Here is a 57,053-nt window from a genome sequence, read left to right as displayed (position 1 = left end):
TTGGTCTGGAGATAGAGTTCGGCACGGGTCAGCCCCGCCTTCAAACACGCCGCGACGCCGGCACCGACGCCCGGCTCGTCGTAATGCTTCGGCTGGGCGGCGGTATCGATGCCGCGAAATCCCAAGGTGATGGCCTGCTGCACCAGAGCCGCCGTGCGGTCCTTCTTCCATGCCGTCCCGTACAGAATCTTGGGTATCCGCACCCCGTAGGCGGATCTCACGAAGTCGGTGTCTTTCATCGATGGTCTCCGAGCGAGAGGACGTTAACTTTAATTGTTCGACTAAGTACATTCAGGGAAGTCTTGCGGCATAGGCAACCTGCAGGACAACCCCGCCAATCAAGCCAAACAGTCGAGATTCCGCAAGTATTTGCGGAATGTACTTAGAGCATTTTCATCTCGCTCGTACGGCAAAACAGGCCTGGCAGGAGTCGTTGGCGCCTTCGGCGACGGTAAATTGATTCAAGCATTCGTAGGTCGGCAATCCTTTGCCGACGAACCCGTTGGCCCAACTGCACCGTCGGGAAGGGCGGCTTCGGCGCTCCCGAAGACGCCGTTTGCGATTGGAAAGGATTCCCGACCTACTCGCGAGTGCCCGTACAGTAGGTATGAAAATGCTCTAATGCCGCATGACTAATGCATTTGTTTCAGAGCGTCGGCGACAATCGTACAAGAACCGAACTCTATAGGACTAATTACGGAGACGCGTCCGGCGACGGACAGATCGGCCGGTATGCGGGTAAACCGGCAGTGGGTCCAGGGGGAATGCAAACCGCATGTTTTCGGCTTCGCCAAACTCGAAAGTACGCTATCCGGCATTGAAGTTGACGCCCCTTCGAAATTTCGGAACAAACTGAAATGTAGTCACCTCGGTGGCGTGAGCGACTGCTTTCGGGCAATGTTGAAGCCGAAAGGTAAGATATGGCGAACGGGGCGAAGTGTGCAGCATATCGGCAGGCATCGATTCGGGGCGGCGTCCCTGTTCGCACCAGGTCATAAGTACGATTTCGGCCGTCGAGGACACCTCAGGATAAGCCTTACGATGTCTCATTTTTGCCACGCGTATACCTTCGATCCAACTTACGGCTACACCCTGGATAGGCTCCTGCAAGTCGGAGCTCCGGTCATACCGGATGATTTCGCGGCTTTTTGGGAGGCCCGCTACCGGCGAACCTTGACGGTATCCCCCCAACCGCGTCTGAGCCGATGGCCCGAAGGTCGGGAGGGCTTCTCCGTGTACGACCTCGAATACCGTTCCACGGACGATTTCATCATCGGCGGCTGGTTGCTTCTGCCGCAAGACCGGCCGGTGCGGCGCGGCATGGTGGTGGGGCACGGCTATGGCGGCCGGGATGCGCCGGATTTTGACCTTCCCGTCGCGGATACCGCCTATCTGTTTCCCTGTTTTCGTGGCCTTTCCCGAAGCCGCCGGCCGCCGATTTCCGAGGAGCCGTACTGGCACGTCCTGCACGACATCGACAAGCGCGACCGTTACATTCTCGGCGGTTGCGTGGAGGACTTGTGGCTCGCGGTGTCGGCTCTGCTCGAGCTGTACCCCGAGACGGTCGGTCATATCGGCTATATGGGCATCAGCTTCGGCGGCGGCATCGGCGCCTTGGCGTTGCCCTGGGACGCCCGCATCCGGAGGGCGCACCTGAACATGCCCACCTTCGGCCATCATCCCCTGCGTCTCGAACTCCCGACCGTAGGCAGCGGGCGCGCGATCAGGGATTACCAGCAGAAGCACGGTAACGTTCTGGACACATTGCGCTATTACGATGCCGCGAGTGCGGCGGCGTATACCGGGATCCCCGTTCAGGTGGCGGCCGCCCTGTTCGATCCGGTGGTGGCACCGCCCGGACAGTTCGCGGTCCATAACGCCCTAGCAGGGCCGAAGAGCCTTTATGTCCTGGAAGCGGGGCATGTCGATTATCCGGCCAGGGCGCGGCAGGACGCGGAACTGCGGGACATCCTCGCGGATTTTTTCGAAGCGCTGTAGTTGCATGAAGCCCGAACCCTTCGATCGCTGCTTACGACACTTGGTAATTCAGCATGAACCGTGAATATCATCGTTGGTATAGCCCGCGGCTGAATCGCGACATGGAACTGCTGGTGTTCGGCCATGCCGGAGCGAAAGTGTTGGTGTTTCCGACGCGCGACGGGCGATTTTACGAATACGAGGACTTGCGTATCGTGCAAGCACTGGCCCACAAGATCGAGGCGGGACAATTGCAACTCTATTGCGTCGACGGCTTGGCGCACGAGACGTTTTATTGTGGCTGGCGGCACCCGGCGGATCGAATCCGACACTATATCGAGTTTGAGGACTATATCCTCAATGAAGTCTTGCCGTTCATGGCCGCGAAAAACCCGCATCCTTGTGTCATTGCTCATGGCTGTAGCCTGGGCGCCTTCTATGCCGCCAACATCGCGTTTCGTCACCCGCACCTGTTTCGGAAGCTCAGCGCATTTTCCGGGCGCTACGATCTGACCCTCAGTGTCGAGCATTTCGGCAATCTGTACGACGGCTATTACGACGACAACATCTATTACAACACCCCCTGCCATTTCCTGCCCAATCTCGGGCAAGGCGACCAACTGAACGCCTTGCGCGCCATGGACATCATCCTCGTCGTCGGTCGGGAGGATCCCTTTCTCGAAAACAACCGTTATCTGAGCCGCATGCTCTGGGAAAAAGGCGTGTGGAACCACCTCAGCGAGTGGGACGGCCGCGCCCATCAAGCCCACTACTGGCGCAAGATGGCGCCGCTATATGTGTGATTTGGATGTCCGTTTTCAGACTAAAGTACCTGTGCGGAAATGTCGCATGAGGCATGTACGACAGGCCGAAAAGTTTTTGCTATCGTCGAAATCGCCTTGTTCCATAAGCCATCGCTTTCGTCGCAGCAACCCATACAGGTATCACTATGGCCAAGAAAACATCCTCCGATTCAAATGACACTGGGGAAAAAATCCTTCGGGAAACCATCGTACAGATGACTTCCGAAACGCACCAAGAAACCGTGATGGAAGCAACCGCCCTGGAAACGCCGGCACGAGCAGCCGTTCAAGGTTTAAGGGAAGGTGCGGGCGATGCGCGCGAAGCGGTTTCCGGAGGCGTGTCGGCCGTAAGTCAGACCTTGTCCGAGGTTGTCTATAAAGGCTTTTATTATCTATCGTACGGGGTCGTTTACAGCGCTCTGGTCGTCGCGAGCCTGATACCCACCGATAATGCCATGGGCGAAGGAATCCAGGCCGGCGCGGATGCTGCCAAGAAATCCTTTGACGAGTACCAGAAGGAGCGGGCGGCTCATCGGGATTCGGCCGCTACCGTTGAAGCTCCCGCGGATGCGGGCTTAGCCACTTCCTGAGCCATTATCCTAGAAACGGCAGTTGACCGCTTAGATGCGGTAGAAACGCCGCGAGGATTCCGACCGTCGTCCCTTCTGCCGATTTCACCGTTTGGGTGAAGCCGCTACGTGCCCGATTGCACGGCGGGCGGGCCACCTGGCGGCGTTGCTCCTTCTTGCGGGAGACTACCCCGCGGCGGCGTCGCGCCTTGCCAGCCGACCCGCCCGCCGCACACTCGAGCACGTCCAACTGCCGTTTCTAGGATTATCCGCCTACTTCGAAAAAACCCCGCCTCGTTTCGCGGGGTTTTTGTTTGTCTTTTCGTTAATCGATCGGACGATAACACTCCGGCAACCGGATGTTCTCCCTTGGCACCTGGCAAACTTGCATGCGCCGGCGGGGGGATCGAATGTCGTCCATCATCGACAGCGGGTGAGAGATCAATGTGAACGCGCCTAGTTCATCTCCGCCAACAGCGAAGTCCGGAGACTTTCGAGAGCCGGAGTTTGTTTGCGCGCCTCGGGTAGTCCGTCGATTTCCTTGAGCGCGGCGGCGAAAGTCCGCTTGGATTCGTCCATGCGCGCCAGCGCCTTGAGAATCATTCCCTTTTTGTAGAGCAAGAAAGGCATACGCTGGTGGGTTGCGAGCATTTGATCGACCCGCCGCAACGCCGACTCGTAGCGTTGTTGCTCCATCTCCAGCGTCAGCGCCCGCTCGCTCAGCACGTGCAGAGGGCCGAGTCGCGCGATTCCGTCGTTCAGCACTTCTATGGCCTTGTCCGTTTTGCCCGCCGAGTGAAAGGCGTCGGCGGCGTAGAGCACGTGATCGGGTTTTATGTCCTTGGAGAGTCTGACGGCTGTCAGGTACGCCTCGGCCGCGGCTAGCGGTTTGCCCGATACCGACAGGATATCGCCGGTGAGCACGTGGCCGCGCGCCTTGGCGGCATTGTTCGTTGCCTGCCGGAGAAATTGCCGCGCGGATTCCAACGCGGCATCCGGCTGTTTCAGCACGAGTTGCGCCCGGGCCAGATGGAAGAGTGCGTCGATCCGTCCAGGAGCGAGTTTGATCGCTTTGGCGAGGTCGTCGTGCGCATGGTCGGCGTGACCCTCGTCGAGAAACAATTGGCCGCGTTTTATGAGCAGATCGGCGTTCTTGGGGTGATGAGCGATTTCGCGGTTGAGATCGTGGATGCGTTCGTGCACGTCGCCGTGAGCCAGCGTGAAGCCAGAATATCCCAGCAGTGCGGCAATAAGCAGTGTTCGTGTAGACATGAACTTTTCCTAGGTGCAAGAACGTGCCGGGACCCGAGCATTGAGCACGGGTGCCCGGCGTCGGAAGTTTATTGATAGGTGACAGTGAGTTTCGGTCGTTGCGACTGCGTACCGTACTCGGACGAACGCAGATCGACGCCGTCGCTGGTGCCGCCGTCCACGATCATGAGGCCGTTGTTCGCGGCCGCTCCGTTGACCCAGCCCTGTACCAGCGAGATGCCGGCGCCGTTGAGCTGGATGGTGTGGGTGCCGGTCGCCGAGGGCTGGAAGGAGCCGATCAGTACGCCCTGATTGTTCAGCGGATCGACGCTGTTCCAGGTGGCGCCGCCTTCGGTCCAGGCCGTGTTCACCGCATACAGGTTGTAGGTGCCGTTGCTGAGGTTGGAAACCCGCAGCGTGACGGTGGCATTGGTCACGGTGGCCATTGCCGGGATTGATGAAACATTCCACTTCATCAAACCGATGAGGCGGCCGTTGGTGCCGTCGGCGCCATCGGCGAGTACGGTCGTGGCATTGCCGTAGTTGGTGGTGGCCTTGCCGCTTGCGACATAGGTGTCTTGCGTGCCGGCGTAAGCGTTTAGGCCGTCCTGCAACTGTACCGTTTGCGGCGCGCCGCCGGCCGTGTACATGCCGGCGTCCACGTTGGCGACGCTGCTGCCCGCAACCGCGCTGAACACGGCGGTCTTGCCATCGAGCGGACTCGCATCGCTGTCGATGCTGTCGTTCCCGCCCTGATCCTGCGGCGAGAGGGTGCGCGTCCCTGGAATGAACCGCACGTAGTAGCTGCCGGCCGCAACACTGTCGAACTGGTAGGCTCCGCTCGTGTTGGTGGACTGGGTGGCGACCAGCGTATTGGTATCGGTATAGAGCCGCACCTCGATGCCTTGCAGGAAGCTCTCGCCCGTTTCGCGAATGCCGTCCGCGTCCACGTCCTGCCACACCACGCCGCTCACGTTGGCCAACTGCGGCGGCGGTGTTCCGCCCTTGGTCATGGTGAAGTAGTCGCGCACCGTGCCGTTGTTGTTGAGGAATTTGGCGTCGAGCGTCAAACCGTTCACATCCAGCACCATCGAGCCCAGTTCGTTCAGCGAGATGTACATGGCCGGATGATTGAGCGTGCCGCCGCTTGTTTTACCCGAGCTGCCCGCCACCGCGTAGACCGCGCCTGCGTGCGATGCGCCGACGCCCGATTTGGTGTAGGCCCCGGTGCCGTCGATGCGGCCGCTGCCGGACTGCACGACGTGGCTTGCGTCGCTGAAGGTCGAGGACGAGCCGTAATGGCCGTCGATGAACTTCGAGCGTTCATAGGAATGGCTGTGGCCGGTCAGTACCAGGTCGATGCCATAGCTCTCCAGTATCGGCAATACGTTCTGGCGCATTTCGACCAACTGGGTCTCGGTGTCGGAATTATGCGAACCCTTGGAGTAGGGCGGGTGATGCCAGAAGGCGATATTCCAGTCGGCGGTGGAAGCCTGCAGATCGGCTTCCAGCCAGTTCAACATCGGGCTGCCCACGGCGCGGCTCGAATCGTGGGAATCGAGCACGATGAAGTGGATGTTGCCGTAGTCGAAGGAGTAATACGCCTCCGTACCCGATGCCACACCGCCCGCTTCGCCATTGCGCGGCAGCGAGAAGATGTCGTAATAGGGGCCAGTCTCGGTGCCCGAATCGGCCGAGGCGCCGTCGTGGTTGCCCAGCGTCGACCAGGTCACGGACTGCCGTAGCATGTCCGGATACATGTTGAACATCTTCGATTGATATTCGGCATCGGTACCGCTGCTGTAGGCATTGTCGCCGAGTTGCAGCCACAAATGGGTGGGATTGGTGCCGGTGAAGTTGCGATAGGCGTTGTACACGGCGGCCTGGCCGGAAGTGCCGGTGCCGGCATCGCCGATCACCCAGATGCGCGTCGGCTGCTGTGTGCCCGTGGTCGGCGCGGTGTGGAAATAGGTATTGCTGTCGCCGCCCGAGAGTGTCTGCGTGGTGGAGCCGATCGAGTAATAGTACTTGGTCTGCGGATTGAGTCCACTCACCTGCACGCTGTGCTCGGTGGTCGACGCGGCATCATCGAAGGTGAGCGTCAAGTTCGTAGGGCTGGTGCCGACGCGCACCCGGCTGTTCGAGGCCACGTCCGAGCGCCAGCGCACGATGAGCCCGCTAGATGTGCCCATCTGCAAATAAGGGCCGCGGGTGACCGAAAGCGCGGCGGCATCGCGGGCCAGCGTCGTCGCCATCAAGGCGGCAAGAGTCAATGAAAAAACGCGGAAAAAGTTCGACGGCTTCATAGAAACTCCCTGGTGTTGGTTGTGGAGCCGCCGGAATACTACGCAGCACAAGTGACGAACTAGTGACAGGGATACGACGAAAACGAAGCTCAGCGCATCGAAGACTTCCAGGTGAGCCGAACCTGTAAAGGTCATGAATCGGTCATCGAACCGTCATCAGGCTGACCCGAAGCGATTTATAGAATCCGGGCCTCCAGAAACTCCATGAGGTGTTCCATGCAGGCCTTCGATCGACAAACACGCAATATTCTGTCTCCCATCGGCAAAGCTGCCGCGTCCGCGCTCCTGTTGGCCTTGAGCATGTCCGCTCAAGTCTTGGCGGAGGGCGGCGACATTCAGCTTTCCGCCGGCGGTGAAATCGCAGGCGCTACCATTCAAGTCCCAGGAGCGCCCGACCGCATTCGAATCCCCGTCGGTCAAATCACAGCGGACGGAGGCCGTCTTCCCCTATTTCGCCCGAGTGACCCGCTCCGGCTTCTTCACGATCTGCCGCAAATGGAACAGGGCATCCAGTTCGGCGATGTCGGCGAGGGACGCGCCATCGTGTGGAGCCGCTGCGACCGCCCGGCCCGTATGTGGGTGGAATACGCGTTCAACGAACAATTCACGGATTCCAAGGTCATCCGCGGTCCTCATGCGCTCGAAGTCTCCGACTTCACCGCGCGTCAGGACCTGGTCGGGCTGCCGTCCGGAAAGGACGTCTACGTGAAGGTCTGGTTCGAGGATCTGACCAACGCCCGCAACAAGAGCGAGCCGGTCATCGGTCGTTTCCACACCGTGGGCAAGCACGAAGACATACGCTTCGTGTGGGGCGGCGATACCGCGGGACAGGGCTGGGGCATCAACGAGGCGTTCGGCGGCATGAGGATCTATGAAGCCATGCGTCAAGTGAAGCCGCAGTTCTTCATTCAGAGCGGCGACAGCGTCTACTCCGACGGTCCCATCGAAGCGAGCAAACCGGCCGAAAACGGCCAGATCTGGACTAACCTCGTAACGCCCGAAGTCTCCAAGGTCGCCGAAACCCTGGACGAGTTCCGGGGCCGCTACAAGTACAACCTGCTGGACGCCAACCTCCGCCGCTTCAACGCCGAAGTGCCGCAGATCTGGCAATGGGACGACCATGAAGTGGTCAACAACTGGTCCGATGCCAAGGACCTGGCCAACGATCCCCGCTACACGCTCAAGGAGATTCCGGTGCTGATCGCTCACGCCACGCGCGCTTTCCACGAATATGCGCCCCTGCGCCCGCATACGGCGGAAGAGTCCGAGCGTCTCTACCGCAAGATTTCCTACGGCCCGCTGCTGGACGTGTTCGTCATCGATATGCGCAGCTACCGGGGCCCGAACACGGCCAACTTGCAGACGCAGGAGGGACCGGAAACGGCGTTTCTGGGCGAAGCGCAGTTGAAGTGGCTGAAAAAGGAACTGAAGAAATCGCGGGCCACCTGGAAAGTCATTTCCGCCGACATGCCCATCGGCCTCAACATCGGCGACGGCGTCGATGCGAACGGCCAGCCCCGCTGGGAAGCCATCGCCAACGGCGACAACGGCCCCGCCGTCGGCCGCGAGCTGGAAATCGCCCGCCTCTTACGCTTCATCAAGCACGAGCGAATCAAGAACATCGTGTGGCTGACCGCCGACGTCCATTATGCCGCCGCGCATTTCTACGATCCCTCGGAGGCGCAATTCAAGGACTTCTCGCCGTTCTGGGAATTCGTCGCCGGCCCGCTCAACGCCGGTTCCTTCGGTCCCAATACCACCGACGGCACCTTCGGGCCGCAGGTCGTGTTCGCCAAGGCGCCGCCGGCGGGTCAGGCCAACCTCTCGCCCTACGCGGGCTTGCAGTTCTTCGGCGAGGTCAACATCAACCGCAAGACCCACGAGTTGACGGTGGATCTAAAGGATCTTTACGGCGCGTCGGTATTCAGCAAGACACTCAAGGCTGAACACGGACGAGATCCCGACTGAGCAGACAACCGAGCCAGGCCCCGAATTGGTGAAAACGCATGTCGACGCCATCGGCCCATGGAAGCGTTCCTTCGTTCGACATTCAAGCGAACATTAATCGTAAGGGTGGGTTAGCGCAGCGTAACCCACCGACTCGGGCAAATTGGGGGCCATACGGCTTAAAACTGATAAGCAGCCTCGATTGCAAACAAATCCCAATCACGTTCGAGTTCTCTGACGTTCCGGTTCTCGGCAAGAGATACCCAGCCCGCACCATGGACCCGATGATATTCGGCACGAATCATAAAGTTATCGATTATGTTGAATCGAAGTCCCGCCATCCAATCTTTGGCAAAGAAAAAGGAGCCAGGAATGCCGGTACGCACTTCGTACTTTTTCCCATAGCGATCACTGACGTCTGTATAAAATACATCGTAACGCCCGATCAATTCGATATAGTGGTTGATCTTATAACCCGCCTGAAAGTAATACCCTTCACCGTTGTATTCATTATCTGGGAGAAATCGCCCGAAGTTCTCAAAGCGTATGTTGCGAATTGAATATTCAGAAGCAAGCGATAGCGACTCGCCGTTGTACTGGATGCCTAAACCGTAGGGTTGATATTCAAATTCACCCGAATCGATTATCGGATCCGATTGCTTATCATAATCGCTGATTAACCACGCAGCGCTAAATACGACCCGGATTAGCCCACCCGAATAGTCATACGCCAGCTGAGTTGCCGCCGAAAAATCTCCGATAAACTTTCCTGGACGGTTGCTGCCCCCGAATACATTAAATTCAAGGCTATTATCCGGTATGGATGCTCCAAGATTTGCCTTGAATGAAAAATTGCCGAAAGGGGAACTGAAGTCCGTGTAAAACTGGGCGCCATCGGTCGCCATGCCGACATTTCGAGTACGGTCGAAGTAAAGACTTTGGGGCAGAAATATGGAAGGTCGAGTAAAAGGAGCATCCCGTGATTCGTTATACAAACCCAGCGGTAATTTGACTCGCCCCAGGCGAACTCCGGATCGAAAGCCGGGATGATCGAGCGCCGTGACGTCCATAAGACCGTAATCGAGCCGTAGCTCTTCGGGAATTTGCTCGCCAGCTCGGCGATATAGGCCTTGGACCGCGAAGCGGACATTATTGAAGGGACGCGCCGCCGCATTTAATCCGACCTGCGTCAAGTCGAAGCTTCCGTGCCTACTGTTGCCGTAAAACTGATTTCCGGATGTGGCTACAAAACCTTGTTCGAGAAATCCGTGGACCTGAAAGCTCTCTGACCAGTTGCCAAAAGCTCCACCGGCATGTGAGCTTAACGGGCAAATCATTACTAGCAAAAAAGCTAAAAAATAGGTTCCTTTTTGCATCATTCGGAAACAATGTAGTGGCAACCGAGACTCGTGGCCTAAAGCTCCCGCTTGGGTGCTTGCTTCAACGCCAATGCGATTTAGTTTAGACGCAAAAAAGCCGCGCACAGGGCAGGGCGAGAAGGTGTCGGCTTTTCATTGTTTGATGGGATTTTGAGGGGAATCCGAAAAAGGGGCGGATATCCCAAGCTTTCTTTATGATCAAGTGTTGCCTTAACTGGCTATGTGTCAACCGAGTGTCAACGCAGTTATAACGTTTTACGGCTTTTTGTGATGCTTTGAATTGTAAGTGTTTGTATTTGGTTGTTTTTCGTGTCCTTGCGTCACGTTGCAACGGACTCTGACTCCGTAAACCCTGGTTCGAATCCAGGTCCCCCAGCCACTCCGAGCATTGTCACGTGACCAAATCGTGACATTGCTCGAAAATGCCGGGGGTATTCATATCTGCCAGCGGCATGTTGGAAAGCCCTTGCGCTGTGCAGCCGCCGCGAGCCTCCAGCGCTCTGGCCGTCAAGATCGGCCAATCGGGTAGTTGCCACAGATTCCGTTGACTCTATCCAGCGCTTCGTTTCCCGGTCTCCCATGGGCTGTGGCGGAGATTGAAACTACTGCTCTGATTTTTCGAGCCTTTCCGTCCCAAAGAGCGGGCAGGGCAACTTTCTAGGTGACATCCGGCAACTGATTCTAAACGTGTGTCTGCTCGTCGCGTCCTCCGACTCGCCGGTATTGCCTACGTCTACTAGAGCCGAGACTTCACCTGCCGACTGAGCAAACGTTCAAGCTACATGAACTGATTCTTCTTTCTCGTCGTCTTGGACGACGCCCCTCTGGCCGAAATCTTGCCGAGGAAGAGTCGTTCACCGATCCGGCGCAGCAATTCCGTGAGCGGTCATACAAAAGCCTTGGGCCGGTACTCCGAGGGCCGCGTTGAACTTGGCGGACAGGTTCTGATGCGCGGCGAGCGCCGCCAGTTCCACGATGCCATCGTCGCCGAAGGCTTGCCGTAATCGGTCGATCAAATCCTGATCTATCTCGATTCCGGTGCCCGTGATGGCCTCCACGTAGGCTAGAGCGGCTCTTTCCGCCTCGCTGAATCGAGGCGAATCCCTAAACCCGATCAGATCGTGCAATTGCTCTGGCGATACGCCCCGGTCAAGAGCATGGGAGGCGTTGAGATCGATGCAGAAATGGCATGAGTTGAGCTGGGCGATGCGAGTGCGGATCAGGGCGCGCAGCGCACCGCTCAAGGGTGAAGATTTACGTTCCAGGGCCAAATTCATCAACTGAAAGCCGACGAACGCCAGCGGCAGGCGTGCCCACAGGCGCACAGGTTCCGGCAGAACCCGCAAACGCCGGCGCATCAGGGCTAATACCGGGCGCAGGTACCAGGCATAGCTGTAGTTCTCGGGGGTGTCGACAAAGCTCATAGGGCTTCCGGTTTTCTGTGTGTAACGGTGGAGTCAGGGTTTAGACCATTTTCCGGTTTGGTGTAGCGCCCGAAGTAGGTCGGCAAGGGATTGCCGACCTACGATTGCTTCAGGTTTTCGGTATGTGGCGGTGGGCGCGATCTTCAGTCCGCGAGTCGTCGCAGTCTGAAGATCGTCCCTGGGAAAATTATGGTCTCAGCTCAACTTCAGCAGCATTTTTCCCCGCCGCATTCGGCGATTTGTCGCCCGCCCTTGGTTTCCGCTGCCGGACGGCGGGTTCCCGGTGGCGCGCACCAAGCCACCGGTTCGGCGAGAATCTTTGGTTCGATGCCGATGAAGTGCTTCTGATAAGGGCCTTCGGTGAGGGTGCGGAAGGTTCGCTCGCATACGGCAATGCGCTCGCCGCGCGGGAAGATATGGCCCTCCTCGTCGCGCACTTCCGCGTAAGGGCCGCGATAGATCACCGCATGGCCCCGGTCCAGGCATTCCCGGCCGTAGCCTTTGACGGCGACCAGGGTGACGGCGCGGAATTCGATGTTCTCGAGCACCTGCCAGGGTTCGGCTTCCCATTTGTCCAGACACACGGCGCCGAAGCCGGCTTGCTCGAAGGCTCGGACGAACTCCCGTTCCTCGAAGGCGCCGGAGATGCAGCCGCTCCACAGCGCGGGATCGTCCTTCAGATGTTGGGGCACGGGCTCGTCGGCGACGATGTCGGAGATGGCAACCCGTCCGCCCGGTTTGAGCACCCGGAAAATTTCCCGCACCAGTTGCGTTTTTTCGTCATCGCCCACCAGGTTCAGCACGCAGTTGGAAATGACCAAATCCACCGAAGCGTCGGCAATCAGCGGCTGGGTTTTGCGCTGCCTGGCCTGCCAGGATTTCAGCGCCGCCAGGGACGCCGCGTCGGTGATCGGCCGCTCGGCCAGATAGCGTTCCATTGCGGCGACGTCCAAGGCCAAATCCTGGATATAACCCTTGTGGAAACGCACCCGGTCGCCGCCCAGTTTCTCGGCCATTTCCGACTGGTATTTGCGAGCCAGGGCCAGCATGTCGTCGTTCATGTCGACGCCGATGATCAGCCCTTGAGGGCCGACCACTTGTGCCGCCATATAACAAATCTTGCCGCCGCCCGAGCCCAGGTCGAGCACGGTATCACCTTCACGTACATAGCGGGAGGGATCCCCGCAGCCGTAATCCTTGTCGATGATTTCCCGAGGCAGCAATTTCAATAGCTCGCGGTCGTAATCCACCGGGCAACACAAGGCTGCCTGCCTCTCGCGAGCACCTTCGGAATAGCGTTCTCGTACCGACTCTTCTACAAACATCATGGGCTCTCCAGATTCACTGTTCTCTTTCTACGTGTTCAATGCGCCACCGCAGGAGCTGCCGCAGCCGGCGGTGCAGCCATAGCAATGATCGGCCGTGGCGATGGCCTGGCCTTGCAATGCGGTTGCATCGATTTCCGTGATATGACGCTGTCGCCCGCCCAGCGGCAAGCCCAGCATCTGGTTGAAATCGCAGTCGTGGACGTAACCTTGCCAATCGATGCTGATCAGGCTGCGGCACATGATGCCTTCCAGGTTTTCATCGCGATGGGCGCTTTTCAGCAAGCGCATGTAGGGTTCGAACTGGCCTTTCGACACCAGGGTGCTGCCGAAGCGCTGGATGGGCATGTTGGCGAGGGCATAAAGCCGGTTGAAGACGAGGTCGTAGCGGGCCTTCAGCTCTCGATGGTAGGCGGCTTCCAGTTCCTCCTGGGCCGGCGGCAATGTCGGCCCCTGGGGGTTGTAGACCAGGTTCAGGATCAACCCCGTGCCGGGTCGGCCGTAGCCGAGTCCGTTGAGCCTTTTCAAGGCGCGAAGGCTCGCTTCGAATACCCCGTTGCCGCGTTGCCGGTCCACGTTATCTTCGAGGTAACAGGGGAGGGAAGCCGTGATTTCCACCTTTTGCGCGGCCAGAAAATCGGCGAGGCTCTCGTAACCGGGTTCTTCCAGAATGGTGAGGTTGCAGCGGTCGATCACTTGTAGACCTAAGTCCCGCGCGCTCTCCACCAGATGGCGGAAATGCGGGTTCATCTCAGGGGCGCCTCCGGTCAAATCCAAGGTGGCGACTCCGGCCCGCCGCAGCAGATCGAGCACCTGGTCCACGGTTTCCCTGTCCATCATCTCCTTGCGTTTCGGTCCGGCATTGACGTGGCAATGCAGGCAGGTCTGATTGCAGCGGTAACCCAGGTTCACTTGCACCGTGTCCAGCTCTCCGCGGACGATGACGGGAAAATTGCTGGATCGTACCAAGGGCAATATTGCATGCATGCGCGGCTTAGACTCCGTCGGGAAGTGGAAAATTTAAATCATTAGTCGCCTGCCGAGACGAAATCTTACAGCGTCGCGAAGAAAATCATCCCGGTGCGGCTGTAAGTTTTCTATCTCATTGTCCGACCAATTAATAGCATTATTCGACCATTGCCTTTAGGGAAATCCGTCATGAACCCTTACCGTATCGGTCTTGTCATCGTCCTCCTGTCGCTTGCTTGGGCTTTTTTCGCCTTCGACCTGCAACGCTTTTTCACTTTGGAGACGTTGAAAGCCCAGCAGGAAGCCATCGCCGCTTATCGAACCGCCCATCCTTTCCTCGCCATCACGATTTACGGCCTCCTCTATGTAGCGGTCACGGGGCTGTCCCTGCCCGGCGCGGCGGTGCTGACTCTGGCCGGCGGCGCCGTCTTCGGTCTGCTGTGGGGCACGGTGATTGTATCTTTCGCTTCGACCATCGGGGCAACCTTGGCCTTTCTCGCATCCCGCTTTTTGTTTCGCGACGCGGTCAAAGCCCGGTTCGGCGAGCGTCTGAAAGCCATCGATTCCGGCATCGTCCGTGACGGCGCTTTTTACCTGTTTACCTTGCGGCTGGTGCCGGCGTTTCCGTTCTTCGTCATCAATCTTCTAATGGGCCTGACCGCCATACCCACTCGCACATTTTATTGGGTGAGCCAAGTGGGCATGTTGCCTGGAACCCTGGTTTACGTGAATGCCGGCACGCAGTTGGCCAAGATCGAATCCCTGTCGGACATCCTCTCGCCCGGCCTGCTTTTGTCATTCGCCCTATTGGGGCTGTTCCCGCTGCTGGCCCGCAGGCTGGTGGATACGATCAAGGCCCGCAAGGTATATGAGCCCTGGGAAAAACCCAAACGCTTCGACCGTAACCTGGTGGTGATCGGTGCGGGTTCTGCAGGTCTGGTCACCGCCTATATCGCGGCCGCCGTGAAGGCAAAGGTGACGCTGATCGAGAAACACCGCATGGGCGGAGATTGCCTCAACACCGGCTGTGTCCCTTCGAAAGCCCTGATACGCACGGCGAAACTGCTGAGCCAGATCGGTCGGGCACCCGAGTTCGGCATCCGGAGGGCCTCTGCGGAGTTCGATTTCGCCGATGCGATGGAACGGGTGCAAAAGGTGGTCCGGACTGTGGCGCCGCACGATTCGGCGGAACGGTACACCGAATTGGGCGTTGAAGTGATCGAGGGCGAAGCGAGGATTGTCTCGCCCTGGTCGGTGGAGGTTCGCACGGAAGCGGGCACTCGCACGCTCAGCACCCGCGCCATCGTCATCGCTGCCGGTGCGAGGCCTTTCGTGCCGCCTATCCACGGATTGGAGGAGGTGGGCTATCTCACTTCGGACAACGTCTGGGATATCCGCGAATTGCCGAAGCGTCTGGTCGTCCTCGGTGGTGGTCCGATCGGTTGTGAGCTGGCGCAGGCGTTCGTCCGATTCGGCAGTCGGGTTACTCAGGTGGAGATGTTGTCCCGACTGCTGATCCGGGAGGATCCGGAAGTCTCCGAAATCATTGCGCGGCGTTTCCGCGACGAGGGCGTAGACCTTCGGTTGGAGCATCAAGCCAAACGGATCATCGTCGAGAACGGCGAGAAAATCCTGATCGTCGAACACCAGGGGCAAGAGATACGGATAGTCTTCGACCAAATACTGGTGGCTGTCGGCCGCGTCGCCAACACTAAGGGCTACGGGCTGGAAGAACTCGGCATCGAAACGACGAAAGCGCGCACCGTCGAAACCGACGAGTTTCTTCAGACGCTTTATCCAAATATCTACGCCTGCGGAGATGTGGCCGGGCCGTTCCAGTTCACGCATACGGCTTCCCATCAGGCCTGGTACGCGGCGGTCAACGCGCTCTTCGGCGATTTCAGGAAATTCCGGGCCGATTACCGGGTCATTCCTTGGGCAACCTTTACCGATCCGGAAGTGGCGCGGGTAGGCCTTAACGAACAGGAAGCCAAGGAACGGGGCATTCCTTATGAAATCAGCCGCTATGGCCTCGACGATCTGGACCGCGCCATTACGGACGGCGAAGCGCACGGTTTCGTCAAGGTGCTCACCGTACCGGGCAAGGACAGGATACTCGGCGTTACCCTCGTCGGCGAACATGCCGGCGACCTGATCGCCGAGTTCATCCTGGCCATGAAACACGGGCTGGGACTTAACAAATTACTCGCCACCATTCACATCTACCCGACTCTGGCCGAAGCCAATAAATACGCCGCCGGTGTCTGGAAACGCGCGCATGCGCCGGAAGCGCTGCTTCGATGGGTGGAGCGGTATCATGCCTGGCGGCGGGGGTGATGGCCAAATAGGGCGTTTTCATTACGGTGTACGGATTCGTGTCGGGCAGGAAGAGCGTAGGTCGGCAATCCCTTGCCGAGCCGGTACGTCGGCAAAGGGTTGCCGACCTACACATCAGGCTCCGTCACGCCGAATCGGAAAACTCTTAGCTTCTTCGCAAACCCTTACGTGCACGGAACCGTGCATTCCAGAACCGGCTCGCGACGTCCGGAGGATGAATATTTCGATAGCCCCGCATGGCCGTCTCAACGACCGGAAAATCACCGCCAAGCCGCGACGGCAGAGCGCGGGTGATTGTTGACACGCTATATTACGTGTATATACTCCTTAATGTCTTTCGTTTAAATTGTAGGTATCCCGAACTTGTCCCAAGCATGTGCCCCCTCGAGTGAAATGCCGGATTACCGGTGCTGTATGGATTGCACCGGCTTCAATCTCCGTAAGGCGACCCGTGCGGTGAGTCAGCTTTACGACGAGATGCTGCGCCCGGCCGGCATCCGGGGTACGCAGTATTCGCTTCTGGTCGCCGTCCATATGAGCGGACCCATCACGGTGACCCAGCTTGCCGAGAACGCCGTCATGGACCGAACGACTTTGAGCCGTAATCTGGAGCTTCTTGAGAATCAAGGGCTTATTGATGTCGCCTCCGGCGAAGATCGCCGCACCCGGATGGTGACGATTACCGACGAAGGACGGGTCGTGCTGCTTAAAGCGTATCCTCTGTGGGAACAGGCACAGTCCAGAATCAGGGAGGCTATGGGCGAAGACCGATTGCAAATCCTGATGAGAAGCCTGTCGGACTTGATTGAGGCATCACAGGCGCAATAATTTTTTTCGTCATTTACGTGTATATACACTAAAAGGAGATATACATGATGAATCTCGATGAACACCCCACCGTCAGGCATTTCCGCGAGACCGATCCAGCAGCGGAAGAGGCGATTGGCGGGCGAGTACTGGAAGCATCTTGGTTACGCCAACTGGCTTTGGAAGCCGGCGCGGACGACGCCGGTTGCATCGGGATTGGCCGGTCCGAGCTCGACGCACAGCGAGCGGACATCCTGCGCGTCTTCCCGTGGGCAAAGACCCTCTTGAGCTTCGTCTGCCGCATGAACCGGGAGAACATCCGCAGTCCTGCCCGTTCCGTCGCCAATCTGGAGTTCCACAATACGGGCGACGAGATCAACGAGGTCGCCCGGCGAATGGTCAGGGTTTTGGAGCAAAAAGGCATCCGTGCGATCAATGGTGCGATGGGATTTCCGATGGAGGCGGATCGCTGGCCCGGCAAGATGTGGGTGGTGTCGCACAAGCCGGTAGCCGAGGCGGCAGGTCTTGGGCGCATGGGTATCCATCGCAATGTCATCCATCCCCGGTTCGGCAACTTCGTTCTTCTCGGCACGATCATTCTGGATGCCGAGATCGACGAGGAGTCGCATCCCATTGACTACAACCCCTGCCTCGAATGCAAGCTCTGCGTTGCCGCCTGTCCCGTGGGTGCGATCGGAGCCGACGGGCATTTCGACTTTTCGGCCTGTTACACCCACAACTATCGGGAGTTCATGGGCGGATTCACCGACTGGGTCGAGGCCATCGCCTCGAGCGCAAACGCCAGAAGTTACCGACAGAAAGTCTCTGATGCCGAGTCCGTTTCCATGTGGCAAAGCCTTTCTTTCGGGGCGAATTACAAGGCTGCCTATTGTCTGGCGGTGTGTCCGGCGGGCGATGACGTCATCGGACCGTTTCTCAATGACCGGAAGGGCTTTGTCAAAGACGTTGTGCGCCCCTTGCAGGACAAGCAGGAAACCGTCTACGTCATAGCCGGCTCCGATGCGGAAGGCCATGTGGCCCGCCGTTTTCCGCATAAAACCGCCAAACGCGCCAACAACAGCCTAAGGCCAACCTCGGTGCCGGCCTTCCTGAAGGGACTTCCTAATGTATTCCAAAGAGGGAAATCAAAAGGCCTCAACGCCACCTATCACTTTACTTTCACTGGCGGCGAGAAAATCGAGGCCACTATCATCATTCGTGACGAAAAACTCCAGGTGCTGGAAGGGCATAGCGGCCGTCCGGATTTTCAGCTGAAGGCCGATAGCCGCACTTGGCTTAAATTCCTGGCAAAGGAGAAGTACCTCGCCTGGGCGCTGATTCGTCGAAAAATTCGGTTCAAGGGACCACCGGGGCTGCTGTTGGCGTTCGGCCGTTGTTTTCCTGCGTAAACCCAAGCCGATTACGGCGACAACCGGCTCGCGGCGCTGGCGTACAACGCCTCGCGGAAGGACAATCGGTACGCCTGCCGGAGAATATTGTGTCGCTCCGGAAAGGCGATGGCGCCGAAGTCGCTCGCCGCTTTCAAGTATTTGGTCGAAAACGGACATTCTTATGAAGGCAAACATTCCAAGCCTAAGAGAACTCCGGTCACGTGCTAGCCGGTGAGTGCAATCCGGCAGTAGTGTGCCATGAATGCATGATTCTGCGGCGGCCAAGTGGTGCTGGCCGAAACGGCTGCGGATGGAGGCGTTTGCTGATCGAACAGCTTGTAAGGAAGTGGAATTTGTCTCGACTAAATGTCACGCGTAAACAGCAAGCTCACGAGAACCGCTGCGGCGGAAACTCCTATCGCAGAAAGAAGTTCGTGCGCTTGCCACGAACCTGATTCCCCTTGCCGCGCTTCATCGGACAAGTCGATGATGCGGTAAGTTTGTGATTACATCCTTTTCACAGGACCCGACACTTATGCCGCTCCTATCCTTGAATCGCTACCTGAGCGCTCTCTCCGTCATGCTGCTCGTCGCGACAACGGCCTCGATTCCGCAGGCGGCCGAGCGGAAGCTGGTGTTGACCGGCTCCAGCACCGTCGCGCCCTTGGCGGCGGAGATCGGCAAGCGCTTCGAGCGGGAAAATCCCGGCGTTCGAGTGGATGTGCAGTCGGGCGGTTCGTCGCGGGGCATCGCCGATGCCCGCTCGGGGCTGGCCGATATCGGCCTGGTGTCGCGGGCGCTCAAGCCCGACGAGCAGGACCTCAAAAGCTTCACCATCGCGCTGGACGGCATCACTCTCATCGTGCATAAGGACAATCCGGTGCAGACCCTGACCGACCCGCAGATCGTCGACATCTACACCGGCAAGATTACCCGCTGGCGTGCCGTGGGCGGGGCCGACCGGCCCATTACCGTGGTCAACAAGGCCGAAGGCCGCTCGACTCTGGAGTTGTTCCTGCATCACTTTCAGCTCAAGAGCGGCGACATCAAGGCCCACGTGGTCATCGGCGAAAACCAGCAGGGCATCAAGACCGTCGCCGGCAACACGAGTGCCATCGGCTACGTTTCGATCGGCACCGCCGAATACGAGGCCTCTCAGGGCGTGCCCATCAAGTTGCTGCTCATGGCCGGGGTCGATGCATCGGTGGAGAATGTGCGCAATGGCCGGTTTCCGCTGGCCCGGCCTTTGAATTTGGTGACCAAGGCCGAATCTGAAGGGCTGGTCCGGCAGTTCATCGACTTCAGCCGCTCGGAACGTGTTCATGATTTGGTCGAAGCACAGTATTTCGTCCCCCTCGCGCACTGACGCGCGCCTCGCCGGGTGGCTCTCGGTCGCGGCCGGACTGGCAGCCGCGGTTCTGGTGCTGATCGTGCTGTTTCTGCTGCACGAATCCTGGCCGGTACTCAAGCGGATCGGTTGGCTGCGCTTTTTCACCGATGCGGCCTGGCATCCTTCCGAAGGGCTGTTCGGCCTCGCCCCCATGCTCTGGGCGACATTGGCGTCCAGCGCCGGGGCGCTGGTGCTGGCGGGGGGCTTGGGTGTGGCCTCGGCACTGTTCTGCCGGTTTTACGCCCCGCCATCCGCCGCCCGCCCTTATCGGCGAATGGTGGCCTTGCTCGCCGGCATTCCCTCCGTCGTGTTCGGGCTCTGGGGCTTGACCGTGATGGTGCCGCTGATCGCCCGCTGGCAACCGCCGGGGGCCAGCCTTTTGGCGGGCATCCTCATTCTGACACTGATGATCTTGCCCACTATGGCCCTTACCGCCGATGCCGCGCTGGCGGCGGTGCCCAAGGCTTACCTGCACGGCGCGGCGGCGTTGGGGATATCGCGTTCGGGAACGGTTCTTCGCGTGGTGCTGCCGGCGGCGCGGAGCGGCATTATCGCGGGTCTGCTGCTGGCGGCCGGGCGTGCCCTCGGCGAAACCATGGCCGTACTGATGGTTGCCGGCAATGTGGTGCAAACCCCTCATAGCCTGTTCGACCCGGTGCGTACGCTGACCGCCAATATCGCTCTGGAGATGGCTTATGCCACCGGCGAGCACCGTGCGGGACTTTTCGTGTCCGGGTTGGTTCTGACTGGGATGATCATCCTGCTGGCGGTTGCCGCGTTGCGCTTGGGCGGAGCGCGTTCACATGTCTGAAGCGGGCAGGTTCGCAATGGCTCGCAGCCGGACACTGGAGCCGCTGATGACCTTGGCCGTCTGGGGTTCGGCGCTTCTGGTGGCGGGCGCTTTCCTGTGGCTGGTGGGCGATTTGCTATGGCATGGTGCCGAGCGGCTGTCCTGGGCTTTCCTGTCGTCATCGCCGCTGAACGCCGGCAGGACCGGGGGTATCGGCCCTATCCTGGTTTCCACGCTGCTGATCCTGGGCGTGGCCGTCGCCGCCGCGGTGCCGCTGGGACTGGCGACGGCGGTGCTGCTGACGGAATTTCTTCGTCCCCGCAGTCGGTTCGGGCGACTCGTCGGCCTGAGCCTGGATGTGCTCGCCGGGGTGCCTTCCATCGTTTTCGGGCTGTTCGGCAATGCTTTCTTCAGCGTCTTTCTGGGGCTGGGCTTTTCCATCCTGTCCGGCGGCCTGACCCTCGCCTGTATGGTGCTGCCCATCCTCATCCGCACCGCGGAAGGAGCCTTACGCGCCGTGCCCGACGATTGGCGGCTGGGCAGTGCCGCGCTCGGATTGTCGCGCACCGCGGCGCTTCGCCATATCCTGCTGCCGGCGGCGTCATCGGGCCTCGTGGCCGGACTGCTGCTGGGCGTCGGCCGAGCGATGGCGGAAACGGCGGCGCTGATTTTCACCAGCGGCTATGTGGATCGTATGCCGTCCTCGCTCCTCGATTCCGGCCGCGCGCTGTCCGTCCATATTTACGACCTGTCGATGAACGTCGCCGGCGGCGACGGCAATGCCTACGCCTCAGCGCTGGTGTTGATCGGCCTGCTCATCCTGATCAACGGCACGGCCTTGTATCTGGCGGAACGTTGGCTAAACCGAAGGATCATAGCTCCATGACGCAAACTCTCGACCGACACAGCGGCTGTTCGCCCAATATAAATGCCGGTGCTTATACCGTTGGCCCATTGCAATCCGGTCCGCCCTGCTGCGTGCCCGAGCCCCTGATCCGGGTGACGAGTCTCTCCGTAAGCTACGGCGATCACCCAGCCCTGAAGGATGTAACGCTGGATATCTACAAGGGCTGTATCACAGCGTTGATCGGTCCATCCGGGTGCGGGAAGACGAGTTTTCTGTCTGCGCTCAACCGGCTGACCGACATGATTCCGGGCTGCCGAGTCGAGGGCGGCATCCGTATCGGCGGCCAGGATATACTCGCCCCCCGCCTAGATGTGTCGGCGCTGCGCCGGGAGGTGGGTATGATCTTCCAGAAACCGAATCCCTTTCCGCTGTCCATCCGCCGCAACATCGAGATGCCGCTGCGTGAACACGGCATGAAAAAGCGCGCCGATCTGGACGAAACGCTGGAACGGGTGCTCACCGATGTGGGCCTGTGGGCCGAGGTCAAGGATCGGCTCGACAAGCCGGCCTTGGCTCTGTCCGGCGGTCAGCAGCAGCGCCTGTGCATCGCCCGTGCGCTCGCTCTCGCGCCTTCCGTGCTGCTCATGGACGAGCCCTGCAGCGCCCTCGATCCCATCGCTTCCGGCATTGTAGAAGATATGATCGCCCAGTTGAGGGGACGCTATACCGTGGTCATCGTTACCCACAACCTGGCTCAGGCAAAACGAATCGCCAACTACGCCGCTTTCTTCTGGTTGCGGGAGCGGGTCGGGACTCTCGTCGAATTCGGCCAGTGCCGACAGATCTTCGAGGCTCCGGCGCATGATCTAACGGCGGCCTATGTGAGCGGGATGCGGGGGTGATGTCGATTCGTCACGGCGGTGCGCCATGCATCCACCGTTCGCGCACCTTGGCGATGAAACCCTCCCGGTTCTCCGTCATTTCGCGAATGACCCCGACCGGGGTCAATGCCGTTGAGTTAAGGCGAAGGACGTCACCCCGGCAGGGAAGGGGCCGACTAAAGGCCCGTTTGCGATTGGAATGCCGGGGTCCAGAAGCCATGGATGGCAGAGGCGTGTCACTTCCCTGTGCTCTGGATTCCGGCACAAATTCGCAAGGAGCGAATTTGGACGTGCTAAGCACGGTCCGAAGGACGAGCCCCAGGGAAGGGGCGAGCAATCCCTGCCGGAATGACGCCTTAACGTAACGGCATTGCGACCGGGGCGAGGTCCGTGCCTTTCTCCGTCAGGCAGTAGAGGTATCGCCTGGCATCGGAGGGATCGCGCTGCTTCGCGACGATCCCGGAGGATTCGAGTCGTTGCAGCCTATCCGACAGGATATTGGTTGCAATTTTTTCACCCGCGTTCGGAAACTCGTTGTAGGTCTTGCGTCCGAAGAACATCAGATCACGCACGATCAGCAGCGACCAGGTGTCTCCCACAGCTTCGAGCAGGATGTTGATCGGGCAGCCCGAACGCCGCCCGGCAGGCGCTTTTTCTCTCATGAATCGAGCGTACGCAAAACGCTTGCACGTCACAAGCCAAATGCAGATACTTGCAACGTGCAAGCGATTGTCAATCACAGCGCCGGTCGCCAGCTCATGGGAGCAGGAGCACAAAGCCCACTACATCGAAAGTTGGGGCCAAGAATCCATCCCTTGGTCATTCGTCGAAAGGAGATATTAAATGCATGCCGTTTTACCGCTTCGTTTGGCTTTGGCGGCGAACGCCGTCTTTTCACTTTCCTCCGCGCTGCTCATGCTCCTTCGCCCAGCGCTGGTGGGCGAGTGGCTTGGGATACATGCGCCAGCTGTGCTTCAAGTAGTCAGCATCGTCTTGGTCATCTTTGCTGCCGACCTGATCCATCAGGCAACGCGTCAGAGGATCGCAACGTGGCGCGCGCTTTATGCAAGTGCCGCCGATTTCTCGTGGGTAGTAGGCTCCATCGTTTTGTTGCTTGCCTTTCCTAAGCTGTTTTCACCTCTGGGCATTATTCTTGTTCTTGCCGTCGCTGGCGCGGTATTTGTCTTCGGCGCTTGGCAGCTTTGGGCCGTTGGCCGGGCTCACAGGACAGGAAAAAATGGCGATTATCGCCATTGCATTATCGTTGAAACCAATGTACCCGTTGCACAAATGTGGCCGATTGTGGGCAATATTGGCGACATCAAGAAGTACATGCCGTCATTGAAGCGCTCCGTTGTCCTGGAAGGAAAAGCACCTGCTGTCGGGGCTGTCCGATCTTGTGAAGATCACGCGGGCAAACGATGGTCCGAGGAATGTACTGAGTTCAATCCCGGCCACAGTTTCGCCGTGCGCTTTCTTTCAGAAGCTCCGGATTTTCCATTCCCGGCAAAAACAATGTGCGGCGGATGGAAAATCACACCATCGGACGCCGGTTCGCAAGTCATGGTGTGGTGGGAATTGATGCCGAAGAACAGGTTGCTTGCACCGGTCATCCTTCCTCTGTTGGCCTTTCAGGCCGACCGCGATTTCCCAAAGATCATACAGCGCATGGCTGCAAGCGCTTTAGGAAAGAGTAACGAAGTTCACTTGCAATCGATCCCCAAAGTAATGGCGCGTCTTCTGCCGAATTTTTGTTAATCTGGGCTATCCATCTGAAATGACGCCCGACCCATCATTTCACCGGACCTGCGCGAAAAGCGGCGCAGGTCCGGTGAATTCAGGCATTGGTCGTCAACCATTCCCGATCGCAAAAGGAGGTTACATGATTAAGCTGTCCACTTCTGTATGCATCAACGCTCCTGCCTCGGTCGTGTGGGAGAGGCTCGCAGCTTTGGAGGACATACAGCTATGGTCAGAGCCTGTACTCCGTGCCACATGTGATGGACCGGTCGCCCGCGGTGTTGGCGCGGAGCGCACCTGCGAATTGGCGGGAAAGTTAACGATCAAGGAGCGTTGGATCGCATGGGACGAAGGGCGGGCCTTCAAGTACGAAGGGTTTGGAATACCGTTCGTTAAGCGAGCAAGCAATGTTTGGTCGGTACATCCGGACGGCGCGCAACAGGCTTTGCTGGTGTCGGAAGCCGAAATTGAGCTGAAGGGCGGTCTAATTGGAACGCTCCTTGAGCCAGCTATGCTTGCCAGAATGCGAAGAATGGGGGCGCAGTCACTCGCATCCTTCAAGTATTTGGTTGAAAACGGACACCCTTACAAGGGCCATCATGCGGACCTTCCGCCTGCTCCCACCGGGTGTTAGCGGTGCACGAACGCCGCAAGAAACACCCAACCCGGCGTTCGAGAGGGGCGCTACGCTAGAGGGCTTCCTGCGAATGGGAGCCACAGCGAGGCACAGCGGCTTGGTCCAGGAATTCCCGGTGTGTTGCGGGAAGGGAGAACATCGGCCAGTTTTTCTGGACCGAGAACCTGTACTGTTCGAGGCCAACAGTGGAGTAGGTCGGCAATCCTTTGCCGACGAACTCGTTGGCCCAACTGCACCTCGGGAAGGGCGGCTTCGGCGCTCCAATCGCAAACGGTCATCCCAGGAGCGCTGGGATGACCCTTCCAATCGCAAACGGCCTAGCCGGGAGCGCCGGCCAGCCCCTTCCCCGGATGACCGTTTGCGATTGGAGGGGTCGCGGCTAAAGCGACCGTTTGCGATTGGGAGGGATTCCCGACCTACTCGCGAGTGCCCGTACAGTAGGTATGAAAATGCTCTAATGTTTATACCGATATAGTGAAAGATGGTCGGTAGCCGACTGGCTGGACTGATCCGGCACTATTGGGGCGAACTGCTGTTTGCCGGAGACTTGTGATGTCTGCCGTCGTGGCCAAATAAATGCTGAGGCAGGGGGCGTTCGACAGAACAGATGAATCCATTCCATGTCGTTTCAATCAAAGAGAACACTGATGACACTCGAGACTCTGACACGGACCCTCTCCGCAGCGTTCTCGTTTTCGCGCTGCTGGACAATGATCTCAACTCCGCTGTTTGGGCGTCATTCGCCGTTCAGCGTCCAGTCATAGGGCAGATTGGCCTTGATTTCCAAGCCTTGCGGCAAGTCCGGGCGATAAGTCCGGATGAATGCCTCGACGCCGCCCTTCTGTTCGAAATCCTCGCCGAACCAGTCGAAGATTTTTGATACCCTTACCGCCGTTCCCTCTACCCGCAGGCCCTTGGTGGGATTATTCAAATAGCTGGCGCTGGCGGAGTCGAGCTGCATATTCAGCTTTGCCGCGGTATAGGGTTCCGGATGTAAATCGGGGCAGCTTTTCGAGGCGCAGACGATGGCCATGTGGATGCGCGGCTCGCCCAGTCTGCGCAGGATGTCGTTCTCGATCTCGTCGAGGCTCAGGGCATTGCCGCCCACATTGCCGACCGGGCGCTTCCACACCGGATTGAGGAGATTGCCGACATCCTTGATGCTCTCAACCGGCCAGTGATCCAGCACGGTCTTGATGGCCAGAATGTTGTAAGCGTTGATGTAGAAGGCCAGCTTTTCCTCGCGGGACTTGAGATTGTCCACGGGAAAGGCAGCGATTTGTGCGATCGCCAGCGTGAACGCCGGATCGCTTTTCAACCCGGTGTAATTCAGCCATGCCAAACGAGTTCCGGCGACGGTGCGCTCGCTGAGGTGTCGCGCGAGAATCTGGCCGTAGTTGCTCCAGTCCGGTTCGGCCGCATACCCAATTCGGAAGGCCAGCGCCATGCTAAGGCCGAATAGGAAAAGCAAGTGCCTCGTCATAGATCGAGTCCTCTTACAATTGAAAGTTTGTCCCTTAGAGCCTATCCCAGTAGACCCGTTGCCCGCCAAGTAATGATGCCGCAGGCCAAGTGCAGCATGGCAAGATAGGTGTCGGTTCGTTTTTCCCAGCGGATCAAAATCCGGCGGAATCGGTTGAGCCAGCTGTGGGTCCGTTCGACCACCCAGCGCCGCGCCTTGAAACCGGCTTCCTTCTTGATCGCTTCGGCCTCCTCACCGCGCGCTCGAATGTGAGCGGTAAACTGAAAGGCCTTGGCCAAGTCCCTCACCTCGTCATAGTCATAGCCTTTGTCCAGGCACAAGCCTTGCGGCTGCTCCGGCGTGGGTACAGGGCGCGGGACGCCGATGGCCGCCAAGGTGGACCGCGCCAGCTTCAGGTCGTGCCGATTGGCGCCGGCAATCACCACACTCAGCGGCAGGCCCGCGCCATCGGTTAACAGGCTTCGCTTCGCACCTTGTTTGCCCCGGTCGGTCGGATTCGGTCCCGTTTTTTTGAACCCGCCAACGGCGCTTTCGTCATGGCCCCATCCATGGCCAACCACGACCAGTCCAAGCCCTTCAACGCATCATAAGTCAGCAGTCCTTCGCGCCAGAACGCCTGGAACACCCCGGCTTCGGTCCACTCGACAAAGCGGCGATGGGCCGAACTGCTGGAGCAAATCCCGGTGGCGTTCAGCGCATTCCACTGACACCCGGTCCGGAGCACAAACAAGATCGCATTCATCGCCTGTCGGTCCGGCACCCGCGGGTTATGGCACCCGAGCGGATGCGGTTTACGCGGCGGCAAGAGCGGTTCCATCCGTTCCCACAGCTCATCCGGAATGCGCCAGCCATCATCTTTCGTCACCAGTCCCATAAGAGCCCCTCTTGACTCGAAATTTCGGCATTAGAGGTCGCTCATCACGCTTTTGTTCCTACTGGGATAGGCTCTTAGTCGCTGGCCGGGGCCGAACCTTACGACTGATTTGGCCGAAGAGTTCAAAAGTGCGTGAAATATACGTTTCCTTGCGAGGCGCGCATCGAGAAATTCCAGCCGGCTTGTTGCCCGCAAAGTGCAAAGGTTAAAGTGAAAAGGCACCAGAACAATGGCCCGAAGCGAACAAGAAAACCGAAGGGGCATGCCTTGACCGATGACACGCTGATACAACACCGCCCGATATTGTTCCGCTATGCGCTGCTGCATCTGCGTGATGCCGACTTGGCGGAAGACGTGGTGCAGGAAACCTTGCTGGCGGCCTTGCAGTCCGATGCCGGTTTTGCCGAACGCTCATCGTTGCGTACCTGGCTGATTGGGATCCTGAAGCACAAGATCGCCGACCAACAGCGTCGTGACGCACGAGAAACCCGTTTGTTCGAGCCGGACCGGGTTGGGGCGGACGAGGACATTGAGGAGCACTTGTTCAACGCCGAAGGGAGTTGGCACTCACCGCCCAAGGTCTGGTCGCATCCTGAAAATGCTCTGGAACAGGAGGAGTTCTGGCGTATCTACGAGTGGTGCCAGCAGAATCTGCCGGCGCGTCAGGCCGAAGTATTCATGCTCAGGGAACTGGTCGGATTGGAGCCGGAAGAAATCTGTAAGGAAGCTAACCTCAGTTCGACCAATTATTGGGTTACGTTGCATCGTGCCCGCATGAGATTGCGGGCATGTCTGGAAGCGCGGTGGTTCGGCAAACAGCAGACCGGAGATAAATAACATGCGTTCCTGCCGGGAAGTCAGTGAGCTGGTGTCCAAGTCATTGGACGTTCACTTGAGTCTGAGAGAGCGAATGGCAGTGCGGCTGCACCTGATGATGTGCAGGCACTGCAGCAACTTCAAGAAACAGATGTTGTTCCTGCGCCGGGCGGGTGCGAGTTATGTGGAGTATCTGGAAAAAACAGGCCGTAAAGAATCGGTCAAGCGTTAAAGGCCGGCAATGCCGGCCTTAAAACGGGGAGCGATCAATTCATGGTTCATTGAACCGTACAAATCGCATGAATCATCAAAATGTCCCCCGGAACGACAGCGCTGTAGAACACCGTCCAACCGTCCCCTTCCGGCGTGGGCCTGCTGGCAACGGCGCTGACCGTGCCGCCTTCGTAGTAGCCGCCGCCTGTAACGACCGGGTGAGAGGCAGGGCATTTCAGGACCTCATTGAGGTATACGCCGGGCAGGACGTTAAAGGTCTCTTTCACGAACTTAAAACCGTTGCCGCCGTCGCGAGCGCAGATTGTGGTTCCGTCCGACAGAATCTCCTGGATGGCATAGCCTTCTTCGCAAGCGCCGTTGATACGGTCCTGCTTGGTCTGTTCCAGAGTGGCCAACTGGTTTTGTAACAGGTTAAGTTGAGTATTCAGCGTGCTCAGCTCGGTTTCGTGTTCACTGGCTGTTTGGCTCAGCATGACTATCTTGGCACTTGCCTCGTCGATTTGCGCTTGCAGGGAGGCTTTCACCTGGTCCAGCTGGCTCTGCAAATCGTTTACCTGCCCCTGCAAAGCTTGAAACGGTTTGCCATTGGCGCCGGGATAGGCGTTATTGGTCTCGGCATTCACTGCGGTAGCCAGACATGCGGCTGCAACGAGGCTGGAAAGGGAAAAAGCGGTTTTCTTGATCATGGAACTGTGTCCTTTTTGTTTTGTTTATTGAATTCGTTTTATCTGGATCTGCCGGTTTGCATATCCATGACCGATGTATTGAATAAACCGTGCCAAACATGAATAACCATGAAAAATCAGATGCTTATCAGGGTTGCTGAACCGAAGAGCTTCGGATTTCACTGTTGGGGCAGCCCAACGGCTTTACGCTTTAAGTTATTCATGTCGATGATTTATATGGGATCTTGTACTGTTAGCTAAAACCAACAGCGCTCGAACTCTACCGGTTCCTCGTATTTCGTCCGGATATCGGAATAAAAGAAAGTGCATTGACTTTGTCGAAAATCGCTCTTCGTGCCGAAGCAATGAACCGATAAGAAAAGGGATATCAGGCATTCGTTGCCGGGCGTGCGGCGCCCGCATTGCAACGTCAATGGGCCCTTGCCTGCCCCACGTGACTGAATCTAACCACCCGTCCCGGTGAAGAGGCGAAGCGCCACCAGTCGATCGACGATCAAGCCGCCGATGCCGATGCAGGCAGCGGTGAGCAGGAGGGCGGCGAGAACGATGTGGGTCTCGGTTCGGGCCAGAAACCTTGAGAAACGGGGGAGGCTCATCGGGCGTTCGCCGGCGTGGTTGTCGGATGTTTTCATCTTCTGGGTAGAGGGACTATTCGCCCGGATTGCGCCGGCTTGTCAAGCGCCGGTACTCGGCGTCCAGGGCGTTTTGCGCATGTTTGACGATCGACTCTCCCGCAGTTCCGGCAGTGAAGAGGAGAAAGCCTTGAAGCTGATTCCGGTACATCAAATAGCCGAGCTCGACACTGCCGCCGCGGCGGACATAGTCGACCAGCCGGGTCACAATCGACTGACAGGCAGCGTGGAGATCGCCGAGGGGCATCTTGGTTTGATAGATAGACATCGGTGCTTTCCCTGTGGCTTGGCTAGAAATACGCCTCCTGCTCGAGGCAGCGCAGGGTGAGCTTGACCATGTTGATCAACCGATGCTTGCCGATGACGATGCTGTCCACCTGACCCCGATCGACCCACCCCTCCACCACACCCGGCGATACCCCCACCAGTTCCGCGAACTTCTCCCGGTGCATCACCTGCACGTGCGGCAGCAACAGAACTTGACGGATGGCCTGTTCGTCCATAATGTCCCCTCATTGCGTTACATTGGGAAATAACATGCTATTTGAACATGTATTTTATACATTACGGTAAATAGTACAAGTATGAGATCTATGCTTGACGAATTTGCCGCGAACGACCGAATTAAGCAGCTACGGAAGACATTAGGCCTGACGAGGGACGAATTCGCCCAGAAGACAGGGATAGGAACGAACCAGCTCAGCAATTTGGAACACAAAAAGCAGAAGGTTTACGCCTGGCATATCGAGGCGATTTCCAACGAATGGCCACAGTACGGTTATTGGCTTTGTACGGGAAAGGTCCTGCCCGATGCCGGGCAAATCAGCCCCGAAATCAAGGAATCGCAGAGATATTTGAAAGTGGCCGAGCCACCGCCGGAGAAGCGCTGACGAGAGGGAGGACAATAGCCGACCGGCGTATTTTTGGGGACATCAACTTCACCCAAATCCCCGTACAGTTCCGTGTCGATAATGTAACTCGCCGGGAAGCCATCGATTTCTGTTAGCTATGGACGACGTAAGAATCAAGGGATGCTTACGGAGCTTCTCATAACGTTTCGGAAACAGTGTCGCGTCGATCCTCCCCCTGTTCGTACCAGTAAGCAATTTTTAAGACGTTTCTCTACCTCTCACTCTTTTACTGTCCATTTCGGGTTTGTCCTGGCTGAATTTGAGAAAACGGAAAAGATAAGAGATTGTTCGAGAGTTCGGCCAACATCGGGTGAATAGAAAACAGCCTCTAACTCGAAAGGAAAAGCGAGATTCGTCCGCTGTTTCCGACGTTGTCCTACGAACCAATTGTTGGATGCCGGCTAGCCATTGCCGATGCTCGATTTCTCTTCACTGCGCAGGAGGAGAACGCGGCCGGCTCGGCGGATCAGCGTATCTTTGGAGTGCCCGCGATATTGCATGACGGAGCCGGCGACTGTGAGGGCGAAGTGAACGGACGCAATGGCGGATTTCCGATTCGACGAGACCTCGACTTCGTCAATGTGATGCTCGTAGCCGAGCGTGGCTATACCGCCTAGGCGCGCTCCGATGTCAGCTATCCCCTGGTACATCTGTTTGTAGGCCGCGCAGGTTTCCTCTTTGTTCTGCGTGACCTCCACTCGTTGGCCGTAAACGACTGATATGCCGCGACTCTCAAAGTCGTTATCCAATAAATTGCAGAGCGCTTCTGGATTGCGGCTCAACGTCGCGTGGGTCTGCATTTGGTAGAAGGCCCTGACCTGATCGTCCGAGATCTTGCGCCCGCCGATGAAGTAATACCAGCTGACTCCGGCCAGGATTGCGACCAATAGCAACATGCGCATCTAAATCTCCGAAAAGTTGTTGATGATCCGCCTGCGGCGGTGCCAAATTAGGTTGGAAGAATGAATAAGATTGGCCCAATTTACGCCGATCAATCCAGGAACCTGGCCAAGAGCCGACTAAAGAAACTCACATGGCGCTCACCTTTAGGGCTCAGGCGACCGGCGGACAAATAGTTGCTAACGGCGAAAAAACCGCAGATCAAGGCAAAGGCGATGCCCAACCATTGAAGCCAATGAATCCGCCGAGTGAAGATCGCCTCAACCGCAGGGAAAAACATGCTGCTGCGACGGCTTTCAAGGAGATGATTCATCCACGCCGGCAGCAACCAATAGAACATCACAAACAGTACAAGGCCAAAGAGCACTGCACCTTTCCATGACAAACGGTTTGCAATGTGAGTCGTGTCACTCAACACCCCCTGACCGCGAGCGTTTGCGACGATATCGGCGACGGTAACCCATGTTTAAACGTCGTTTCGAATAATCCCAGCAGATAAGTCTAGTGACTTCGCGGCTCAAAAAAGCCAGGTTTGAGTCGGAAAAGGCTGAAAATCGTGTAAGCCAGAACTTACGAATAGATAGAAAAAGGATTGGAGGCGGCGTTACGGCCTTTCGGAAAGCTTCACTCTGCTCGGTAAAGTCTTCCAGCGGCAAAGGGGTAAAAGCGAACCAAGCTCAAAACTACCGCCCTGTTGTCTTATGATGCGCTCGCGCCTAGAGAATTTTCCGATCCGGTATCAGGGAGCCCGATATGTAGGTCGGCAATCCCTTCCCAATCGCAAACGGCCGCCCTGGGAAGGGCCTGGCCGGCGCTCCCGGCCAGGCCGTTTGCGATTGGAAGGGTCATCCCGGCGCTCCTGGGATGACCGTTTGCGATTGGAAGGGTCATCCCGGCGCTCCTGGGATGACCGTTTGCGATTGGAGCGCCAGGACGCCCCTTCCCACAAAGTCCTTTGTCGAGCCGATAAGTCGGCAAGGGATTGCCGACCTACGTGCTTCCCGCCCGACATGAATCCGTACACCGGGATGAAAAACGCTCTAATCGTACGGCAGCCAGGCCGCGGAACCGGCGGGTTACGGCGCGCGGAAACACCCACAGGAACCTGGCAGGTTCGATGCGATGCGCGCCTAACCCACCTTACTGCGAAATCGTTTTCAAGTAGACGGGGATGTAATTGGCAGCCAGTCCTAAGGCCTGTCGTTTCGGCATTCGCCGCTAGCATGACGCTTATTAACCCGGCCTATAAATATAGGCCGGGTTAATCCAGGGCAGGGATGCCCCGGCGCGGCGACAAGCCGCGTGAGCCCAGGCCGGGCGTGTACCGGCCTGGGCGGCGGCCCGAAATACCAGGAGGGTATTTACGGGCCTGATTAATAACTGACCGGCATTGGGTTTTGACCGGAGTTTTTTCTTTGGGTAGAGTCGGTACGGGCCTAAAGGGATTTTGGAGGCGTTATGCGTTTCGTGTTTTTAGCTTTGTTGGGTCTGATCGGTGGATGTGCGTCGGATCCGGCGGTGCGGCAGCAATTAGCCGGGGCGGTTCAGGCTCGGTGTTTGGCCGAATCCAAGAAGTATATCGAGGCAGGCGTGGAAAAGGACTACTTCACGCGATGCGTCGATAGTCGGTTGTCGGCTCTGGGCGAAGAACCGATCTATGATCCCGGTTTTGAGGAGCGATGGCCGGAGTTCGAGAATCCTACGACCGGCCAAGCTCTCCAGGAGAGATAGGCCGATTCTCGACCGCCGCCACTTGGGGCGGTTGCACTGATAGCGGGTGTCGGGCGTTCGTTGTTTGACTGTTGCTCCGTCATTGGCTCGGGTTAGGCGGGGCGGATGACGTGACCATCCGGGAACGCGCAAAGCACGACGGGTTTGGTGAGCATCGCATCGAACCGGCCACGTTCCTTGAGGGGCTTCCGCGCGCCGTAACCCACCGGGCCAAGCCGCGGAACCGGTGGGTTACGGCGCGTAGAGAGTCCGTGGTCACGGAACCGTTCGTGGCGGTGCGCGCCTAATTCCAAATCGCTTTCAATAAGGCATTAATTTTCGTAGGGTGGGTTAGGCCGCGAGGCCGTAACCCACCGAGCGACCTCGAATCGGTGGGTTACGCTTCGCTAACCCACCCTACGATTAATGTTCACTCGAATGCCGAATGGGATAATCCATCCGACTCCGGACACAAGACTCGGAACCTTGCTCTTGTCCGTCAGCAAGGCTTCGCCTGGGACAGGGATTCGTCGCCTAGCGCCGATAGCGCGGTTCTGGCCAATTCGTTCCACTGGTCCCTCTGCCAATACTCGAGATAGCGCCTGAACTGGCGCTGGGTCGAAAGAATCGGGAAGGCATCGGGACCCAGCAGGCAGAGCATTTCACCGCAGAACTCCCTGATTTCCTGTTCCGCCTGGCTGGCGCTGAATTTTGGCGCGCCATAGGCAACACCCAGCAGGGCGAGTTCGGCGAGTGTGGCCAGCACATAGGCGCGCTCTTCGCCCGCGGTTTTGTAAAGCTGCCAATGGGCGAGCTGCCGGGCGGCGGCCCACCAGAGGCCGTAATCCTTCGCGAGCGACTTCCAAACCTCGGCACTGCCCGCCAGGACCGGCATCGCCAGCATGGAAAGATACTGCGTAATGGCCCACGGGTTGGAAGGCTCGATCTCCAATGCTTCGCGATAGAGATCACGAGAGGATGCATAGGCTTTCTTGCCTTTTTCCAGCTTCGCGCGGGTGACCTCGGCATCGCCGGTTTCGCTTGCCGCGATCAGAAAATAGGCGATTCCGATGCGCTTCTCGCTGGCGGCATTCATGCCGAGACGCTTGGCCTTTTGCGCAGGCGATTTCTCCGTGACGGGCTCGGCGCACCAGGCCTTGAGTTCGGCGCGGATCGACTCGCACAGAACTTCCAGTTCAGCATCCCGATCGGCGGGGTTGCGCGCCTCGGCGGCTCTCCGGCCGTCCGCGTTGGCGCCGACCAGTTCGTCTATCCGGTCGAACTTCACCTCGAGCCGGCTGCGGATGCGTTCGTCGCGGAAGGCGTCCACCTGCCGCTCGAAGTTCCAGGGCACGGTCGCGTAGCAGACGATGCTCGCCCAGTCATGGGTGCCGGGCGAATCGGTACGAAGCCGTTGGCGCAGGTCGTAGAGCACCCAGCGGGGATCGGTGCCGCTCAAAAGGCCGCTGTAGAGCACCTCGGCCGCGATCGAGGAGGCCCGCATCCAGAGGGGGAATTGCGAGGCGATGACCCAGGGAATGCCTGCCGCGTGGAGCTCGTGAGCGATGCTGCCGCCGGGTATCAGCACCGACTCGATGTTGCCGGAATCGCAGGTCGCGAGCGTGACCACGTTGGGGCGATATTTGGTTGTCCCGGAGGAGTCCCGCGCCGTGAGTACGATCGCCAGGCGTTCGCCGTCGACCACGTCGCCTTGCGCGGAATTGGAATCGCTGCACAGCATGACGCCGTAGTGGCGGTCGCCGGAGTTATTGATCGGCGCGCCGTGGGCCAGGATGTGCACGTAAGCGTACTGGGTGGTCGAGCAGGCTTCCCGAATCTGCTCCAGGCTGGCATTGGGCAGCACCGTCAGGATCTGCTTGACCTCCCGGATGCGTTCCTCGGGCGTGTCCTTGATCTTGATCCAGGGATCGATCGCTCGCCGGATCGCGTGCAAATGGTCTTGCGCCGGCACCGGCGGGAGGCCGCCGGGCGATGCGAACGCGAACAGGATGCGCGGAGGGCGGTTCCAGTCGACCGGCAGCGGCCGTCCGCGCCGGACTTCCCGGGTCATCACGATAGGGGTGCGCGACTGCAGGAACAGGGGAGATCCGGAACCCGGAAAACCGTCCGGCGCGATAGCCGTCTCGAACGGCACCATGCCCAGCTCGAAAGAGGACAGCGAAAGCCTGAGATGCACGAGTTTCCCGCCGTCGGCCCGCGGGTCGGACAGTTCCGAGAGCAGCGCCGGAACCTGTCCGAGCACCCGCCCGATCGCCTCGCCCATTTCCCGCATCTCGCTTTCGCGCTGCGAGGCGGCGACGGGGCTTCCGTCTATGTCGTACCGCAGGCGTTCGAGCCGGTTGAGCAGTTGCCGTTGCTCGAACGGCATGTGTACGGTCACCGGACCGTCGGCGCCGCACAGCGCGAGATACGGCGTCAGCGGCGACAACAATTGATTGTGCGCGGGGCCCGGCCTGAGCAGTTCGAGTTTGACGTTGCGAATTTCGCTCATCTCAGGGCCTCGCGAATTGTTCGATAACCCGCGGCTTGCCCGTGCCGTTTCCCTCGATATGGGTCAGACGGCCGACGACTTTTCCGTCTTCCAGCGAGATCGAGACAGCGCTGGTTTGGTCCATCACGAACGATTCGCCGCCGAATTTCGCCTTGTCGATGGCCGCCATCCCGCCGTCGGTCAGCGCCTCGTACACCGGCTTGAAAGAGGCCGTGTCCTTGAGCATGGCGTCGCTGAACCGCAGCAGGCGGATCCAGGTGCCGCTGTTGAAGTAATAGCGGGAGCCGCCCATCTTAATGGCGCGTTCGAGATGAGTATGGCCGGTGACGATGAAGTCGGTGGAGCCGCCGACCGAAGCCGTCACCTGCTTATAGGTGTCGTCCTGATCGGTGATGTCGAAGGTTTTGTCGCCCGCGAGCCAATCCTTGAGCGCGCGCCGCAGCGCTTCATCCTTGCCGATCCCGGTGATCCAGCCGGTGAGGCGATCCCAGATCAGGCCGCCGGTACCCAGAGTTTCGTTCGCGGGTGTCGCGCGAGCGCCGGGTTGCTTGAAGCCCTTCTCGGCGGCCAGCAACATGTCGTCGGCGGTTTGTGCGCCGGCCGGGCCTCCGCCCTGGATGCCGGCCGAAACGTTCGGCCCCAGCAGCTGATCGACCGTGATGGCGGGCGCGCCGGTCGCCTGGCGGGGCTGGAATCCTTCCGCCGACAGGCGCTGGTCCACCTGTCCGCTGCCCCGTTGGCGCTCGCCCAGGATCGACAGCAGGCTGTTGATCTTGGCCGCCTGGGAAGGATCGAGCACCACCAGGGTTCCGACGGCGGCGGAGGTCTCGGGCTTGAGCAGATCGATCCACGCGTACCGGCGTTTCACTTCGTTCATGACTTCCTTGACCATGCGGGTGCCGGCGTTCGGGTACCATTCGCTCGGTTCGAGCGAACGGCCGGCATTCAGGCGCCGCGCGACTTTCGCCAGATCTTCGTAGCGGTTGTAGTTCCAGGCGTCGACTTCGTTGCCGTGGGTGCAGAAGACGCGGGCATTGCCGACCAGGCAGGTGTGGCCCGCGCCGGTGGTGGAGAATTCGATCCTTGCCCTGGCGAGAAGGTCTTCGCCCGCGAGCCGCGACAGAATCAGGCGCTGGACCGAGGGAAAGGACACTTCGATGTCGTGGTTGCCGATGACGATCACCAGCGTGCGTCCTTTCTTCTTCACGAAATCCGCGAGAGCCTCCCAAATTCCGGAGAACGACTTGTCGTCCATGATCCGCGTCAGCGTGGCCGTCGCCTCGTCGACGGCGACGTAGCCCCGGATGTCCTCGGCCAGGGTGTCGAACACGTCGCCGTTCAGAATCAGCGCGACGCGCCCTTCGGGACGCTGCGCCGCCACCCACCGGATATAGTTGGCGAGACGCTGGGTCTCCCTAAGGATCTGGAAGCCGGGCTTGCCGCCCATGTGGATATCGGAGATGACATGCACCTCGTCGTAAGCCGGGAACTCGCTCATGTTCCTACCCCCCCTTGATAAGTCCAAAGTGTTCGTATGACGTCCGCTGCAAGCGCGGATGATAATTCCGATTCGACGGTTTTATAAAGGATAGGCTTTAAGCTCGCTGAGCGCCGGAGACATCCTTCCGATCGCAAACGGTGTCTTCGGGAGCACCGAAGACACCCTTCCTTGCCGGGGTGACGATTTGTGTAAAGATTCATGCACAGAGGCAGCTTTTACAATGTCCTTCCCCACGGTGAGACAGAGCACAGCTCGCCAACAAGCCAAGCGAATCGGAGTCCGCTGCGGGAGAAATCGGAGAACTGCGGGCTAGACGGAACCGCTGTTCATCCCGGTTCCGCCTTCGGCGGCGCAGGCGCGGATCAGTTCGGCCAGCTTGCGGGTGGCGGGGCCGGCAAGCTTGGGCTGGGCGAAGATGAGATACAGCGGCACCTTTCGGCGCTGTCCATCGCGCAGGGGCAGCGGCTTGAGCCGGCCGGAGGCGAGCGGCTCCTCGATCAGATGGCACGGAATCCAGCCGAAGCCCAGCCCCGCGCATAACAAGGCTATCCGCTTCTCGGGACTGGTCACGCTCCAGCGCCGCGTCGCGCCGAGCCACCCGGAATCGCGCGGCGCCAGTGTGCCCGAATCGCTCACGACGACGTGCAGTTCCCGGCTCAAGTCATCGGCATCTAGGGTTCGTCCGAGCCGGTGTAGCGGGTGGTCGGGATGAGCCACGGCAACGAGTTCCACGTCCAGCACGTGATCTCCCAAAAATCCCGGCGGGACTTGTCCGCCGATCGCGAGATCGGCGCGGCCCATGATCAGCGCCTCGTCGGTGCCGGACAGCACCTCTTCGCTGAGCAGCACGCGCGTGTGCGGGCTGAGGGGCGCAAATTCCCTCAGCATGCGCAGCAAAAGGGGAGTGGGGAACAACGCGTCGACCACCAGCCGGATTTCCGCTTCCCACCCCTGCACCAGACTGTGGGCCAGTTTCTCCAGTTTGAGCGCTTCGCCGAGCAGTTCTTCTGCGTGGCGCAGAAGCGTCTCTCCCGATTCGGTGAGCTTTGCCTTGCGGCCGTGAATCTCCAGCAGTTTCAGTCCGAGCTGCTCCTGCAGCCGGCCGACCGTATAGCTGACGGACGACTGGCTGCGATGCAGCGCTTCGGCGGCCTGGGCGAATCCGCCGTATTCCACGATCGCCTGCAATACCCGCCATTGCTCGAGAGTGGTCCGGGGAATCTTCATATGATCGAATTCTTCGATAAGAATGCCCAGAATTTTGCGCTTTTTAATCGAGTCATACAAACCTATCCTGGTGCCGTCTATCGATTCTTACCAGGAGATCGCCATGGCCAACGTGCTGCAAATCAAGACCAGTTTGTCCGACACCGGCAACGCCAACCGCTTCGCCGACGCTTTCATCACCCAGTGGCGCGCGCGGCATCCGGAGGACAGGATCGTCACCCGCAACCTCGGCCGCGAGCCGATTCCGCACCTGGACGAGACCGCAATCACAGGCTTCTTCGCGCCGGCCGAACGGCGCACTCCCGAGCAGCGGGCGGCAGTGGAACTTTCGGACGAACTGATTGCGGAGCTTCAGGCGGCGGATGTCCTCGTGCTCGGCGTTCCCATGTACAACTTCGGCATCCCGTCGACTCTCAAAGCCTGGATCGACCACGTCGCCCGCGCCGGAATCACGTTCGAGTACACGGAAAACGGCCCGGTCGGTTTGGTCCAAGACAAACAGGTGTTCGTGCTCGCCGCCCGCGGCGGAGTCCATCGTGGCACGCCGCAGGACACCCAAACCGCTTACCTGCGCAATGTGCTGGGTTTCCTCGGGATGACGGACGTCAATTTCGTCTATGCCGAAGGACTGGCTTTGGGGGAGACCGCCAAGGGGCAAGCGGAAACCGATGCGCTCGGGCAGATCGCCCGGCTTGCCGGTTCCCGAGCGGTAACGACTGCGGCGAAACCGATCGATGTTTGACAAATTGTTTGAGGAGAACACCCATGACCACCTCTCCGAATTTTGTAACCCGCGAGGTCGAGCGACTGGTCACCGGCAATGCCGTTTCGGACGGTGCGGGCGTAAAACTGCTGCGCGTGCTGACCCCGGACTTGCAGCGGCGGCTCGATCCCTTTCTGATGCTCGACGAGTTCCGCTCCGACAATCCGGACGACTATCTCGCCGGCTTTCCCGATCATCCCCATCGGGGCTTCGAGACCGTGACCTATATGCTCGCGGGACGCATGCGGCATCGCGACAACGCCGGCCACGAAGGCTTGCTGGCTGCCGGCGGCGTGCAATGGATGACGGCGGGTCGAGGCATCATTCATTCCGAGCTTCCCGAGCAGGAGCAGGGGCTGATGCACGGTTTCCAGCTTTGGATCAATCTGCCCGCGCGCGAGAAGATGACCGAGCCCGGCTACCGGGACATTTCGGCGGAAGCGATCCCGAGCACCACCACGGCCGAAGGCGTGACCATCCGGATCATCGCCGGATCGGTTGCGGGCATCGGCGGCGCGGTCAGGCGCGAGGCGACCGAGCCGCTCTATCTCGATCTCGAAATGCCGGCCGGAAGCGCTTACGAGGCGCCGATCCCTGGGGGACACAACGCGTTTCTGTACGTTTACGAAGGCGAAGTCGGCGTCGGCACACGGGGCGAGCCGGTGCGCGCCCGTCAGCTCGCGGTCCTGACCAACCGCGCGGATGCCGATGGCGTGCGGCTGACGGCTTCGCGCGGGGCTCGATCGTTGCTCGTCGCCGGCCGTCCCCTCAACGAGCCGATTGTGCAGTGGGGACCTTTCGTGATGAACACGCGCGACGAGGTCGAACAGGCCATGCACGATTTCCGCTCGGGCAAGTTTTAGGTCGTGGGGAAGGTAGGCTCTTTGCCGGATAGGCTCCGTTCCAATGACGGCCGATCCCAGTGTCCCAGATCGGCGGCCGCGTCATAGGTGCTTTGGAGAAACTCCAGCAGCAGCCGGCCGGGTGAATCCGCCTGCCGCACCTCGGAATAAGGCAGGACGAATTCCTTGAGCTCGGGGCTGTAAAACGCGCTTTCGGGACGTGCCGGTGCGTCCGGAAAACCTTTCGGTTCAGGGTAGGCATAGGCGTAGAAGGCTGGAAACGGGACAGCATCGTTACCCGGCCAGAAGCCGCAACTGCTTACCTCATGGGAATAGGCCTCGCGGACCACCCAATCGGGAAGATTGGGCACGCCGCCGGGGTGTTCGGGCGCGCGCCGGCCGGAGAAGCGTGTGACCGCCAGGTCGAAGCTGCCCCAGAAAAAATGCACCGGACTGCATTTGCCGATATAGCGCGCGCGGAATGCCTTGAATACGCTATCCGCCTGGGCCAGCACCCTCCAGCACCGGTGGGCGTGCTCGGCATCGTAGGCGGCGTGTTCCCGATCCTGGTCGAAGGGAATCGCGCGGGCGACCTCGTTGGGTTTTTTCCGTATGGCGACCTCGATATCCAGCGCCCGAAGCGCGGCAAAAATTTCCCGGTAGAAATCGGCCACCGTGCAGGGTAGAAGCGGGAATTGTCGCGCCGCGCCGTCGCTGGTCCGGATCACGAGTCGATGCTCGATAAAATCGAAATCGATCTGGAACGTTCGGTCACGATAGGGAATCGGCGAGGTCGTCAGCCCGGATGTCGTCAGATAAAGCACGACATGCCAGGAGTGGTTGATCCAGGGCGTCAAGGCCAGCCGGATTTTGCCGACGATCTGTGTCCACATATGCAAGGTCGCATAGGTGTCTTGCCATGCCTGCAAAGGCAGGTCCGGCCAGGCCGAATTGTCGTTGATGGTGCTCGAAGCGTTCTGGCTCGTCATGGTGACCTCCATCGAGCGGGGAATTTCAACGTCTACTTCCGCTTGATCCCAAGCTCCTGCTCTCATCGTTATACACAAGACCCAGCGGGTGGTCGTCACCGTCATTCCGTCCATGGACGACGGAATCCAGGGCCATGGATGGTAACCGGCCGGTCGCACGCTGGCTTATCCGAAGCACAGCTCCGGCCCGCCGCTTCACCTCCGTGTGGCTGGATTCCGGCTTCCCTGCCGGAATGACGGGTCCGGGCACGTTTCGGGTCGCTCGTAAGTTGTGTATAACGATGAGAGCTCCTGCTTGGGAATACGGCCTTGGAAGCTCCAGCCTCGCAAAGGGCAGGAAGCCGGAGCCTCCAAGACTTGGGTTCCCAACCTTGAGGTTGGGAACCAACATCTGGTTTGATTTCTCGCGAGGTCCGGCCGTTCCGGAGTTCCGCATGCCGCCATGATTTACCTTTGTCAGAGCTTCCGGTTTCAGACGGAGCGAAGGCACTCCCGCATGCCCTGTCGGTCGAATCGATCAAGGTCTCACTCCGTGCGTTCGGTGCTTGTCCTGCGTCCCATCCGACTGGAGATACAGCCGTGAGCCAGCTTCCCATCGCTGACTACGCCTTTCTGTCCGATTGCCACGGGGCCGGCCTGGTCAGCCGCGCCGGCTCGGTCGACTGGCTTAACTTTGCCCGTTTCGACGCGCCCGCGATCTGCTCGCGGCTTCTGGATACGGACGGCGGCCATTGGGCCATCCGCCCGGTTGGCCAAGCATCGACGCGCCGCCGGTATCTCGACGGCACCCTGGTGCTTGAAACGACCTTCGAGACGCCGACCGGCACCGTGGTTCTGACCGACGCGCTGGCGATGGGACCCAACGAACGCGGCCACCAGCTCGGCGCCGACGCGCCGCATACCCTGATCCGCAGCGTCCGATGCCTGGCCGGGCACGCAGACCTCGAGATCGAGTACGCGCCCCGGCCGGAGTATGGGCTGGTCTTTCCCTTGTTGGTTCCGGTCGTTGGCGGCGTATCCGCGCGGGGCGGCGCCTCGGTGCTCCATCTCAGTTCGCCCGTGCCGTTTCAAATCACCCGTTCGACGGCATGGGCGGGCGTGAGAATCGAAGCCGGCCAACGCCTGGACTTCGCCTTGCAGCATCGTTCGAGTTCCGAAGCCGCGCCTCGAGTCTGGACCGAAGCGGATATCGCCGAACGGTTGGACGACACCATCACCGCCTGGCGCAGCTGGTCCGATCTCCACCAGAACTACGAAGGACCGTGGCGGGAGCTCGTCCGCCACAGCGGGCGCGTGCTTCAGGGGCTGACCTATTTTCCGACCGGCGCCATCGTGGCCGCACCGACGACTTCGCTGCCGGAAGCCGTGGGCGGCAGCCGCAATTGGGACTACCGCTACACTTGGGTGCGCGATGCGAGTTTCACCCTGGAAGCGCTGTGGGTGGCGGCCTGTCCGGACGAAGCCTATAAATTCTTCGACTTCTTGGCAGGCTCGGCCTTGACCCAGATCGAGCGCGGCGTGGATATGCAGATCATGTTCGGCATCGGCGGCGAGCACGATCTGACCGAACGCGAGCTGCCACATCTGTCCGGCTGGCGGGCCAGCCGTCCGGTCCGGGTCGGCAATGGCGCCTGGAATCAGCGGCAGCTCGATGTCTACGGCGAGCTGTTGAACGCAGCGTACCGGCTACAGGGACAGCTCACCACTCTCGATCCCATCACCCGTAATTTTCTCGCCGATGTCGCCGACGCTGCCGGTCGTTATTACCGCGATCCGGATCAGGGCATTTGGGAAATCCGCGGTCCGCCGCGAGACTTCCTGTACTCGAAACTGATGTGCTGGGTCGCCCTCGACCGGGCCATCGGGCTCGCAGATCTGCTCGGCGCCGCGGATCGTGTCGAGCGCTGGCGCGCCGTCCGCGAGGAAATCCGCCAGGCGATTCTTACCCAGGGTTGGAGCGAGCGGGCTCAGTCCTTTACTCAGGCGTTCGGTTCGGACGAGCTCGATGCTTCGGTCCTGATGATGGCGCTGGTCGGCTTCCTGCCGGCGGACGATCCCCGCATGCTGGCGACGATCGATGCGATCGAGCGGGAGCTGACGGACAAACGGGGGCTGGTATTCCGCTATCGCGCCGACGACGGGTTGAAAGGAGAGGAGGGCACTTTCCTGCTCTGCACTTTCTGGCTTGCCCACGCAGTCGCTTTGGCAGGACAGGTCGAGCGCGCCAAGGGCATCCTGGCCCGCGGCGCCGTTTATGCCAACGATGTGGGCCTGCTCGCCGAAGAGGTCGATCCGAGCACGGGCGAGCTGCTCGGCAACTTCCCGCAAGCCTTCAGCCATATCGGCTTGATCAACGCCGCGTGGGCGATTGCCGAGGCCGAGCAAGCCCGATCGGCACCGTAATTCCATTCGACATTCGAGCGAACATTCATCGTACGATGGGTAGAGCGAAGCGAAACCCATCGATGGCAGGTTAGCCCCTAGGCTCCGCGTAACCCGCCGATTCGAGGTCGCTGCGCGCCTGACCTATCCTACTTCGCCGGCCGAAGAATCGATCGTCGGCACCGGCGATCCTCATCTTTCTTTAATCTTTTCCCCGGCGGCGTTCTCATGTTGCTTCCGTACTCTAGTACCCGACGGGTGCGGCGATTCCTGGACACGTATCTAAAGGCGCACCGGTAAGAGCCGTTTTTTTGGGGGCCGCCTCGGTGCGGAGTCAGAGACTGATCTAATGCGTTAAAGGTGACTCATGCCAGCAAACATGCGGCAAGACGAGAGGATCGAGGTTTTTTCATTCATTGCCTTGTATGAAGGCCTCAGTGGATTGCTGATCGATCTCGATCTCTATGTGTTCAATAAGGCGGGCGAATTGATCGAGTGCCAGCCCATATGGAAGGGAAAGACCGTAGTGGCGCTTTCCGGGAGGGAACTGAGTAACGCGCGAGTCATGATCGGGCCGCCCATACGTGATTCCATACGCGGGCCAATCACGATGGACATGATTCGGAATTACCATGGTTTCGAGGTCGGGCTCGATTTAGTGCCCAAGACCCGCTCGGTTACGCTTTCCGCCGTGCCGGAGGCAATTTGGCGGGCATGGCAACAATCGGGCTCATGGAGCAAAAGCAGAAAACATCCCAACGCGTTCGACGGTTTTCTATTTTGGTAGATGTCGGCGTCGTCTTGGTAGCGATTCCGTTGCGCCATTGAGAGCATTTTCCGGCTTGGCGTAGCGCTCCCAACGTGGAATAGGTCGGAAAAGCGGCTTCGTCGGCAACGGGTTGCCGACCTACGAATAGGTACGGGACAGTTCCCCCATCTAGCCGCTCTACATGGTATTTGCTTTTGTCTGCCTGATTTAAGGAGTGCCGCGCTGCGGCACTCCTTTCCCGATCTCTCGATGTTACGGCTTTACTCCGATGAGTTTCCAACCGCCATCCGGAGAGAGATTTGCTCTGCTGGACGATCCCACATAGAGGACATCTTTCGTTGGAAGCATGTTCCGCACACCCATAACGGTTTCGGGATGGCCGAAGCCGTTTATGGTCCATGGTACTGCCTTGGAATTCCCATCGGGGAAGACCCAAAGGTCGGCACCGGGATTCTTGCTGAAGTTGACGCTGGATCCCGAGTCGAGCGTTCCCACGGCCAGCTTTCCTTGGAAAACCGCCATGGTCCAGGTATAGACATTGGTCGGAACGTCGAAGCCCGCCGCGCCGTAGAGCGGGGTCATGCCGCCCAGATTGTTATCCACCATGCTCCAAGTGCTGCCGTTGTATTTCGGTAACTGCTTTTCCCCGTAGAGCAGTTGAATCTCGGGACTGCTACCGAAATTGCGGCCGCGGAAGATCGGAATGGCCCGGCTGAGGTTCTTTTGGGTTTCGGTACGATCCTGGGGCTCTCCGTAGGTACTCACGAACGTGCTATAGACCGACCACGGCGGGTTCATATGTCCCCAGTAGAGGTAACCGGCGAACGAGGCCAAGTCGCCCACCCCTTGGGTCGAGGCAACGAGGTCGTCGACTTCGTAGTCATTTACTTCCCAAACCTTGGTCCAAAGAGGGGCATGGATAAGCCGCAAGCCTCCTGCGGGAATCGGCGGACTCATCCAGATCCCGGCCGGCGGGTTGTTGGTTCCGAGGAAGCTGCCGACCGAGCTGGACAGTGTCGACGGACGCCAGGTGGCCACGAAAAGACGCCCTTCGTGCACGGCCAGATTGACCGCATCGTTGTCTACCATACCCACTGTCGTGAAGCTGAAAGGATTGCTTCGAGTTCCCGTCCAGCGCAGTATTTCGCCGCCTCCGGTGAGTGTCTGCACGCCGGTATACATGGCGCCCTGCGCAGAGACGAATTTGCGGATGTTGGCGTATCGCAACAAAGTCGTCGAGCCGAGATATTGTTTGGTATCGGCATCGAAGGCAAACAAATTGACGCTCACCCCGAGCTGGCCCGGACCGGCGAGTATTGCCACGCCATTGGATACGCCGGCCGACCGCAAGCCCAAGGTCTCGTTGATGAGAGGGTCGTTCGGCGTAACATTGGTTTGCTTACCGGTGGCGATGTCATAAACCCATACCTGCGGCGGTCTCCAGTCGCCCAGGAATTGGCGCAATGGTACGGGAACGCCGGGGTATTGGCTCAGCGAGCCCTCGAGGACGTTGATGGGATTGCCGGTGGAATCGTTAGCGAAATCGCATTCCTGCAATCCGTCGCCTGCGGTTTGTCCTATACCCGCGACATTGGCTCCAGTTCCGATCCAGAGGGTCTGTTTCCATTGGGCCAGACCCCAAAGATAGGCCTGATTTCGCTTGGGCGTCGTGCCGGTGGGGCAGGCTCCATTTGCCGACGCGGCGACATAAGGCATGCCGCAACCGTTCCAACACTCATCCGGGACGGCCTTCGCCAAGACAGTAGCGGTCTGCGCGTGGGAAACCGTTACCGCCGAATGGAAAATAAAAAGAGATAAGGGAAAAACAACTCGCCAATTGCACTTGATCATGTCGATACTCCTTTTTCCAAAGTGCATGTTTCCTGTTCGTATCATATTGCCCGTAACCGGGCAGAACTCGCATATTTGGTATATGTAATCGTTGAATTAAGTGGTTGCTTTCATTCTCCTCCTGAGTTGTTTTTGAATTTTTATTACAAGATTTCGGTATGGCACCGAATATTTTATTACGCGAATCTTATGCCATATCTATATTTTTAATTAGATCAATTATTTGCTTGGAGATAGTAAAGTGTCTGTAAAATTTTCTGACACCTTGATATTGCCGATCACGCGGGGAAGTTATGCCAATTCTTTGGAAAAATGATATTCAGCGAACGTAGGCTGAGCCGAAATCGTAATATGTCAGGATCATGTGTATATTTATAATTATAATTATAGGTTAATTACTTGGCTTGGTATGGCGAATCGATTGTAAAATTTTCTGACACTGTTATTTGCTTGAAAGGCTAATTCCAAATCGCTTTCGATAAGGACTTGCTTTCGTAGGGTGGGTTAGGCGCACATCAGCACTGATTGACCGCCGATCACCGCGCTTTGCGTGCGCCGTAACCCACCCTATCGAAAGCCGAATGGAATAAAATGCCGGCTCTCAGCGAGTTTTGATTAACTGAAAAACGCCGGGAGTCTAATATTAATGAATTATTTTTTAGCCCATGAAAGCTCTTTGTATATTCGATGTCTATGCAGTGGACGGTGCAAGTTCAGGCAGTACTATTAAAGTTGCGATAATTCGGGTTTTTATTTCGTTTTATATACTCTTTCGGTTGCGGGAATTTCTTTTTCTAATGCCAGTTGCCAACGAAATGCCCATTTCCATTTAATATTCCTCTTTGCCTCAGAAAATTCGTCTGTCAGCCTCTCCAGGTCCTTTTTCCGGAATCCCCGCAGGATGGAGATTAATCCATCGTGACGGGTAATGGTGGATGAGGCTGTAACAAAGGCGAACAATTCAAAAAGATGATAAGCAACAGGACTTCTGTGCAGGTCGTTGACCACAACTGCCAACCTGCACTGCTCGTAAGAATTCTTCAACAATTCTTCTGCCTTTCGGTTGTCGAAATGGTGAAGAAACAAGCTCATCACGACGATGTCAAACCGCCTTTTTTTAAACTCGTCCGAAAAAACATCTATCTTTTCAAAGCGTATCTCCGGAAAATCTTTCGATTGCGAAGTCGCATACCGAATAATCGAGTCGTTTATATCGACGGCGGTTACTGAAACCGGGATGTTTTTCCTTCGACACCATTTGACGACTGCTCTGGGAAGATCGCCGCTACCGCAACCCAGATCAACAACTTCTATCGGACGGCCGAAATCATGCTGTTCAAGTAACGGTGCGATGGCCGAAACCAACGCTTTTTCTCCGCCCAGCCAGCGGTTGACCCTGGCGATATCCTCTAGGTTTTTGATCAGATCATCACCGCCGAGCGTTGGGTCGTCGAGGAGCTCGCTGAGATTGGAGCGTTGCGAAAAGCTGTTCATGATTATTCCTCCAATTGTTTCAAACCACTGTGTTTTCACCGGAATTGCCACCATCAAACGGATGTCCGGACATAACGGATAGTCTTTCGTCATGCGTCCCGAAACATTCGCAGAAATGCCGATGACAATTCCGAAATGAAACTTCTCCATGGCGGCATCGTTGGCCGTTTCCATCGCCAGCCATTTGTCTACGCTGCCTTTCGGTGCGATCCACCCGTTTTGCGGAACGGCAATAAGTTATTAATCAGGCCCGTAAATACCCTCCTGGTATTTCGGGCCGCCGCCCAGGCCCGGTACACGCCCGGCCTGGGCTCACGCGGCTTGTCGCCGCGCCGGGGCATCCTTGCCCCGGATTAACCCGGCCTATATTTATAGGCCGGGTTAATAATCGGAGCCTCCTCAACCTAAGCCGCATCATTCCTGCGCATAGGGGTGCCCAGTCCGCTCGCATACCCATAGCGTTCTATTACCTGCCCCCAGCGTCGAGTAATTTCCTCCCTCAGTTCCGGGGTGAGGTCGTAGCGATTGGTACGATAATCGTTCGTCTCTTCTAGGTACTGCTTCAATTTGGGAAGCATTCGCTCGAAATCGCTTAGTTCCAGCTGGTCATACAGCTTACGGAGTTGCCCGACCGGATCTTGCACGAGGTCCTCGTATCGCAGTTCATGGAAGCGGGGGGCGTGGAGCAGCGGGCGTGCTTCCTTGATCTTCTGGAACATATGCAAGAAATTTTCGAACACATAGTCTTCCAGATCGTCGTATTTCGGTTCTTGCAGGCCCTGAGCCTCGTACAAGGATTTCCACAAATGCATCGTCGAGAGAAACAGGGTGTAAGGGTCGCGCACGATATGAACGAACTGTGCATCCGGAAACAGCTCGAGCAAGACCTTGATTCGATAAGTGTGGGTGGGGGATTTCAACAGGATACGTTTGGGGTTGCGTATCGTCAGCTGCTTGAGAAATTTTACGAAGCCGTCTTTCCAGCGCTGCAGCTCCCGCGACGGGACGTCTTCCAGACTGAAATATTCGGGGCAGGGATTGCGATTGGGAAAGGCGATCTTCTGGTAAGGGGAGGGCAGTCCGAGATTGCACAGCGCAAACTCGTCTTCCTGGGGACGTTCCCAACCCATGGCCATGTTGTCGAACGGCCGCTGCTCCGGTAATAGAGCCTTGAACAGGAAACCGAGCCAGTGCGCATCGAACCGCTCCGTGAGCAGAAAGCGGTTAGGGTTGAAGCACACGTAAGTGGTTGGATAGGTGAAACGGTCGTCCAGGGCGAGAAGCTCGTGGAGCCACGTGGTGCCGGAACGCCAATGTCCGATGATGAACAAGGGCGCTTGCTTGATTTCCGTTCTGCGTACCCGACGGTTCCATATCAGCTCTTGCAGACCGTGGCTCAAGCAGCCCAGCAATATGACGAATGTCATGGCCACAATCCGGGGTATGCGTCGCACCCCAACGTCAAATCTGTTGTGTGCCAACATTCTTAGCCAGCCGAGAAAATTGCCCCCGAGCCAGATTTTGGCATACGACTTCTTTTCGCTCCGTGTCTTGCTATCGGTTGTATTCGTGGACAAATCCATTTGGGCGATTCCTTCTGTAAGGTTTAAATGAGTGACAGCGAGGCGTTTCCTCTGCGACGCGAAGCGTTCACTACGGCACGAAAAGTCGGCATCGGGACTGCCTCATTGCGCACCTGCGACCGATCCGCAGCGATCCCGCTCAAACTCGGCCTTGGTGCATGTCGTGACGAGCGGAAAGTACTCTCCCATGTGCGCCGTAATGGCGGCGGGGTCGTTGTTGGTGCCGGCATAGTAGAGCAGCGCCTCGGTAAACGCCGGGTTTGGCTGCATGTGGCGCAGGATCAACGCCGGTATGGTATCGGTCGTAGGTAACCAGTTGTCTGCGTTGGCGGGCCGGTTCTCCGGATTGGAGAAGGCGAACGTCACATAGCCATCGCCATCTTGCGCCGTTTGGGCATCGTACAAGCAGCCGTTAGTAGTCCATAAGCTCGAAGTATTGTGCATGCACAGAGACCAATAGCGGAGCTGCTCGTTGCCGGAAATATCGTCCGCAATACCCTGGAGACCCTGGGTGTCGGGGAAGCTGGGCGCCCTGAAGCGCATCACCGTCACCTCGCCGCGCGAGGGACTCAAAAACACCAATAGATACCCGGTCTGAGCGTTGTAGTAGGTGCCCCGGCCGCTTGGCTGCGGCGTCACGGCCCGATAACGCGCCAGACCGTTGTTGAAATCGGAGGCGGAGGGACTCGGTATGCCCCCTGCTGCGGATGGGCCGTCGATCACGCGGAGTCGAGGCTCGTCCCTCTCGGCGGGTAAGATTTGTGTTTCCCGCGTTTCTTCCGGCGACTCGGCGCTTTCTACTAATCTGATGAGCGCTCGCTTTTCTGCGTCCTGGATCTTCCGCATTTTCTCGCACATCCCGTGAATGCCTTCCAGGCTGGTCTTTGCAGGGTCATCGACGACGAAATAGAAATCCGGCTGAGGAATGCCGCCGAGCGAATCCGTGCCCGGATCGGGCAGGTACACCCGGTAGGCTACGGAGTTGTATTCCGTCGTGCCCCCATCGTAACGATAGCCGCCGTAGAGGATATTCGCCGGCCTCGGCGGCTTAGGCGGCCGAGCTTCGGGCGGCACGTCCAGTAGATCGACGGTGTAAGCGCTTTCCGGGACGTACGGCGTATTCGGGAGGAACGGGTTTTCGCCGCGGTCGGGGACGATGTCGGTGTCGGCCAGCAGTGCCGTCGAAAACCCCAAGAAATCGTGGTTCTGCCAGGACATATAGCGCGCTCGAGGGAACCCGGTACGGAACCGGAAGTGCCCACCGGGTGGATATGCCGGGAGCGCCTGCAAGAACCAGTACACGGCGTTACTTTCTATGGCCGGTGCAGTACTGCTCTGAATCAACCAGCCCGCGCATTCCGTGAGGGGAACCTCCTGGCCTCGGACCAGGTCCTCCTGGGCAAAACTTTCGCCGGGAAGCAACCCGAGCAGGCCGCTTCCCATCACTCCTGATATCGTCACAAGCTTGCGGAACGAATCCTTCATTGCACACCTCCTTAAAGGCAATGGGCCAATCCTTGGCCAGTCGAAGACATCCCCCGAGCTTTGTGCTTTGCCATCTACTGTATTTGCTGACAATTCCATTTGAGTGGTTCTTTCCGGTGTAAGCCCCAAGGAAATGACTAAGGAGCGAAGCGGTTCTTCGAAACGCCGCTTCGTCCGTGCCGCGCGTCAACGGCATCGCTCCTCATCACCGCGTACCTTGCGGCGCCAGCCCGCAGCGATCCCGCTCAAACTCGGCCTTGGTGCATGTCGTGACGAGCGGAAAGTACTCTCCCATGTGCGCCGTAATGGCGGCGGGGTCGTTGTTGGTGCCGGCATAGTAGAGCAGCGCCTCGGTAAACGCCGGGTTTGGCTGCATGTGGCGCAGGATCAACGCCGGTATGGGGCCGCTAGCGACGGGCAACCAGTTGGTCGCGTTGGCGGGCCGGCTCTCCGGATTGGAGAAGGCGACCGTCACATAGCCATCGCCATCTTGCGCCGTTTGGGCATCGTACAAGCAGCCCGTGGTAGGCAGCCCGGCCGTGGCATCGTGCATGCACAGAGACCAATAGCGGAGCTGCTCGTTGCCGGAAATATCGTCCGCAATACCCTGGAGACCCTGGGTGTCGGGGAAGCTGGGCGCCCTGAAGCGCATCACCGTCACCTCGCCGCGCGAGGCGCTCAAGAACACCTGGAGATAGCCGGTCTGGGCGTTGTAGTAAACGCCCTGGCCGTTCGGACGCGGTGTCACCACGCGGTAGCGGGCCAGATCATTGTTGAAATCGGAGGCGGAGGGACTCGGTATGCCCCCTGCTGCGGATGGGCCGTCGATCACGCGCTGGCCAATTTCTTCCTTCGCAATATTTGAAAGCGGCCTATCCTGCCTTGTCGCCAGAGACTCGGTGGTTTGAGCTACTGCGATAAGCGCTTGCTTTTCTGCGTCCTGGATCTTCCGCATTGTCTCGCACATCTCGTGAATGCCTTCCAGGCTGGTCTTTGCAGGGTCATCGACGACGAAATAGAAATCCGGCTGAGGAATGCCGCCGAGCGAATCCGTGCCCGGATCGGGCAGGTACACCCGGTAGGCTACGGAGTTGTATTCCGTCGTGCCCCCATCGTAACGATAGCCGCCGTAGAGGATATTCGCCGGCCTCGGCGGCTTAGGCGGCCGTGCCTCGGGAGGCACATCCAGTAGATCGACGGTGTAAGCGCTTTCCGGGACGTACGGCGTATTCGGGAGGAACGGGTTTTCGCCGCGGTCGGGGACGATGTCGGTGTCGGCCAGCAGTGCCGTCGAAAACCCCAGGAAATCGTGGTTCTGCCAGGACATATAGCGCGCTCGAGGGAACCCGGTACGGAACCGGAAGTGTCCGCCCGGTGGATATGCCGGGAGCCCCTGGACGAACCAGTACACGGCGTTACTTTCTATGGCCGGTGCTGTACTGTTCTCCATTATCCAGCCCGAGCATTCCGTCAGGGGAACCTCCTGGCCTCGGGCCAGGTCCCCCTGGGCAAAACTTTCGCCGGGAAGCAACCCGAGCAGGCCGCTTCCCATCACTCCTGATATCGTCACAAGCTTGCGGAACGAATCCTTCATTGCACACCTCCGTGTAAAGATATGAGCCAACTCCATGGCCAACTGGAGATATCCCGTGAACTTCGTGCTTCGTTATCGATTTGCCGATGAATTCGATTGGGCGATTCCTGATTGCATTAAGAAACATTAACCCGGAATGTGATGCGCGCCCTCGATCGCACGAGGTTTGCGACTGCGTTCGGGAAGGAAGCCATCGTCGCCGTATTCGCGCGTATCAACGCCAATATGCGCCAAGACGGCGTCCGCCATTTCTTCAGCGCTAAACCTTGCTGCGATCGCCCGAGTGTTCTCGGTCAGTTTCCTGTGCAGCATCTCATCGGTGAGCAGGCGCTCGAGCTGTTGGGCCAGGTCCTCGCTGTTCCAGGTTTTGAAGGTCAAACCGCCCGCCTTTTCGCCGTGCCGAATCACCTCGGTGATCCCGCCGTAATCGGGAACCAGCACCGGTGTTCCATAGCTCATGGCCTCGACGGCAACCAAGCCGAAAGGTTCTCGATAGACTGACGGATACACCACACACCGGCTATGTGCGTAAAGCGCATTGCGAACCTCGGGCGAAACAGTGCCGGCATGGTGGACGACTATGCCGAGATAGTCGGCGAGCTCCGCGATTATTTTCTTATACGCTCGGCCTTTAGCCGTGGCACCGCAAATGACCAGTTGCATGGGAATTCGGCGGACGTCGAGGAGTTTGGCTGCGTAAAGCAAAAGATCGATGCCTTTTTCAACCTCCTGGCGTCCGATGTACGAAACGATCGAAATTCCTTTAAGGAGATTCGGAAACGCGGTTTTGAGAATCGAAAGAGGAGGTTTTTCGGTCGATTCCGGGAGATCGACGCCGTTATAGATAACCCGCAACCGCTCCGGATCGAGAGCCATCTCGTCTACAATGCGATTGCGATAATCCTGGCTGATCACTATGGCAGGCCAGGGCGAACCTTGAGTGACCTCGTTCAGCCGCTCGCGATATTCTGCAAACAAACCGGCCCGCCGCGCGTACTTGGCAAAGTCCTCGTCTCCTTGAAAGGTCAATAGGTAGTCAAAGGGATGAGTACCGTTTTTCTTCGCCGCCAGAGCGAGAGGTCCGATCGAGCCGAAGCTCATCATGAGATGGTCGACTTCGTCCAGGGCAAGATATTTGAGCAGCCGCTTGACGAGGAAACGATCTGGATTCGGCGTTTCATAAAGAGACCCGATGAGGTTCACCAGCAGTCTATCGATAAAGCCGGGGAAGTTCTGGGCAAGTCGAACTCGTAATCTGAGCGGAATTAGGTACAGGAGCGAGCCTATGATTCTGTCCAGAAACTCGGACGGTCGTCGAAACTGATAGCGGGTTGCCCGGCAGAGCATCCTTTGCTGGATTCCGTCGGCCACGAGGTCCGGGTTGCATTCCAGCATCCAATAAACGGCCACTTTGAAACCCCGTCTATGCAGAGCATTGGCAAGGGTGATGTCGCGTACGGTGGAGCCGAGATAGGAGCCATTGCCGATTGTGACGAAGGCAAACGCAGGCTTGGAATTCATTGGAAAGTCTCCTCCCTGGGAAATTGCTGATTCTTCTATTCAGCCGGTACTTCATGTAAACGCACAGATCATTCCAACATCGCCGCTCCAGCGCGAACGCGACTGGTTCGTTCGATCGTCCGCTGTCTCCAGGCATATCCCTGCCTCGGAACAGGCCGATGGAACGCCGTCAGGGCTCCCGACACCGCTGCACCGGGGTTGTCGCCGCGACGCTAGAGAATTTTCCTCTTTCGTGTAGCGCCCCCACGGGTGTGATAGGTCGGCAATCCTTTGCCGACGCCCTGGATCGGTGAGAGGCTTTGTCGGCAAAGGATTGCCGACCTGCAACCTTCCCAACCCACGCCGCTAGACCGTAATGAAAAACGCGCTAGAACGTGTACGCGGCGCCCACGAAGAACGAATAATTCAAGAGGCTGCCGAACTCGCTGTCGCGAGAGCCCGTGAAACCGTTGGCAATGACGTACAACAGCGTATGGTCGGTGGCTTCGTATTCGAAGATGCCGATCAGGCGGTCGGACTGGTCGTTCAGATTGTGGATCACCCGGAAATTCACGTTGAAATCGTTCCAGATCTCGGTATCCGAATACTGGAGCATCATGTAGTCTTGGCGAAACATGGGATCGGTGGAGTCGATTTCGCCCCTAAGGAAACATTGATCGATGCGATCCCGCAGGCAGCCGTTTTCGTTATGGAAATATTCCAGGTTGACGGTCGGTCCGGCCTCGAAGGTGTACGAGGCGCCTCCCAGTAATTCGAAGTCGCCGTAATCGCCGTGGGCGCCTTCTCCGTAGAGGAGCAGCGCGTCGGTCACGTTCCAGCCGCCGAAAAAGCCGACCCGGTAGCCGGTGTGTTCCCGGTACGAAGGGATGACGGAAAAGTACTTGCCGTCCCCGGTCCAATCGATCTTGAAGGCATAACCCGGCTGAAAGTTCTGGCCTTGCGCCGAGCCGTCGGCGAATCCCGCTTGGTTGAGACCGAAACCCTGCTGCCGTCCCAACCGGCCTTCATCCGTATTGGCGATGAACGAAACGGCCCAGGTGGAATTCGGTATCCACACGGCCCGCGCATAGCCGAGTCCGGGAACTTCCACTCTCGGGTTGTTCCGCCCGTTCTCCTTGTTGAACGGGTTGGACGAAGACAGGAGCACCGACGGCCCCCACTGAAGGTTCTCGCGGCCGTAGGAGACGAACAACTCGTCCATCAGCCGATAGCGGGCGAACCACTCGTTCGTGTAGAACTGCGCCAGGCTGTCTTCTTCGCCCTCCGGGAACCCTTCTTCCCAGCGCTGCCACAGGTAGATGAAGCGTTGTTTGATACCCAGTTCCAACCGGCGGAAGTCCAGGTTGAGATCCACGCGCGGGTTGATCGACGCCTGATAAGTGGATATCTCCAGGATATTATTGGGATTCAGGCGCGAATTCATTTCCGGTTCCTGGAAAATTCCGAAAGCCAGGACGTTGATCCGCGAATAGAAGCCGTTCTTGATCTCGTCGAAAATGCTCACCGGCCCCGTGGATACGATCACGGGTTCGGTGGCCGCAGCCGCCGTTCCCGATATTGCGCACATGACAAAAACCCATAGTCCCCACGTTAGTCCACCGTTTTTTTTCATTTCATAAAGAGGTTGAGATTGAATACGTAATCCGGAAGTGGCTCGAACCGAGGCTTGGTGAGGTTGAGATAGGTCACGTCCTCGCTCATCAGTTCGTCGTACATGGTGATTTTGGAAATGAACGGGCGCTCCTTTCCGTCGATAAGCACTTTATTGCCGTATTCCATTTCAGCCAGTTTGAATTTCTTTCCCGATACCGTGAAGTACTCCGCTTTCACCCCCACCAGGCGCTTTTTCGAAATCCAGTATTTGATACGATCATACGTGGTCTTGTCGTTCTTGCTGGTGAGATCGAAAACATAGCATTCCTCGTCGCCCACCGTGTCGTCGGGCAACTGAGCAGCATTGTAGTCCTCGGCATAATTGGTCGAGGCGATGTCACCGTAGGCCGCGTTGCCCATTAGTTTCTGGCGCTGCGAAATGGGGACCGCCTTGCTCAGCCCCGGTTTGTAGAACCACATGTTGTTGTTCGACATGAGCAGCTTGTTGCCCTTGTACTTCGGCGGTGCGAGGCTTATTCCGGAGATGTCGAAGCCGCGCGCCTTGATGTCGTAATTCAAAGAGTCGGTACGGCCGTTTTCGATGGACTCTATCACCACTTCCCAGGAAATGCCCAGGAGGTTGCCCCGCGATTGATCCGCCGTCTTCAGTATAGTCTTGACGTCCGGCGAAGCCGACAACGGCGCGGCGGACAGCAATCCGGCCAGGATTAGCAAGCTTCCGAGCAAGAGGGTCGTTCTCATCGTCTTCTCCTTGTACTTTATCTACTCCATCGAAGCGGTCAACTGTCGCTCCTAGGTTCAGGTATGTCCCAGAGCGCCGACGATCTGCATGCGAGCTGCCGTGCGCGCCGGGAGACTGGCTGCGGCCAGGGAAAGAACGATCAGCAGCAGGATGCTGTAGAGCATGTAATCGGGCACCAGGTAGACCTCCAATGGCACCCGGCGGGTGATTTGGGGCGGTATCCAGGTCGGTTTGAAAAATGCGACGCCCGACCAGGTGATCAGGGTGAGGACCATGCCGAGCAGCGATCCAAGAATCCCCAATAACATGCTTTCGGCCGCGAACAGTCCGACGATGCCGCGGCGCTTGAACCCCAGTGCCCGCAGCGTGCCGATCTCGCGGGTCCGTTCCATGATCGCCATGCTGACGGTATTGATCACGCTCATGACGACGATGGTGAACACGATCAGGAAGGTGAACAGGAAGATCACGTCGAACATCTGCTTCACCTTGGTGTAAAAGGTGGAAAGCTCGTTCCAGGTCTTGACTTCCAGCTTCAAGCCTTCTGCCGCCAGTTCTCCGGCCAGCTGGGCGCGCACGGTTTCCGTTGTGTCGTCGTTCGTCAGCAGCAAGGTCAGGCGATCCACGCTGCCGGTATCGTAGAGGCTCTGGGCGAACTTGAGCGAAACCGACATGAGCTTGTCCTCCAGCGCTTCGACCGGGCCATCGAAGAGCTGAAACACCTGGGCGTCGAGCGCGTTGATCTGTCCCGACACGGTGGGCGCCATGGCGACGGCGTCGGAGCCCAAGTCCAGATTAAGCTGCTCCGCCAGTCCCCGGCTCAGGCCGATGCCGTGAATGACGTCGTCCTCCAGGGATTTGCCGTCGAACAACTGGATTTTCCCTATCATCCCGCGGGCATGCTCGTTGATGCGGCGCACGGCGGACGGCACTCGGCCGGCGGCGATGAAGATCGTCGACACCTTCCCGTTGCTCAGAAGTCCCGAAATGTGGAGCTGCGGTGCCACCACCACGATTTCCGGATGCCGGGCCAGCACCTGTTGAATGACTCCCATCTCTTCTTCGTCGATGAGATAACGGGTCGGATCGAGTTTGCCTTCCTGGAGAAAGCCGGTCTTGAAAACGCTGAGATGGCCGTTACCCTGCGCGTAGATGTAGGAATCCTTGA

At 58.4% G+C, this 57,053-nt stretch carries 49 protein-coding genes and 1 pseudogene (2 of these 50 cut by a window edge); 22 read left to right on the top strand and 28 right to left on the bottom strand.

Annotation, left to right across the window (positions count from 1 at the left end):
* On the bottom strand, positions 1-239 hold the 5' portion of the coding sequence (locus tag ACR2TX_RS04325; RefSeq protein ID WP_156880128.1) for an aldo/keto reductase. The gene continues 607 nt to the left of window position 1, outside the view; only the first 239 of its 846 coding nucleotides appear in the window; its start codon is at positions 237-239; the stop codon falls past the left edge of the window.
* Positions 240-1,041: 802 nt separating this feature from the next.
* Here ACR2TX_RS04325 and ACR2TX_RS04320 point away from each other — a divergent pair.
* The 3 genes from ACR2TX_RS04320 to ACR2TX_RS04310 all read left to right on the top strand — a co-directional run bounded on the left by ACR2TX_RS04320 (position 1,042) and on the right by ACR2TX_RS04310 (position 3,370).
* Positions 1,042-1,998 (top strand): acetylxylan esterase, encoded by a 957-nt coding sequence (locus tag ACR2TX_RS04320; protein WP_156880127.1) that lies wholly within the window; start codon positions 1,042-1,044, stop codon positions 1,996-1,998.
* Positions 1,999-2,051: 53 nt separating this feature from the next.
* On the top strand, positions 2,052-2,780 hold the full coding sequence (locus ACR2TX_RS04315; RefSeq protein WP_434131294.1) for an esterase family protein: 729 nt from the start codon (positions 2,052-2,054) through the stop codon (positions 2,778-2,780).
* A gap of 215 nt (positions 2,781-2,995) precedes the next feature.
* Positions 2,996-3,370 (top strand): hypothetical protein, encoded by a 375-nt coding sequence (locus tag ACR2TX_RS04310; RefSeq protein ID WP_077730207.1) that lies wholly within the window; start codon positions 2,996-2,998, stop codon positions 3,368-3,370.
* Between the two features lie 435 nt (positions 3,371-3,805).
* On the opposite strand, the gene ACR2TX_RS04305 is transcribed toward ACR2TX_RS04310, so the two are convergent.
* A complete protein-coding gene (locus ACR2TX_RS04305; protein WP_434131292.1) occupies positions 3,806-4,621 on the bottom strand; it encodes a tetratricopeptide repeat protein in 816 nt (271 codons plus the stop codon).
* A 68-nt stretch (positions 4,622-4,689) separates the two neighbouring features.
* Positions 4,690-6,906, bottom strand: a complete 2,217-nt coding sequence (locus ACR2TX_RS04300) for a DNRLRE domain-containing protein (protein ID WP_434110432.1) — start codon at positions 6,904-6,906, stop codon at positions 4,690-4,692.
* 495 nt (positions 6,907-7,401) lie between these two features.
* Between ACR2TX_RS04300 and ACR2TX_RS04295 the strand changes: the two genes are divergently transcribed.
* On the top strand, positions 7,402-8,874 hold the full coding sequence (locus ACR2TX_RS04295; RefSeq protein WP_434132408.1) for an alkaline phosphatase D family protein: 1,473 nt from the start codon (positions 7,402-7,404) through the stop codon (positions 8,872-8,874).
* A gap of 158 nt (positions 8,875-9,032) precedes the next feature.
* Here ACR2TX_RS04295 and ACR2TX_RS04290 read toward each other — a convergent pair whose 3' ends face one another.
* The 4 genes from ACR2TX_RS04290 to arsS form a co-directional block, all read right to left on the bottom strand.
* Positions 9,033-10,232, bottom strand: coding sequence for a hypothetical protein (locus ACR2TX_RS04290; protein WP_434131290.1), 1,200 nt, complete (start codon positions 10,230-10,232; stop codon positions 9,033-9,035).
* Positions 10,233-11,086: 854 nt separating this feature from the next.
* Positions 11,087-11,656, bottom strand: coding sequence for a carboxymuconolactone decarboxylase family protein (locus ACR2TX_RS04285; RefSeq protein WP_434110426.1), 570 nt, complete (start codon positions 11,654-11,656; stop codon positions 11,087-11,089).
* A 206-nt stretch (positions 11,657-11,862) separates the two neighbouring features.
* Complete coding sequence (locus ACR2TX_RS04280) at positions 11,863-12,981, bottom strand: methyltransferase domain-containing protein (protein WP_434132405.1); 1,119 nt, start codon at positions 12,979-12,981, stop codon at positions 11,863-11,865.
* A gap of 30 nt (positions 12,982-13,011) precedes the next feature.
* A complete protein-coding gene (gene arsS, locus ACR2TX_RS04275) occupies positions 13,012-13,968 on the bottom strand; it encodes an arsenosugar biosynthesis radical SAM (seleno)protein ArsS (RefSeq protein ID WP_434110422.1) in 957 nt (318 codons plus the stop codon).
* 171 nt (positions 13,969-14,139) lie between these two features.
* Here arsS and ACR2TX_RS04270 point away from each other — a divergent pair, with 171 nt between their 5' ends.
* From ACR2TX_RS04270 to ACR2TX_RS04240, 7 genes are all read left to right on the top strand, one after another.
* Positions 14,140-16,287 carry an FAD-dependent oxidoreductase gene (locus ACR2TX_RS04270; protein ID WP_434131289.1) on the top strand — a complete coding sequence of 716 codons (2,148 nt, stop codon included), beginning with the start codon at positions 14,140-14,142 and terminating at the stop codon, positions 16,285-16,287.
* A gap of 414 nt (positions 16,288-16,701) precedes the next feature.
* Positions 16,702-17,115 (top strand): MarR family winged helix-turn-helix transcriptional regulator, encoded by a 414-nt coding sequence (locus ACR2TX_RS04265; RefSeq protein WP_434110418.1) that lies wholly within the window; start codon positions 16,702-16,704, stop codon positions 17,113-17,115.
* A gap of 44 nt (positions 17,116-17,159) precedes the next feature.
* A complete protein-coding gene (locus ACR2TX_RS04260; protein ID WP_434110416.1) occupies positions 17,160-18,503 on the top strand; it encodes an SCP2 sterol-binding domain-containing protein in 1,344 nt (447 codons plus the stop codon).
* 562 nt (positions 18,504-19,065) lie between these two features.
* Entirely contained in the window at positions 19,066-19,851 is a 786-nt protein-coding gene (locus ACR2TX_RS04255) for a phosphate ABC transporter substrate-binding protein (protein WP_156880161.1), read from the top strand.
* Positions 19,808-20,686, top strand: a complete 879-nt coding sequence (gene pstC / locus ACR2TX_RS04250) for a phosphate ABC transporter permease subunit PstC (protein ID WP_156880118.1) — start codon at positions 19,808-19,810, stop codon at positions 20,684-20,686. Before ACR2TX_RS04255 ends, pstC begins: the two co-directional genes overlap by 44 nt.
* Entirely contained in the window at positions 20,679-21,551 is an 873-nt protein-coding gene (gene pstA / locus ACR2TX_RS04245) for a phosphate ABC transporter permease PstA (protein ID WP_434110412.1), read from the top strand. Before pstC ends, pstA begins: the two co-directional genes overlap by 8 nt.
* Positions 21,548-22,414, top strand: a complete 867-nt coding sequence (locus ACR2TX_RS04240) for a phosphate ABC transporter ATP-binding protein (protein ID WP_434110410.1) — start codon at positions 21,548-21,550, stop codon at positions 22,412-22,414. Before pstA ends, ACR2TX_RS04240 begins: the two co-directional genes overlap by 4 nt.
* Positions 22,415-22,749: 335 nt before the next feature.
* Here the strand turns inward: ACR2TX_RS04240 and ACR2TX_RS04235 are convergent, their stop codons facing one another.
* Positions 22,750-23,055: a winged helix-turn-helix transcriptional regulator gene (locus ACR2TX_RS04235; RefSeq protein ID WP_434110408.1), complete on the bottom strand. Its 306-nt coding sequence runs from the start codon at positions 23,053-23,055 to the stop codon at positions 22,750-22,752.
* 181 nt (positions 23,056-23,236) lie between these two features.
* On the opposite strand from ACR2TX_RS04235, the gene ACR2TX_RS04230 reads away from it, so the two are divergent.
* Together ACR2TX_RS04230 and ACR2TX_RS04225 are read left to right on the top strand one after the other, a co-directional pair.
* On the top strand, positions 23,237-24,151 hold the full coding sequence (locus ACR2TX_RS04230) for an SRPBCC family protein (RefSeq protein WP_347258817.1): 915 nt from the start codon (positions 23,237-23,239) through the stop codon (positions 24,149-24,151).
* 124 nt (positions 24,152-24,275) lie between these two features.
* Positions 24,276-24,767 (top strand): SRPBCC family protein, encoded by a 492-nt coding sequence (locus ACR2TX_RS04225; RefSeq protein WP_168175404.1) that lies wholly within the window; start codon positions 24,276-24,278, stop codon positions 24,765-24,767.
* Positions 24,768-25,506: 739 nt separating this feature from the next.
* Here the strand turns inward: ACR2TX_RS04225 and ACR2TX_RS04220 are convergent.
* A complete protein-coding gene (locus ACR2TX_RS04220; RefSeq protein WP_434131287.1) occupies positions 25,507-26,253 on the bottom strand; it encodes a DUF547 domain-containing protein in 747 nt (248 codons plus the stop codon).
* A gap of 41 nt (positions 26,254-26,294) precedes the next feature.
* A pseudogene (locus ACR2TX_RS04215) lies at positions 26,295-27,070 on the bottom strand (IS5 family transposase).
* Between the two features lie 324 nt (positions 27,071-27,394).
* On the opposite strand from ACR2TX_RS04215, the gene ACR2TX_RS04210 reads away from it, so the two are divergent.
* Positions 27,395-27,964 carry a sigma-70 family RNA polymerase sigma factor gene (locus tag ACR2TX_RS04210; RefSeq protein WP_168175405.1) on the top strand — a complete coding sequence of 190 codons (570 nt, stop codon included), beginning with the start codon at positions 27,395-27,397 and terminating at the stop codon, positions 27,962-27,964.
* Between the two features lies 1 nt (position 27,965).
* Positions 27,966-28,175 carry a zf-HC2 domain-containing protein gene (locus ACR2TX_RS04205; protein ID WP_133717466.1) on the top strand — a complete coding sequence of 70 codons (210 nt, stop codon included), beginning with the start codon at positions 27,966-27,968 and terminating at the stop codon, positions 28,173-28,175.
* 46 nt (positions 28,176-28,221) lie between these two features.
* On the opposite strand, the gene ACR2TX_RS04200 is transcribed toward ACR2TX_RS04205, so the two are convergent.
* The 4 genes from ACR2TX_RS04200 to ACR2TX_RS04185 form a co-directional block, all read right to left on the bottom strand.
* On the bottom strand, positions 28,222-28,863 hold the full coding sequence (locus tag ACR2TX_RS04200; protein WP_077730237.1) for a hypothetical protein: 642 nt from the start codon (positions 28,861-28,863) through the stop codon (positions 28,222-28,224).
* Between the two features lie 443 nt (positions 28,864-29,306).
* The gene (locus tag ACR2TX_RS04195; RefSeq protein WP_156880112.1) at positions 29,307-29,459 is read right to left on the bottom strand and encodes a hypothetical protein; all 153 of its coding nucleotides are present in this window, start codon (positions 29,457-29,459) and stop codon (positions 29,307-29,309) included.
* 52 nt (positions 29,460-29,511) lie between these two features.
* On the bottom strand, positions 29,512-29,763 hold the full coding sequence (locus tag ACR2TX_RS04190; RefSeq protein ID WP_077730239.1) for a hypothetical protein: 252 nt from the start codon (positions 29,761-29,763) through the stop codon (positions 29,512-29,514).
* Between the two features lie 22 nt (positions 29,764-29,785).
* On the bottom strand, positions 29,786-29,998 hold the full coding sequence (locus ACR2TX_RS04185) for a hypothetical protein (RefSeq protein WP_077730240.1): 213 nt from the start codon (positions 29,996-29,998) through the stop codon (positions 29,786-29,788).
* Between the two features lie 90 nt (positions 29,999-30,088).
* On the opposite strand from ACR2TX_RS04185, the gene ACR2TX_RS04180 reads away from it, so the two are divergent.
* Entirely contained in the window at positions 30,089-30,385 is a 297-nt protein-coding gene (locus tag ACR2TX_RS04180; RefSeq protein ID WP_086135714.1) for a helix-turn-helix domain-containing protein, read from the top strand.
* Between the two features lie 422 nt (positions 30,386-30,807).
* On the opposite strand, the gene ACR2TX_RS04175 is transcribed toward ACR2TX_RS04180, so the two are convergent.
* A complete protein-coding gene (locus tag ACR2TX_RS04175) occupies positions 30,808-31,308 on the bottom strand; it encodes a hypothetical protein (RefSeq protein WP_347258878.1) in 501 nt (166 codons plus the stop codon).
* Between the two features lie 131 nt (positions 31,309-31,439).
* On the opposite strand from ACR2TX_RS04175, the gene ACR2TX_RS04170 reads away from it, so the two are divergent.
* Both ACR2TX_RS04170 and ACR2TX_RS04165 read left to right on the top strand, forming a co-directional pair.
* Positions 31,440-31,688: a hypothetical protein gene (locus tag ACR2TX_RS04170; protein ID WP_143735161.1), complete on the top strand. Its 249-nt coding sequence runs from the start codon at positions 31,440-31,442 to the stop codon at positions 31,686-31,688.
* 1,076 nt (positions 31,689-32,764) lie between these two features.
* Positions 32,765-33,037, top strand: coding sequence for a hypothetical protein (locus ACR2TX_RS04165; RefSeq protein WP_434110395.1), 273 nt, complete (start codon positions 32,765-32,767; stop codon positions 33,035-33,037).
* Between the two features lie 478 nt (positions 33,038-33,515).
* Here ACR2TX_RS04165 and ACR2TX_RS04160 read toward each other — a convergent pair whose 3' ends face one another.
* The 3 genes from ACR2TX_RS04160 to ACR2TX_RS04150 form a co-directional block, all read right to left on the bottom strand.
* Positions 33,516-35,528, bottom strand: coding sequence for a CHAT domain-containing protein (locus tag ACR2TX_RS04160; protein ID WP_434110394.1), 2,013 nt, complete (start codon positions 35,526-35,528; stop codon positions 33,516-33,518).
* Position 35,529: 1 nt separating this feature from the next.
* Complete coding sequence (locus ACR2TX_RS04155) at positions 35,530-37,026, bottom strand: metallophosphoesterase (RefSeq protein WP_434110393.1); 1,497 nt, start codon at positions 37,024-37,026, stop codon at positions 35,530-35,532.
* A gap of 312 nt (positions 37,027-37,338) precedes the next feature.
* Positions 37,339-38,256 (bottom strand): LysR family transcriptional regulator, encoded by a 918-nt coding sequence (locus ACR2TX_RS04150; protein WP_077730306.1) that lies wholly within the window; start codon positions 38,254-38,256, stop codon positions 37,339-37,341.
* A 103-nt stretch (positions 38,257-38,359) separates the two neighbouring features.
* Here ACR2TX_RS04150 and ACR2TX_RS04145 point away from each other — a divergent pair, with 103 nt between their 5' ends.
* Both ACR2TX_RS04145 and ACR2TX_RS04140 read left to right on the top strand, forming a co-directional pair.
* On the top strand, positions 38,360-38,998 hold the full coding sequence (locus ACR2TX_RS04145) for an FMN-dependent NADH-azoreductase (protein ID WP_434131285.1): 639 nt from the start codon (positions 38,360-38,362) through the stop codon (positions 38,996-38,998).
* 23 nt (positions 38,999-39,021) lie between these two features.
* Complete coding sequence (locus ACR2TX_RS04140; RefSeq protein WP_077730248.1) at positions 39,022-39,882, top strand: pirin family protein; 861 nt, start codon at positions 39,022-39,024, stop codon at positions 39,880-39,882.
* Here ACR2TX_RS04140 and ACR2TX_RS04135 read toward each other — a convergent pair.
* Positions 39,879-40,850: a DUF5996 family protein gene (locus ACR2TX_RS04135; protein WP_434110391.1), complete on the bottom strand. Its 972-nt coding sequence runs from the start codon at positions 40,848-40,850 to the stop codon at positions 39,879-39,881. The two genes, ACR2TX_RS04140 and ACR2TX_RS04135, sit on opposite strands and share 4 nt — an antisense overlap.
* A 579-nt stretch (positions 40,851-41,429) precedes the next feature.
* Here ACR2TX_RS04135 and ACR2TX_RS04130 point away from each other — a divergent pair.
* Positions 41,430-43,253, top strand: a complete 1,824-nt coding sequence (locus ACR2TX_RS04130; RefSeq protein ID WP_434110390.1) for a glycoside hydrolase family 15 protein — start codon at positions 41,430-41,432, stop codon at positions 43,251-43,253.
* A 346-nt stretch (positions 43,254-43,599) separates the two neighbouring features.
* Positions 43,600-44,019, top strand: a complete 420-nt coding sequence (locus ACR2TX_RS04125; protein ID WP_434110388.1) for a hypothetical protein — start codon at positions 43,600-43,602, stop codon at positions 44,017-44,019.
* Positions 44,020-44,253: 234 nt separating this feature from the next.
* Here the strand turns inward: ACR2TX_RS04125 and ACR2TX_RS04120 are convergent, their stop codons facing one another.
* The 9 genes from ACR2TX_RS04120 to ACR2TX_RS04080 form a co-directional block, all read right to left on the bottom strand.
* Positions 44,254-45,852 (bottom strand): hypothetical protein, encoded by a 1,599-nt coding sequence (locus ACR2TX_RS04120; protein WP_156880101.1) that lies wholly within the window; start codon positions 45,850-45,852, stop codon positions 44,254-44,256.
* A 750-nt stretch (positions 45,853-46,602) separates the two neighbouring features.
* A complete protein-coding gene (locus ACR2TX_RS04115; protein ID WP_077730252.1) occupies positions 46,603-47,520 on the bottom strand; it encodes a methyltransferase domain-containing protein in 918 nt (305 codons plus the stop codon).
* Positions 47,521-47,750: 230 nt separating this feature from the next.
* Positions 47,751-48,773: a sulfotransferase family protein gene (locus ACR2TX_RS04110; protein WP_434110384.1), complete on the bottom strand. Its 1,023-nt coding sequence runs from the start codon at positions 48,771-48,773 to the stop codon at positions 47,751-47,753.
* Positions 48,774-49,031: 258 nt separating this feature from the next.
* Positions 49,032-50,414 carry a hypothetical protein gene (locus ACR2TX_RS04105; RefSeq protein ID WP_434110382.1) on the bottom strand — a complete coding sequence of 461 codons (1,383 nt, stop codon included), beginning with the start codon at positions 50,412-50,414 and terminating at the stop codon, positions 49,032-49,034.
* 205 nt (positions 50,415-50,619) lie between these two features.
* The gene (locus ACR2TX_RS04100; protein WP_434110380.1) at positions 50,620-52,008 is read right to left on the bottom strand and encodes a hypothetical protein; all 1,389 of its coding nucleotides are present in this window, start codon (positions 52,006-52,008) and stop codon (positions 50,620-50,622) included.
* Positions 52,009-52,134: 126 nt separating this feature from the next.
* Positions 52,135-53,529 carry a glycosyltransferase family 4 protein gene (locus tag ACR2TX_RS04095; RefSeq protein ID WP_086133185.1) on the bottom strand — a complete coding sequence of 465 codons (1,395 nt, stop codon included), beginning with the start codon at positions 53,527-53,529 and terminating at the stop codon, positions 52,135-52,137.
* 367 nt (positions 53,530-53,896) lie between these two features.
* Complete coding sequence (locus tag ACR2TX_RS04090; RefSeq protein WP_434110377.1) at positions 53,897-55,096, bottom strand: hypothetical protein; 1,200 nt, start codon at positions 55,094-55,096, stop codon at positions 53,897-53,899.
* Between the two features lie 41 nt (positions 55,097-55,137).
* Positions 55,138-55,884 carry an outer membrane lipoprotein-sorting protein gene (locus ACR2TX_RS04085; protein ID WP_077730257.1) on the bottom strand — a complete coding sequence of 249 codons (747 nt, stop codon included), beginning with the start codon at positions 55,882-55,884 and terminating at the stop codon, positions 55,138-55,140.
* Positions 55,885-55,941: 57 nt separating this feature from the next.
* Positions 55,942-57,053, bottom strand: the 3' portion of a protein-coding gene (locus tag ACR2TX_RS04080) for an ABC transporter permease (RefSeq protein ID WP_077730258.1). 139 nt of this gene lie beyond the right edge of the window; only the last 1,112 of its 1,251 coding nucleotides appear in the window; its start codon lies off the right edge, out of view — the gene reads right to left on this strand; its stop codon occupies positions 55,942-55,944.

This window comes from Methylocaldum sp. GT1BB (assembly GCF_051027545.1).
Taxonomy (GTDB): Bacteria; Pseudomonadota; Gammaproteobacteria; order Methylococcales; family Methylococcaceae; genus Methylocaldum.
Note: the sequence above shows the minus strand (reverse complement) of the source record. Positions and strands in the feature narration are given on the sequence as shown.

Excerpts from the sequence above, each read along its gene's own strand:
- ACR2TX_RS04320 (WP_156880127.1), top strand. The coding sequence starts at position 1,042 with ATGTCTCATTTTTGCCACGCGTATACCTTCGATCCAACTTACGGCTAC.
- ACR2TX_RS04315 (WP_434131294.1), top strand. The coding sequence starts at position 2,052 with ATGAACCGTGAATATCATCGTTGGTATAGCCCGCGGCTGAATCGCGAC.
- ACR2TX_RS04310 (WP_077730207.1), top strand. The coding sequence starts at position 2,996 with ATGACTTCCGAAACGCACCAAGAAACCGTGATGGAAGCAACCGCCCTG.
- ACR2TX_RS04305 (WP_434131292.1), bottom strand. The coding sequence starts at position 4,621 with ATGTCTACACGAACACTGCTTATTGCCGCACTGCTGGGATATTCTGGC.
- ACR2TX_RS04300 (WP_434110432.1), bottom strand. The coding sequence starts at position 6,906 with ATGAAGCCGTCGAACTTTTTCCGCGTTTTTTCATTGACTCTTGCCGCC.
- ACR2TX_RS04295 (WP_434132408.1), top strand. The coding sequence starts at position 7,402 with ATGGAACAGGGCATCCAGTTCGGCGATGTCGGCGAGGGACGCGCCATC.
- ACR2TX_RS04290 (WP_434131290.1), bottom strand. The coding sequence starts at position 10,232 with ATGATGCAAAAAGGAACCTATTTTTTAGCTTTTTTGCTAGTAATGATT.
- ACR2TX_RS04285 (WP_434110426.1), bottom strand. The coding sequence starts at position 11,656 with ATGAGCTTTGTCGACACCCCCGAGAACTACAGCTATGCCTGGTACCTG.
- ACR2TX_RS04280 (WP_434132405.1), bottom strand. The coding sequence starts at position 12,981 with ATGTTTGTAGAAGAGTCGGTACGAGAACGCTATTCCGAAGGTGCTCGC.
- arsS (WP_434110422.1), bottom strand. The coding sequence starts at position 13,968 with ATGCATGCAATATTGCCCTTGGTACGATCCAGCAATTTTCCCGTCATC.
- ACR2TX_RS04270 (WP_434131289.1), top strand. The coding sequence starts at position 14,140 with ATGAACCCTTACCGTATCGGTCTTGTCATCGTCCTCCTGTCGCTTGCT.
- ACR2TX_RS04265 (WP_434110418.1), top strand. The coding sequence starts at position 16,702 with ATGGATTGCACCGGCTTCAATCTCCGTAAGGCGACCCGTGCGGTGAGT.
- ACR2TX_RS04260 (WP_434110416.1), top strand. The coding sequence starts at position 17,160 with ATGATGAATCTCGATGAACACCCCACCGTCAGGCATTTCCGCGAGACC.
- ACR2TX_RS04255 (WP_156880161.1), top strand. The coding sequence starts at position 19,066 with ATGCTGCTCGTCGCGACAACGGCCTCGATTCCGCAGGCGGCCGAGCGG.
- pstC (WP_156880118.1), top strand. The coding sequence starts at position 19,808 with ATGATTTGGTCGAAGCACAGTATTTCGTCCCCCTCGCGCACTGACGCG.
- pstA (WP_434110412.1), top strand. The coding sequence starts at position 20,679 with ATGTCTGAAGCGGGCAGGTTCGCAATGGCTCGCAGCCGGACACTGGAG.
- ACR2TX_RS04240 (WP_434110410.1), top strand. The coding sequence starts at position 21,548 with ATGACGCAAACTCTCGACCGACACAGCGGCTGTTCGCCCAATATAAAT.
- ACR2TX_RS04235 (WP_434110408.1), bottom strand. The coding sequence starts at position 23,055 with ATGAGAGAAAAAGCGCCTGCCGGGCGGCGTTCGGGCTGCCCGATCAAC.
- ACR2TX_RS04230 (WP_347258817.1), top strand. The coding sequence starts at position 23,237 with ATGCATGCCGTTTTACCGCTTCGTTTGGCTTTGGCGGCGAACGCCGTC.
- ACR2TX_RS04225 (WP_168175404.1), top strand. The coding sequence starts at position 24,276 with ATGATTAAGCTGTCCACTTCTGTATGCATCAACGCTCCTGCCTCGGTC.
- ACR2TX_RS04220 (WP_434131287.1), bottom strand. The coding sequence starts at position 26,253 with ATGACGAGGCACTTGCTTTTCCTATTCGGCCTTAGCATGGCGCTGGCC.
- ACR2TX_RS04205 (WP_133717466.1), top strand. The coding sequence starts at position 27,966 with ATGCGTTCCTGCCGGGAAGTCAGTGAGCTGGTGTCCAAGTCATTGGAC.
- ACR2TX_RS04200 (WP_077730237.1), bottom strand. The coding sequence starts at position 28,863 with ATGATCAAGAAAACCGCTTTTTCCCTTTCCAGCCTCGTTGCAGCCGCA.
- ACR2TX_RS04195 (WP_156880112.1), bottom strand. The coding sequence starts at position 29,459 with ATGAGCCTCCCCCGTTTCTCAAGGTTTCTGGCCCGAACCGAGACCCAC.
- ACR2TX_RS04190 (WP_077730239.1), bottom strand. The coding sequence starts at position 29,763 with ATGTCTATCTATCAAACCAAGATGCCCCTCGGCGATCTCCACGCTGCC.
- ACR2TX_RS04185 (WP_077730240.1), bottom strand. The coding sequence starts at position 29,998 with ATGGACGAACAGGCCATCCGTCAAGTTCTGTTGCTGCCGCACGTGCAG.
- ACR2TX_RS04180 (WP_086135714.1), top strand. The coding sequence starts at position 30,089 with ATGCTTGACGAATTTGCCGCGAACGACCGAATTAAGCAGCTACGGAAG.
- ACR2TX_RS04175 (WP_347258878.1), bottom strand. The coding sequence starts at position 31,308 with ATGCGCATGTTGCTATTGGTCGCAATCCTGGCCGGAGTCAGCTGGTAT.
- ACR2TX_RS04170 (WP_143735161.1), top strand. The coding sequence starts at position 31,440 with ATGGCGCTCACCTTTAGGGCTCAGGCGACCGGCGGACAAATAGTTGCT.
- ACR2TX_RS04165 (WP_434110395.1), top strand. The coding sequence starts at position 32,765 with ATGCGTTTCGTGTTTTTAGCTTTGTTGGGTCTGATCGGTGGATGTGCG.
- ACR2TX_RS04160 (WP_434110394.1), bottom strand. The coding sequence starts at position 35,528 with ATGAGCGAAATTCGCAACGTCAAACTCGAACTGCTCAGGCCGGGCCCC.
- ACR2TX_RS04155 (WP_434110393.1), bottom strand. The coding sequence starts at position 37,026 with ATGAGCGAGTTCCCGGCTTACGACGAGGTGCATGTCATCTCCGATATC.
- ACR2TX_RS04150 (WP_077730306.1), bottom strand. The coding sequence starts at position 38,256 with ATGAAGATTCCCCGGACCACTCTCGAGCAATGGCGGGTATTGCAGGCG.
- ACR2TX_RS04145 (WP_434131285.1), top strand. The coding sequence starts at position 38,360 with ATGGCCAACGTGCTGCAAATCAAGACCAGTTTGTCCGACACCGGCAAC.
- ACR2TX_RS04140 (WP_077730248.1), top strand. The coding sequence starts at position 39,022 with ATGACCACCTCTCCGAATTTTGTAACCCGCGAGGTCGAGCGACTGGTC.
- ACR2TX_RS04135 (WP_434110391.1), bottom strand. The coding sequence starts at position 40,850 with ATGACGAGCCAGAACGCTTCGAGCACCATCAACGACAATTCGGCCTGG.
- ACR2TX_RS04125 (WP_434110388.1), top strand. The coding sequence starts at position 43,600 with ATGCCAGCAAACATGCGGCAAGACGAGAGGATCGAGGTTTTTTCATTC.
- ACR2TX_RS04120 (WP_156880101.1), bottom strand. The coding sequence starts at position 45,852 with ATGATCAAGTGCAATTGGCGAGTTGTTTTTCCCTTATCTCTTTTTATT.
- ACR2TX_RS04115 (WP_077730252.1), bottom strand. The coding sequence starts at position 47,520 with ATGGAAACGGCCAACGATGCCGCCATGGAGAAGTTTCATTTCGGAATT.
- ACR2TX_RS04110 (WP_434110384.1), bottom strand. The coding sequence starts at position 48,773 with ATGACATTCGTCATATTGCTGGGCTGCTTGAGCCACGGTCTGCAAGAG.
- ACR2TX_RS04105 (WP_434110382.1), bottom strand. The coding sequence starts at position 50,414 with ATGAAGGATTCGTTCCGCAAGCTTGTGACGATATCAGGAGTGATGGGA.
- ACR2TX_RS04100 (WP_434110380.1), bottom strand. The coding sequence starts at position 52,008 with ATGAAGGATTCGTTCCGCAAGCTTGTGACGATATCAGGAGTGATGGGA.
- ACR2TX_RS04095 (WP_086133185.1), bottom strand. The coding sequence starts at position 53,529 with ATGAATTCCAAGCCTGCGTTTGCCTTCGTCACAATCGGCAATGGCTCC.
- ACR2TX_RS04090 (WP_434110377.1), bottom strand. The coding sequence starts at position 55,096 with ATGTGCGCAATATCGGGAACGGCGGCTGCGGCCACCGAACCCGTGATC.
- ACR2TX_RS04085 (WP_077730257.1), bottom strand. The coding sequence starts at position 55,884 with ATGAGAACGACCCTCTTGCTCGGAAGCTTGCTAATCCTGGCCGGATTG.